We start from the raw sequence: 57,671 nt of genomic DNA, 5'->3' as shown, positions 1-57,671 counted from the left end.
CTTTGGATAAGTCGTGGATAAATCCGGTAAATATTTTGCGGTTCTGATAAAACACCTCACTGACCGCTAAGCGAAACGGAAACGTGGTACCATCTTGCTTGCGGCCGAGCACTTCGCGTCCTAGGCCAATAATTTTGGCATGCCCAGTACGTTCATAGTTCTGTATGTACGAATCGTGGTTACCGCGATCAGGCTCTGGCATAAGCATACGGATGTTTTGTCCCACGACTTCTTCCGCGCGATAGCCAAACAAAGCCAATGCGGAAGGATTGATGGACTCAACCACGCCACGATTATCGATGGTAATAATACCATCGATAGCGTTGACGATAATGGCTTCTAATAATTTTGCGTTATCCAAAGCAAAGATTACTTCACTAGTTTTTTGTATTTAATACGTTGTGGCGCTACATCACCCAAGCGCTTTTTGCGGTTTTCTTCGTATTCGGTGTAGTTACCTTCGAAGAAATACACCTGAGAATCGCCCTCAAATGCCAAAATATGCGTACAGATCCGGTCTAAAAACCAACGGTCGTGCGAGATAACCACAGCACAGCCGCCAAAGTTCTCCAAACCTTCTTCCAGTGCACGCAAGGTATTCACATCAATATCATTCGTCGGCTCATCCAGCAATAGTACATTAGATCCCTTTTTCAAGGTAATGGCCAAATGGACACGGTTTCGCTCTCCACCAGATAACACGCCCACTTTTTTCTGTTGATCAGCGCCATTGAAATTGAACTTGGAAACGTAGGCGCGAGAATTCACCGATTTCGTACCGAGATTGATGTTTTCATTGCCATCGGTGATGTTTTCCCAAACCGATTTTTCGGCATCCAGATCATGGTGCATCTGATCTACATAACCCAAGGCAACCGTCTCACCAACTTTAAATGTACCTGTATCTGGTTGTTCTTGACCGGTAATTAAGCGGAATAACGTGGTTTTACCAGCACCATTGGGACCAATAATACCGACAATTCCCGCAGGAGGAAGTGAAAAACTAAGGTTTTCAAATAAAATACGATCACCATAAGATTTCGAAATCTGATCGGCTTCGATCACGACATTTCCTAAACGTGGCCCTGGCGGAATGAATAATTCCAGTTTCGCTTCGCGATCCTGCGTCTCTTCCGAAGCCAGCTTTTCATAGTTATGCAGACGTGCTTTCGATTTAGCATGTCGAGCTTTAGGCGCCATACGTACCCATTCGAGCTCGCGCTCCAAGGTTTTCTGGCGTTTGGTTTCTTGTTTTTCTTCTTGTGCTAAGCGTTTGGCTTTCTGATCCAACCACGATGAATAGTTTCCTTTCCATGGAATTCCTTCTCCACGATCTAACTCCAAAATCCAACCCGCTACGTTATCTAAGAAATAACGATCGTGCGTTACGGCGATCACTGTTCCCTGATATTGTTTCAAATGTTGTTCTAACCAATCGATAGATTCAGCATCCAAGTGGTTGGTTGGCTCATCGAGGAGCAAAACATCGGGCTCTTGCAACAATAAACGACAAAGTGCCACACGACGACGCTCACCTCCTGACAAATTGGCAATTACCGCTTCTGGATCAGGACAGCGTAGTGCATCCATGGCACGTTCCAATTTGCTATCCAATTCCCAAGCATTGGTGGCATCGATTTTATCCTGCAAAGCACCTTGGCGTTCTAGCAATTTATCCATTTCATCGGCATTCTCATACACTTCAGGAAGGCCAAATTTTTGGTTGATTTCTTCGTATTCCGCCAACACGGCTACCGTTTCCGCTACACCCTCTTCAACTATCTGGCGAACCGTTTTTTCTAAATCCAACTGTGGTTCTTGCTCCAAATAACCGACCGAATATCCCGGTGAAAAGACAACTTCACCCTGTATGGATTTGTCCAATCCGGCGATGATCTTTAATAGCGAAGACTTACCTGAACCATTCAATCCGATTACTCCGATTTTGGCACCATAAAAGAAGGATAAATAGATATTTTTGAGTACTTGCTTAGATGGTGGGAAGACCTTTGAGACCCCTGCCATCGAGAAGATTATTTTTTCGTCTGACATAGCAAAATTGTAACTTATTTCAGACAAATATAGCGATTTGAAGTCAATTACTGCCATTTTGATCATCGTTGGTGGGTGGCGCGATTGTTGATAAATTTATTGAAACATTAACGTAAAGGTTATTTGTAATTTTACTTACATTTACGATAGCACAAATAATTTAGAAAGGTTTATAGATGGAAGCTAAATTTTCACCACGAGTAAAGGATGTGATCTCGTACAGTCGGGAGGAAGCCTTGCGTCTTCGTCATGATTATATCGGCACGGAGCATCTTTTATTGGGATTGATACGTGAGGGGGATGGTGTAGCAATTCATGTTTTGAAAAACATTGGATTGGACATGGCCGCCGTGCGTGAGTCCATAGAAGATGCCGTAAAAGGTTCTTCGATGTCTCGCACACCTATTAGCAGTGTACCGCTAACTAAGCAAGCAGAAAAAGTTCTTAAAGTCACGTATTTAGAAGCTAAAATCTTCAAAAGCGATATTATTGGAACAGAACACTTATTGCTAGCGATATTGCGCGACGAAGATAATATCGCCTCACAAATATTGAACAAACATCAGGTCACGTACGAGCAGTTCAAAAATGAATTGGCTCAAAACAAACCTGACATTACCAGCGAAGCAGCGGGCACGCCTCCGGGCGATGATGATTTTGCAGAGGATGATGCACAATTTGCACAACCCAAAAAGGTTTCGGACATTAAGTCCAAAACTCCGGTGTTGGACAACTTTGGGCGCGACCTCACCAAGGCTGCAGAAGAAGGAAGATTGGATCCGATTGTAGGCCGCGAGAAAGAGATCGAACGCGTATCTCAAATCCTGTCGCGCCGCAAAAAGAACAACCCTATTCTGATTGGTGAGCCAGGTGTTGGTAAATCTGCGATCGCAGAAGGATTGGCACTGCGCATCGTGCAACGCAAGGTTTCGCGTGTATTGTTCAACAAACGCGTCGTCACGCTAGATCTTGCATCTTTGGTAGCAGGCACCAAATACCGTGGCCAATTCGAAGAGCGTATGAAAGCGGTGATGAATGAATTGGAAAAATCACCGGATGTGATCTTGTTTATTGATGAGATTCACACAATTGTAGGTGCAGGCGGAGCTTCAGGATCTTTGGATGCATCCAATATGTTCAAACCCGCTTTGGCGCGTGGAGAGATCCAATGTATTGGTGCCACCACACTGGACGAATACCGTCAGTACATTGAGAAAGATGGTGCATTAGATCGTCGTTTCCAAAAAGTAACGGTAGAACCTGCTAGTCATGACGAAACGATTGAGATCTTAAATCGTATTAAAGACAAATACGAAGAACATCACAATGTCGTGTATACGGAAGAAGCAATCAACGCCTGTGTTACATTGACCACCCGGTATATTACGGATCGTTTTTTACCGGATAAAGCTATTGATGCCTTGGACGAAGCCGGATCACGCGTACACTTGACCAATATCCACGTACCACAAACGATTATTGATATCGAAGAGAAGATCGAAGAGGTCAAAGTCGAGAAAAATAAAGTGGTGCGTAGTCAGAAATACGAAGAAGCAGCAAAACTGCGTGACACGGAGAAGAAACTGATCGAAGAGTTGGAGCGTGAAAAAGCGGCTTGGGAAGAAGAAACGAAAACAACGCGCCATACCGTTACAGAAGATAATGTAGCGGAGGTCGTTGCAATGATGACGGGTATCCCTGTTCAACGTGTAAGCCAAACCGACAGTCAGAAATTGCTCAACATGGGCGAATCGATGAAAGGTCGTATCATTGGCCAAGATGAAGCGGTGCAGAAATTGGTAAAAGCAATTCAGCGTACACGTGCCGGATTGAAAGATCCTAAAAAACCAATTGGTTCATTTGTATTCTTAGGTCCTACTGGTGTTGGTAAAACGGAATTAGCTAAGGAGCTAGCTCGTTTTATGTTTGACACGGAAGATGCGCTGATCCAAGTAGACATGAGTGAATACATGGAGAAATTCGCTGTATCTAGATTGGTTGGTGCGCCTCCAGGATATGTAGGTTACGAAGAAGGTGGTCAGTTGACGGAGAAAGTACGTCGTAAACCATACGCCGTGGTACTCTTGGATGAGATTGAGAAAGCACATCCCGATGTCTTCAATTTACTCTTACAAGTATTAGACGAAGGTCAATTGACAGATAGTTTGGGTCGGAAGGTTGATTTCCGCAATACGATTATCATCATGACATCCAATATTGGTGCACGCCAACTGAAAGAATTTGGTCAAGGAGTTGGCTTTACTACTTCGGCGAAAGAAAATCAGGCGGACTCACACTCTCGCGGTGTGATCGAAACTGCGCTGAAGAGAGCCTTTGCACCCGAGTTCTTGAACCGTATTGATGATGTGATCGTGTTTAATTCATTGGTCAAAGAGCATATCTTTAAGATCATTGATATCGAACTAAGAGCCTTATTTGGAAGAATTTCGGATCTAGGTCATACGATTGAACTTTCGGATGATGCGAAAAATTACATCGCAGAGAAAGGGTATGACACCAACTTTGGTGCGCGACCGTTAAAACGTGCTATCCAGAAACATTTAGAAGATCCTATCGCTGAAGAGATTCTAAAAGACAATCTGAAAAGTGGCGACACCATTTTGGTGGAGTTCGACAAAGAGAAATCGGAAATCGTGGTGACAGCTAAGGCTAATACTACGCCAGAGGACGATGATGTAAAATCGGACAAGCCGGATAAGAAAAAGTAGTCATTTTTATAAAGTAGAAGGAGCGCTATTGGTAGCGCTCCTTTTTTATGGCAATATTTTTGTTATAAGTGCTTAAACCCTCAAGGCGCTTTGAGAGTCATAAGTACATACGCCTATACAGAGATAACATTAGCAATACATTTAAAAACAAATAACTCATTATGAAAAGAATTCTATTAGCCTTAGTGATAGCATCAGCTACAATGCTATCCTTCAACTCCTGTACAAAAGAGTATATCGAAGATCCACGCACGGATACATTTTCATATACGATAAATCCACAGGATTGGACAAATAATAATACGCCAGCGGCAAGTGTTTCAATTGATGTACCAGAGCTATCAGATAATTACGTAGATTTTGGTTTAGTAAGTATGTCTATGAGTAACAATAATAGAGAAACCTTCAATAAATTGCCTGCTACAATTCAAGGAATCTCATATAACTATGAGTATACAACAGGTAGAATTACCATTTATGCCGAAGATCCTATCAATGACAATTTTAATGTACAAATAGATCGCACGTTGATATTAAAGGTATCTCTAACACAGGGAAGATAGTTTACCATATCAGCAAAACTTAAAGATCATAATGATCTTTTAAACCTTACCCATCTAATCATGGAGTAAGGTTTTTTAGCTTAAAGCTCAAAGTTGTTTCATTGTTTAATAATTAGAATAGCCTTCAGATTATCTAGCGATACTCTGAAGGCTTTTTTGTGTACAACAAGAATTACATTTACCGTTAAACATTAAACCGTTAATAAATAATTAAATTTTCCTACAAATGAACAAATATATGTAGCAAAAAAATGCTAAAAAATTCATATTAACTACATTAAATCGAAATAAATTTTGACTACTTTGCGGCAAATACGATCATTCCAAGACCAATTTTTATGAGTATAATTAATTTTGAAACTGCCACATTCAAGGAATTTGAAAACATTCCTGATTACGATCTAGCCGCTACCACCAAGATTTTCAAAGAATTTACGGACTATATGGAGACCAATGAGCAAATGAACTTTAGGTTCATTACGCAAGGATCTGGTCCCGAGGTCATCGTTAGCTCGCCATTCTTAAAAAAACCTACTACTTGTGTCAGTTTGGTATCTAATGATTATTTAAACTTCACCCAACATCCGAAAGTCAAGCAAGCTGCAATTGACGGCATTATGAAATATGGTACTGGTGCAGGTGCTTCCCCACTAATCGGAGGGCATCATGAATATCACGTGATGTTGGAAAACAAACTATCCGCCTTTTTTGGCAAGCCAAAGGGAAGTAGTATAGTCTTTACAACGGGATATACCGCTAATAGTTCCACCCTACTCGCGCTATTAAAACCGGAAGATTGTGCCATCGTAGATATGGAAGTACATGCCAGTGTTTACGAAGGGCTACTAAACACGAACACCAAACGGTTCCCTCATAACAGTATGGTACATTTGGAGCGCGCCCTCGCAGAGACCAAAAATACGTTTCGTACACGGTTAGTCATCATAGACGGCGTTTATTCGCAAAATGGAGACCTAGCAAAATTAGATGAGATCAAAGCCTTAGTAAAATCCTATGGCGCTTATTTAATGGTGGATGATGCTCATGGAATCGGAGTGCTAGGTGAGACTGGGCGTGGTGCGATGGAGGTTTATGACGCTTTAGAAGATGTAGACATTATTGCAGGCACCTTGAGCAAAGCCTTCGGACATATAGGAGGATTTATCATTGCTTCACTAGATATTATCAATTACCTACGCTATCAATCAAGACAACAAGTTTTCTCTTCTACGTCTACACCAGCAACCTACGGCCTGCTAAAAGCCATTGATCTAATAGATGAAGAACCACATTGGCGCGAAAAACTCGCAGAAAATGTGACTTATTTTAGGAATGGACTACTGACTTTAGGTGTAGATATCGGTACAAGTGCCTCTCCAATCATCCCGATCAAAATTGGCGACCCTCACCGAACAGCTACCGTCGCTCGACTGCTGTTACAAGCAGGAATATATGCGAACTGCATTGTTTATCCTGGTGTCGCGAAAAAAGACGCTCGAATTAGAACTAGCTTGATGGCAACGCACACTAAGGCACATTTAGATCATACGTTAAATGCACTTGAAGACATAGGGAAGAAAATTAGTTTGCAAAAATTACGCTAAATGAGTTTATTTCTTTTCGATTATGGATATAAATGACTAGTTTTGAATAGGTAGACAAGTAATAATGGCTAAACAACAAAGAAAAACTTACCGCGGCGTTAAAAACGATAAAGAGCGGACAATGGGCAAACTCGTCCAAGCTGTCGGAGTAGTTCTCGAAGAAAAGGGCTACACAGGACTTACAATTGCAAATATTTCTAGAAAAGCAGGTGTAGATCGCAAATTGGTAACCTTGTATTTTGGTTCTGTAGAGAATCTTGTGGAGACTTATATCAAAGATAAAGATTACTGGGTGGCCGCTACTGTGGGCGCTATGGAATACTTTGGTCAGTCTCCCAAAGAAGGCTCTAAAGGCTTTTTGGAGTCGCTATTGACAAACCAAATGAAAGAGTTTGCCAAAAATCAGGAGATGCAAAAAGTAGTATTGTGGCAGATCAGTGAAAACAGCGACATCATGTCTAAAGTTACTCAAGAGCGTGAAAAAATGAGCGCCCTATTTTTTGCTTTTGCGGATAGAGAGATTGGACCAGATAAATTAGACTTGCGCGCTATTACAAGCATATTAGTTGCAGGCATTTACTATTTGGTATTGCATTCTAAAAACACCGATAGCTTATTCTGCGAAATTGACCTTACGACTGAGGAAGGCATGAAACGAATTGAAGATGCTGTTAAGCTAATCCTGAAATGGACTTATGACAGTGTAGAAATTCCGCCAGTATCTGCCAATTAGGTAGAGATTGATAGCACGAATCAACTACTATATAAAGTAAATTAGTAGCTATCCCATTAAAAAGGGTCAATATCCACTTGGATATTGACCCTTTTTAAATACAGCTAAACTGATCTGCTTTGTTTATTTATTTACTAGCAAGTACTGCTTTCGTAAATTCCGAGTCCGACGGCGTCACGGCAGATCGGAAGCGATGCACCAATTTTCCGTCAGCATCGATAACAAACTTTTCAAAATTCCATTTAATATCTCCCGTAAAATCTGGATTAGGAGCGGAGGTCAAATACTTGAATAGTGGAGTGGCCTTATCCCCTTTTACATCTACCTTTTCAGACAGAATAAAGGTAACTCCGTAGTTCTCTTCGCAGAAGGCTTGTATAGCATCGTTTTCATCCAGCTCTTGTCCCCCAAAGTTATCTGATGGAAAACCAATGATCACCAATTGGTCACCATGCTGCTCATGCAATGCCTGTAAATCTTTGTATTGTTTGGTAAAGCCACACTTGGAAGCCGTATTCACCAACACCATTGTTTTACCCTTGAAAGTGGAGAGCTTAATCTCTTTTCCATCAATTGTCTTAATGCTATAATCGTAAACACCATTATTCAACGGCATAAGCATTGTAAAAACCAATAACATCTGTAACATATCTTTAATATCTAAATGTAAAAAATGATCTATTCAAATTCCGCACCATAATTACCAATAGCTAAAGAATTATCCATCTCTCTACGTATGACAAAATCGTAAAGCGGCTTGATCGGGTTTTTCAATATTCGTCCTACTCTAACGCCATGTAAGTCGCAAACATCTCGCAATTGCAGATCGAAGTGGAAAGCCACTCGACCGACAAAATTACACTCGTGCTCCGAATAATTAGGATAGGTCATAATATGGGTACGGACAAATTCATCAAAACCGTTTCGCAATAAAGAATCTATATAAGAGTTTAACCTATTCTGATCCATAAATGGCACAAAAGAGGCTAAATATGCATTCGGCCGATCCTTTTGGTAAACATTTTTAACGACTACTTCTTTAGTTAAGCGATATTGTTCTTCAAATAACTTAGCGACATCCCTCGGCATATTGCCATAGAGAAAATCCATAATTAATTGCTTTCCAAACCAAGCACCAGACCCTTCGTCGCCCAATACATAACCATTTCCGTGCAAACTCGGAGATAGATATTCACCATCGTAAAAGCTCATGTCAGACCCAGTACCTATATTGCAAACAATCCCTTCTTGCGTACCTAATGTCGCATAAGCTGTACCCATTAATTCTGTTTCTACGGAAATAAATGCATCGGGAAATATAGCGGTTAAAGCATTAGAAACAATCTCTCTTCGATCTGGCGTAGAACAACCTGCTCCAAAAAAATAAACTTCGTGTACTTCCGAGATATATGGAATGATTTCTGGCACCTCACCTAATACCCGAGCAATCTCCTTCTCACTTACAAAATAGGGATTCAATCCTTTCGTCCGAAAAGACAAAGGATCACTATCTGGTAAATGTAACATCCATTCCGAACTCGACGACCCACTATCTGCTACTAAAATCATAATTTATTACAAGTAATCTCTACCTCAAATATACTATTATTCTCCCGAATTTGTTTTAGCCGCTTGCAAAGCGCTGTCGATGATCTGTGTATAAAAAGCTGTTTCTGTCATACCAAAAGCCCGTACCTGCTGTGGAATAAAGCTCTGTGCTGTCTGCCCTGGCGTCGTATTAATCTCAATAAAATAAAAACGACCAGTTTCTTTTTGTAGAAAGAAATCGACCCGTACCATACCACGGCAATTCAACTTACGATACACATCCTTTATGATGCGAGCACTAAGTACGTTCTGTTCTTCGGTAATATCAGCTGGCGTGATTTCATCTGTCAGCCCCGGAATGTACTTCGCTTCGTAATCAAAGAATTCTCTAGTCGTGATCACTTCCGTGGCGGGTAATACCACTAAATCGCCATCGGTATTTCGAAAAATACCGCGCGAAAACTCGCGCCCCTCAATAAACTCTTCGACCAGCACCTGTTGTCCGGTATGCGCCGCATCATACGCTTTCGCTATGGCGCTATCCAACTCATCTAGCGTTTTAACTTTAGTCATCCCTATGCTGCTACCTCCGGCATTGGGTTTTACAAAAAATGGTAAGGATAACCTTTCTTTCACTTGCTGAGCCGCAGTATGTCGATCTCCTGAAAACAGCAGCACCGAGTCGGCCAAATGCATATCCACAATACCAGCTAATACTGCTTTTGTATAGCCTTTGTTCATCGTCAAGGCAGACGTGAGGGCATCACAACTGGTGTACGGCAGTCCGATCATATCAAAATATCCTTGCAACCTTCCATCTTCGCCCGGGCTACCATGCAAAACGATAAAAGCGAGATCAAAAGTTATCTGGTGACCGTCGATCACCAGCGAGAAATTGTGTCTATTAATATCGAATTTCACGCCCGCATCGTTCACATAAAACCACTGATCGCGCATGATCGATATCGGATATACCTCGTAGCGTTCGGCGTCCAATTTAGCGTGTACAAACGCCGAGCTTTTAAAAGAGACAGCTGCTTCCTCTGTATATCCACCCGTAATAAGGGCTATTTTTGTTCTCATATTTTATTGTCTGATCTAGTGTATTTTTTTGGTCAACAAATATATATATTTCCCCACCACATTATCGCACCGCGATCTTCACTACAATTAGTGAAAATACTAACAAACATAATGGCGTATAATAAAGCGTATCATGGTACGCAAAGTCCGTTTGCGCCACTTGTTTGAAAAGACCGACATATTGAAAATCACCCATTGCTCTCGCAAAAAAGATCAACGCAATGATCCCCCATAGAACCCGCTCATACAACAATGGCACAAAACGTGATAAGTTGATATGAGTAAGTAACAGCAAGGCAACAAAAAATAAACCGACCACTACGCATGCACCGAATCCCGGATCCAATAGAGGAACACCGTCGGAGGTTGTAGGAATTGCCAGTTGCTTACCCCACAAACCTCCAAAAGCCCAAAAAAAATGCATCGCACCGATACCAGAAAAGATAATTGTTAATAGCGTTTTACACAGTATCTGCATCTCCAGCAAGTTTTAAACCTCGTTACAAAATACAAAAATATCTAGTAAAATATGCTACAACGAGCTACCGGCGCTTTTTGTTTAGCCATTATAGATTGCTACGTGCTAAAAGCTAATTGCATTTTATAGTTGTTTACAAATGGGGAAGTATACAATTCGGACATACGAAAAGACAGGTTTATGTATATATTTGTACAGTATTTGTAAAAGAGTATTCCGGTAAATGGGAAATAGTAACAACTTTACGCATACTACATAACAGCAAATTACGCATTACAGCAAGATACATTATATGTCAAAATTCTTTCTCTACCTAAGAACTAATACCTTTCGAAAAAATCTGATCTACGCCATTGTAGGTATCATCGTATTGTTCATCCTGACGTATATTGGCCTGCGCATTTACACCAAACATGGTGATCGTCAAGAAGTTCCGGTATTAAAAGGATTACACATTAGCGAAGCGATCGCACTCTTAGACAAAGTTGGACTAGAATATCAGGTAGATTCTATCTATCAATTGGATGCCCGTCCGGGTATGGTTATTGAGCAAGATCCGGAACCAGCATCAGCGGTGAAAGGCGGGAGAACCATTTATTTGACTATTATCACACAGAGCGCTCCAGAGATTGCTTTTCCAGAGGTAGTTGACAAAACACTAATAGAAGCCACTTCTATTATCAAAAATCATTCGTTGAAATTAGGTGACACGACCTATATCAACGATATTGCGCGTGATATGGTGCTGGATGCCACATTTGGTGGTCAACCAATAACGGCAGGCCGCATGATTCCAAAAGGATCACGTATTAATTTGGTGTTAGGTAATGGTCGGGGCAACGATCAAGTCAACATCCCTGAATTGGTCGGATTACCGTACAGCGAAGCTGAATTTGCTTTACGTGGTTTGGGTTTAGTGGTGGGAAGCATCAGCTTTGCTGATGGATCACGCGATACCATAAATGGAACTGTTGTGGAACAAACGCCAGATATATCCGCACAATTTATTCCCTTGGGATCAGCTATACATCTGATATTATCTAACTCTGTGGTTCCAACTACCAACGAATAGCTCCACCTGTCATGCAAGAAGTTCAATCAGAGAAAAAAAGAAGAAATGTATGGATTCCGGTCGGAATCGTATTCGTTGTTATCGCCTTGATCGTATCGTGGATAGCCTACTTAGCGGTATTGGCGCCTACCGTGCAGACAGATGCCGAATACTTTTATGTACACAGTAATGATACCTACGATGATGTAATGCAACGCATCAAAGAAGAAAATATCGTCCGCAATTACACACTTTTTGAGTACATGGCCAAAGCCATGGATCTTCCAGAAAACATCAATCCTGGCCGTTATCGCTTAGATTCGGAAATGAACAACCGTCGCTTGATCGGCAATTTGCGCGGTGGTTATCAGGAGGCGGTAAAATTCAGATTCCAGAATGTACGCTTAAAGGAAAACTTTGCCGGCTTGTTAGGACAGCATTTCGAGGCTGATTCATTAGAATTCCTGCAAGTACTACAGGATGAAAAGACCGCGGAGAAATTCGGCTTTACCTCCGACAATTTTTTCTCGATGTTTATTCCAAACACGTACGAAATCTATTGGAATACGAATCCACAGAAAATCATGGCTCGTTTCCATACAGAGTATATGAATTTTTGGAACGTAGATAGAAAGGCAAAAGCAGATGCTTTAGGCATGACCACGCAAGAAGTAAGCACCTTGGCAGCTATTGTGAAAGGCGAAGCGATGCATACCGATGAAATGCCCGCCATTGCTGGTCTTTACATCAATCGCTTAAAGCGCGGCATGCTATTGCAAGCCGATCCAACGGTGATATTTGCCAACAATGACTTTACCATACGCCGTGTATTAAACCGCCATCTCACCATCGATAATCCGTACAATACCTATCGTTTTAAAGGATTGCCACCGGGACCGATCATGATGCCAAGCATTGTGGCGATAGATGCCGTGTTGAATTATAAAAAGCACGATTATATCTATATGTGTGCCAAGGACGATTTTAGCGGATATCATTTGTTTGCCACCACCATGGCAGAGCATTTGGTCAATGCGCGCAAGTTTCAACGCGCTTTGGACGAAAGAAACATCAAGCGTTAGCACAATAGCAAAAGGGCTTTTTGTCATTTTGCTTTATTAATTTTAACTTCGCTTATATGTTTGTATTCGAAAACAAGATACGTGTACGATACGCAGAGACCGATCAGATGGGCTACATGTATTATGGTAATTACGCTACATATTACGAAGTTGCACGGACTGATATGCTGCGCAGTACTGGCATTTCTTACAAAGAACTCGAAGGCATGGGCGTGATGATGCCTGTGATCGAAATGCAGACCAGGTACTTACAAGCCGCTAAATACGATGATCTCATCACGATCAGAACGACCATTCGGGAGCTTCCTAATGTGCGCATTTGCTTCGAATATGAACTATTCAACGAAGCAGGCGTATTATTGAATACCGGCAAAACGCTACTCGTTTTTGTAGACATGGCCAAGAATCGCCCCTGCAGTGCACCAGAAGTATTTATGGATAAAATAAGATCCTACTTTTCCTAAGATGCAAAAGGTCCATAACAGACTCTTGAACGTAAGAATCTACGATAACTTTATCGAATGGACGAAAAGTGCTGTGCTACCGGGTTTTGGATCATTGCCCTTATATACGGTTTTTGCTTTTTTCTTTCAGGAAATTGCGCGTGAATCCATCCTCAACAAAGCTTCTTCCCTAGCCTACAACTTTATGTTGGCTATTTTTCCGGGAATCATTTTTCTATTTACGCTTATTCCATACATCCCGGTAGACAATTTTCAGGATCAACTGATGGAGCTCATGCAGGTAGCCATGCCAGAGAGTGCTTATGAATTTCTGGAAACAACCCTGAATGACATTATTAAAACCCAGAATACCGGATTATTATCCACCGGTTTTGTCTTGTGTACGTTCTTTGCGACGAATGGCATGACTACTTTGATGATGACTTTCAACAAATCTTCTTTGTCTAAAGAAGACCGTAGTTGGGGGCAGAAACGTATTGTTGCGTTAGCATTATCAGTTGCCATCGTCTTGGCACTAGCCATCGGAATCTTCTTATATGCTGGCGCCAACTTCTTGATCAATTACTTAAAAAACACCATTGACTACGATCTCAATTATTTCTGGCACATCCTGATCAAGTTTGTACAATGGTTATTTATGTTCGGCATCTATTTTTTCACCGTGAGTTTAGTCTACAAATTTGGCCCTAGTCGCAGCAAAAGATGGAAATTTTTCACTCCGGGTGCTACGCTTGCTACCGTGCTGGCTATTCTATCTTTTTCTGGGTTCGCTTATTATATAAACCAATTTGGCACGTACAATAAGCTATATGGATCCATCGGTACATTGATCGTGATGATGATCTGGATGTACTTAAATGCCTTAATCTTGATCGTTGGGTTTGAACTCAATGCCAGCATTGCGCTTTCCAAACAAAGCATTAAGATTGTACGTCCGCGCACCTACAACTCCTTTAAGGCAGATAGCACAGAAAAGTAGCCACAGCGGAGTAGCTGTTGCCTTTCTCTTTTCCTCAATCTTTTTTCTACATAAATAGTTGTATATAAAAGTTTTTTGTACTTTTGCAGTCTCTGCAACGCAGGGAAAAGGAGAAAATTAATTAATGGCAAAAAAACAAGAAGCAGAAAAAGAGTTAGCGGCGAAAAACGCAGAGCTACAAGGTGCTGACACTAAAGTAGTGAAAGACACTGAAACCATCGAATCTGAAGCAGATTCAAACCTAATCAACGAGATCAAATCTAGTTCACTAAGCACCCCAGAAGGTGACTTTGACTGGGATTTCGATGAAAAAGCCTTCGGTAACTACAGCGAGGCTGAGCGTACTAAACTAGAAGAGCAGTACGCTGGTACATTCAATCAAATTAACCAAGGTGAAATTATTGAAGGTACTGTAGTATCTATCAATAACAAAGACGTGGTATTGAATGTTGGATTTAAATCTGATGGTTTAGTAGCACTTTCTGAGTTCCGCGACCTTCCTGAATTGAAAGTTGGCGACAATGTTGACGTATTTGTTGAATCTCAAGAGGATGCAAATGGTCAATTAGTATTGTCACGCAAACGTGCTAAGACACAAAGATCTTGGGAAGCAATCAACGAAGCTTTGGAAAATGATGCAATCATTGATGGTTTCGTGAAATCACGTACCAAAGGTGGTTTGATCGTGGACATTAAAGGTGTAGAAGCTTTCTTACCAGGTTCACAGATCGACATCAAGCCTATTCGCGATTACGATATCTATGTAGGTAAAACAATGGAATTCAAAGTGGTTAAAATCAATCACGAGTTCAAAAACGTTGTTGTATCGCACAAAGTATTGATCGAAGATGATTTGGAAAACCAAAAATCAGAGATCGTTGCGAAATTGGAAAAAGGTCAAGTATTGGAAGGTACTGTTAAAAATATCACTGACTTCGGTGTGTTCATCGATTTGGGTGGTGTTGACGGTTTACTTCACATTACAGATATTTCTTGGGGTCGTATCGAGCATCCAAGAGAAGTTCTTGCATTGGATCAAACAATCAACGTGGTTGTTCTTGATTTTGATGATGAGAAAAAACGTATCGCTCTAGGTCTAAAACAACTTTCTGAGCATCCTTGGGAATCTTTGAGTACTGATCTTGAGATCGGTTCTAAAGTAAAAGGTAAAATCGTAACTGTTGCAGATTACGGTGCATTCCTTGAAATCATCCCTGGTGTAGAAGGATTGATCCACGTATCAGAAATGTCTTGGTCTCAAAACCTACGTTCTCCACAAGAGTTCTTGAAAGTAGGTGACGAAATCGAAGCACAAATCTTGACTTTGGATCGCGAAGACCGCAAGATGAGCTTAGGTATCAAACAATTGACTCCAGATCCATGGCAAAACATCGCTGAGCGTTACCCAATCGGGTCTAAAGTGAAAGCGGCTGTTAAAAACATGACTAACTTCGGCGTATTTGTTGAATTAGAAGATGGTATCGATGGTTTGATCCACATCTCTGACCTTTCTTGGTCTAAAAAAATCAACCACCCGAACGAATTCACTAAAGTAGGTGAAGAACTAGAGGTTGTTGTATTAGAGCTTGACGAAGAAAACCGCAAATTGTCTCTAGGTCACAAACAATTGGAAGAAAACCCTTGGGATACTTTCGAAACTATCTTCACTGAAGGTTCACTTCACGAAGGTACTGTGATCAAAGTTGGTGACAAAGGTGATATCGTTGCACTTCAATATGGTGTAGAAGGATTCTGTCCATCGAAACATGCTGTTAAGGAAGACGGTACTGTATTGAAAGTTGACGAAACTAACGAGTTCAAAATTATTGAGTTCAACAAAGAAAACAAGCGTTTGGTAATTTCTCACTCTCGTATCTGGGAAGATAAGAAATCTGAAGCTCGTGTAGAAGAATTCAACGCACGTAAGAAAGAGGCAAAAGCTGCCAACACTGCTGTGAAAAAAGTGAAAGATTCTGTTGAGAAATCTACTCTAGGTGATCTAGGTGTATTAGCTCAGTTGAAACAACAAATGGAAGGCGACGAGAAAAACTCTAAATAGTTTTTGATCGTAACCGAATCATTTTAAATACTCAAAACCCTCCGCCATGCGGAGGGTTTTTTCGTTATATTCGTTTTGCATAAACCGCCTGACGAATGAATACATTCCCATTAATCGACGTAAAAGCGTTACAAGCGCTATTGGATGAGCAAAAGCCTGTCGTATTATTAGACGCTACGATTGACAAAGTCAACCAGCAGATAGATCAAGATGGCGTCACGCCAGAACTTATCCCCAATTCTATATTCTTCGATATCGAAGGAGCGTTCTCCGATCATAGCAATCCTTTACCGCACACGATGATAGATGCCGCAACTTTTGAAAGCGAAGCAAGGGCGCTTGGTATCAATGCTAATTCTATGCTGGTTACTTACGATCGTTGGGGCATTTATTCTAGCCCAAGAGCTTGGTGGATGTTTCGCGCTATGGGACATACCAATACTTTCGTACTACAAGGCGGATTACCTGCTTGGAAAGCACAACAACTGCCTGTTGTATCCAAACACATGGATACCGCAACCCTGACAAAAGGAAACTTCGTCGCAAAACCGCAGAACGAATACTGGATTAACAAAGAAGAAATTCTCCGCGGATTACAGCAAAACGAAAACACCATCATTGACGCGCGCAGCGCAGGTCGCTTTGCCGGAAGCAGCCCAGAACCGCGAGCGGGTTTACAGTCAGGACATATTCCGGGCTCGCACAATCTTCCTTTCGACGAAGTGCTAGCAGGCACGCATTATAAGGGCGTAGCTGAATTGCAAAATATATTTGAACCGCTTATCAGCGATAAACCGGTAGTTTTTAGCTGTGGATCTGGCATATCTCCCGCTATTATTGCATTAGCTGCGCAGCAGCTAGATTATCCAAACCTCTCTATCTACGATGGATCTTGGTCTGAGTGGGGAGCGGATGAAAATGTACCGATCGAGAAGGGTTAGCAGAAATTGGATAAAGAATCGGATGTTATTCTTACACTAACTCACAGTTATTCGATACAAAAAAGTGTGCTATCTAAACATAATTTGCTGTTGTTAGCAAACAAAATACAACTCCCGAAAGTTATTCATCAGATGATGCAACCTGTCGAAGAGCATCAGAAAAGTCATCACCTAAGATTAAATTAACCTACTTATTGCATTGCAAATGAAAAACGATATGGATCACCTTTCTCCGCAACCTAAACTAGCGACCGCCTCTGGGGTAGGTATTACGCTACTGCTTGGCATCTTAGCCGCTTTCGTGTTGGCAATTGTATACGTTATCATCAATAGAATCATCCCCAATATTTGGTTTTCTGCCATCACCGCCGTTTTACTTGGATTGGGGATTGGTGCAGCCATCAATTTTGGAATTCAAATAGGAAAACTCCGCAGCAAAGTCATTGTCCTAGTCATCACATTGCTCTGTGCATTATTAGGTTTCTACGTTCAATGGGTATTTTTCGACACCATCGCCTACAGCGAAAACGGTTTTACATTCGATCTGAACAGCAACGATATCAAGGCTTTGGTGGCAGACTTCTTCTTCCTTTTTATGCATCCCGGTATCTTATTTGAGGAAGTCAGCCAACTCAACGAGTACGGCACGTTTAGTATTGAAAGTAGTAGCACCGTATCAGGAGCCTTATTATGGGCGATCTGGGCAGGTGAGTTTATCGTCATTTTTGGAGGGGCGCTCTTCGCTGTGTTTAAAGAAGGTACCATAGATACGCCATATTCAGAAACTAACGATGCTTGGTTCAAAAAACGTAAAGAATTACACTTTATTCCATACGTAGCCGATAAAGAAGCCTTCCTAGCAGATTTGGATAGTAAAAACTACGAGGTATTGATCAATAATCCATCCTTACAGGTAATGCCTGAATACGCTCAAGTATTCATATATGAATCACCGGATGAACCGGTTTCCTATCTTAACGTCGTTAATGTGACCAATGCAAGTGGAAAAGCAAAAGACAAAAAAGTCCAAAAGGTTGTCCGCCTATACCCTATCGAAGATTTCAACGATGAAGCCATCAATTGATTCACACAAGCTGGTGCAAACACAGGCTAAAGAGGACAGAAATAAAGTGCTACTCTATGATCTATTTGTTAACGCCTATCTTCTCTGAAGATAGGCGAATTTATTTCTGAACCACCCCTCCATTTTTTTGCTTACCGACACTCCTGTTTGACTGATCCAAAATCTCTTTGCTCGTCGCAACAAAACTCCATGAAATAAAAGCGATCTTCTGGAACAGGTTCGCCTCCGAAAATATATACTGTAGTCCCTGCCGTAACCTCAAAAGTACACAGGTGCGCATCTTTCTTAATCAAAGATTTGCTTTGGACCATAATCGTGTTCGCCACTTTTGGATTTCAATTTTTCGGTATCAAATTCCCATGTGAATTTTGACTAAAATCATAAACTCTCAAAACTCAGTAGCTAATAAGAAAATTCTGATAAACAATATTTTAATTAAAACAACTTTAAAAAAGTAAAAAATTAAAAATTTAGTTTATTTAAAATAATTTTATAATTTAGATAAATATTAATTAACTAACAAAGAACTTATTAAACGATGGATTCTTATTTTCTACACTCTATTATACGCTAATATGATTAGGTTGGGTTTAGTCTCTCTTCTAATTTTCCTTTCCTTTAATACACTTGCGCAAGAATACGAAATTAAAGGAAAAGTTATTAATCGAAACCAAGTCCCATTAGAATTTATAAGCGTCTATTTATTGAAGCAGGACAGTACGTATCTCAGGCATATAATGACAGACAGTATGGGAGGTTTCATCATGAAAGGATATAAAGATCGCTACAAACTTAAAATCAGTACAATTGGCACGGAGATTAAGATAATAGATATTTATCTATCAGAAGATTATGACTTAGGTGAAATAGAAGTCAATTCATCATTTGGGCTTGAAAATATCACCGTAAATGCAAGAAAAAATCTCATTGAAAGAAAAGTGGACAGGATTGTTTTTAATATAGAGGAATCTCCATCAATGCAAGGATTTGATCTTTTGGAAGCCCTCTCTAACACACCTATGCTTCATACAAGTGATGGAGGAATTTCGATTGTAGGAAAAAGTGGCGTAGCCGTTATGATAAACGAGAGGCTTATTAACCTTTCTGGAAGTGAACTTATTCAATATCTAAAATCACTTCGATCTGACGATGTTGCAAAAATAGAAGTAATTACGACCCCACCATCAAAGTATGATGCACAAGGAAATAGCGGACTGATCAACATTGTATTAAAGAAGCGAACAAACAACGGATTACAATCTACATTAAGTTCCAGCTATATACAGCGCACATACGGATCAACAGTTAACAACGTGAACCTCAATTATCAAACTGACAACCTATTACTTTCCGTCGGACTGCGTCATTACGATATAGCCTATCGTGTTAATGAAAGTGTATCATTGATCGGCATACCGACGTCAGTAATACAATCGGATCTTCGCAAGGATTTCAATAAAGGAGGAGGCTTGAATGTTAACTTGGATTACAAAATTAGTAAAACTTCCAACATCGGATTTATATATGATGGATCTATCGGTGGTTCAAATATGGACATCGTCTCCACAACGAACTACATGACCAACAGATTGCTTGACTCTATATTATGGACAAATGCAGAGCACAGAAAATCTATAAATTTTCAGACTTTGAGCGCCTACTATGATTTAAAACTAGATACGCTGGGTCGTAAAGTAAGCATAATGGGAAATTTTTTATCAAACACACCTAGAAGTCCTTTTGATTTTACTTCGGAGAATTTGAATACTGAAAATAGCTATTCGGTTAGAAATGAAAGCGATATGTCTTATCAAGTTTTTTCAGGACAGGTAGATTTCACCTATCCGACCAAGGTCATAAATTTAGAAATTGGTATAAAATATACTGATATTAGGAATTCTTCGTTTGTAAAATATCTGAATCTAATCGATGAGGAATATGTTATTGACCCGGTAAGAAATGATGAATTCAATTATAAAGAGAATAATTACGCCGGGTATATTAGCGGTTTTCGTCAGTTAAGCAAAAAGCTTACGGCTCAAGCAGGTGTAAGGTACGAGTTTACTGAAATCATGGGATTTTCTCCAAATACAGAAGAGAGAAACACATTTAACTACGATAATTTCTTCCCAAGTGGTTACATGAGCTTCGCACCGAACAATAAGCACACGTTCTCACTCAGCTATTCGAGGAGAATCAATAGACCCAACTTTGGAAATCTAAATCCGTTTAGATGGTATAGCAATCCATATATATACTCGGCAGGAAATCCTAATTTATTACCTTCATTTAATAATAATTTCGAATTGGGGTATGTCTACGGTGGAGATTTATCAATCACTATGTATAACCAAAGATTAACGAATGGTTATACATCCTTAACTTTTTTAGAAAACACGATTCAAATATCTAATTGGGAAAATCATCTTACGCAGTATAATTCTGGTTTGAACATTGGGTATTCTTTTAAAACAATTAAATGGCTACAGAGTTACTTGTTCTCTGATGCCGTCTATATTAAAAGCAAGAGTTCAATCGAGGATGTGATAGCCCAAAAGGGTTTTACCTATTATTATCAAATCAATAATTCCATTTTTCTGAATAAAAGTAAAACAAACTCGATACTACTAAATTACTGGCAAAATCTTCCAAGACGTGCGAGTAATGCTTCATATAAGACCATAGCAAATTTACGTTTAGGTATAAATGTACAAGTTTTGGACAAAAAGCTTCAAATGCATTTGATCGTTGAAGATATTTTTAAGCAAAACCTATCTCGCGGAGAGATTTATTTTCAAGACAATACGCAATTTTTCAATAATTATTATGACGCGAGAAGACTCACTATCGGTGCAGCCTATCGATTTGGCAAGCCCAATATTAAGACAAATAGAAAAGACACAAAATTCGACGAAAGAGGACGTGCCAACTAAGTAAGGAATTTATACATCAAGTATTTTACAAGTGCGCATAGTAAAAGAAAAATGTCTAAATAATTATGAACAGAGTATTTACATATTTAATTTGAATTAACATGAAAAAATCAATCAATGTTCTTGTTGAAAAACTGACAGAAAATGAAAAAGGACAATTCACAGGAGGTTTCGGGTCTATAAAAGGTGGCTTTAACATTGGCGAGAATCTTATGCCTTCAGACAACCCGGGAGATTGCGTTAATGGAGGAGATTGTTCAAGCTCAAGCAACGGTGGAAAGTGCACGAATTCAAGAATCTGCTAAATTCACTAAAAATTGCCTCTCCATATATAGAATTATCTATGGAGAGGTTTCTAAAACATCAAACCAAGCTTTATTTATTCCATATTTGTAATCCTAACAGTTATGAAAGCAAGCAAATACAACATGTTTTTTGATTACCAGAATCAAAAAATTGGCTTTAATAGTTATTCTAGAGAACATATTGCATTAGATGACTCCCTATATCTTATGTATGAGTCGTCTTTAAAAACTGCTGAATTTCACAGTCTTAAATCAGCACATCCGACTTTTTATGATTTCTTAATAGAAAAGGGTTTTTTAGTTAATGAAGCCGAAGATGAACTTCAAAAAGTAAAGGATTTAGTTTATTCCATTGACAATGATGAATCTAAGTTTCAATTGCACATCAATCCGACTATGAATTGCAACTTTAAGTGCTGGTACTGTTATGAAACCCATATTAAGGATTCAAAAATGGATATCAATACTATCAAAAGTACAGTCCGTTTTGTGGAATCTATTGTAAAAAATCGCAAAGGCAGTTTAAGACATTTTAGTTTAGATTGGTTTGGTGGAGAACCGTTATTATATTACAAAAAGGTAATTTTACCAATTCTTGAACAAGCATACGATATCTGTAATTCAGAAGGGATTCAAATGTCGTCTGCAATGACTACCAACGGTCTATTGATCAATTCTGAAGTTATTCAAACCGCTAAGCGATTCAATCTATCGTTTTTTCAAATTACGTTAGACGGTCATCGAGAGCGACACGACGTTGTTCGCTTTGTGTCTGAAGGTAGAGGTTCTTATGATGCAATTGTCAATAACATTAAAATATTAGCGCAAAATGGCCTTGAAGTACTCATTCGTATCAATTGTTCTCCTGAAACAATGTCTGATCTTAAAAATATTGCAGAAGATTTTAATGATATGACCGACGAAAGCCGTGCTTTCATCAGCTTTGATTTACATAAAGTATGGCAAGATATCCATAACATTAGTGATGATGATTTGTACAACATGAGGTGGTATTTTCGTGAACAAAATTTTAAAGTGATGACAGGATCGCATGACCATGTTCTAAATTCATGCTATGGCGACCATAAACATCATGCGACCATCAATTACAATGGTGAAGTGTTTAAATGTACGGCAAGAGATTTTACTACGTCCAATAGCGAAGGAAATTTAACGGACTATGGTGAGATCGTATGGAATGAAAAATATGACAAGCGATTAAATAGTAAATTTAAGAATAAGCCCTGTTTGGACTGTGTCATTTTACCGATATGTAATGGGGGTTGCTCTCAACAAGCTATCGAACATGAAGGAATAGACTACTGTGTCAATGATTTTGATGAAAATAAAAAGAGAATGCTTGTGATCAATCGTTTTAAAGAAGCTCTTCTTGAAAATAGTATATAAAGCAATCTCTGCTATTAGCTAAATAACTTATCTAAATTTCACCTTTTAAAAATTTATAAAACGACGTGATAGCTAATCTAGGACGTAGATTCTATTAGTATGTTCAAAAAATATTTCTTTTACAATCAGCACGATTTAGCGGATTGCGGACCTGCATGTTTGAAGATGATATGTCGTCATCATGGCAGTGATGTTCCCCTCGAATACCTCAGAGAGAAGTGCTATATAGGTAAAGATGGAGTAAGTTTACTAAATATAAGTAAAGCAGCTGAAGATATTGGCTTCAGAACTTTTATGGCTTATATCGATATAGAGACGCTAGTCAACGATTGCCCTCTTCCAGCAATTCTACATTGGAATCAAGATCATTTCATCGTGTTGTATGAAATACAAAAAAAGAAATATTTTAGGATTGCAGATCCAGCCCATGGCATTGTGAAAATAGATTTAGAAACATTCAAGAGATCTTGGGTCTCTACAGCAGATATGAGAGGTACTGTTCTGTTACTGGAACCAACACATTCTCTCAATGCCCCACATAAAAATACAGATGAGTTTAAACCTTACAAATTTCTATTAAGGTATATAAAACCGTATAGACGCAGTATTATCCAACTGATTTTCGGGATGATCATTGCCAGCATAATTTCATTGATTCTACCTTTTACAACAAAAATATTGATTGATGAAGGTTTGAATAAAAATAACATTTCTATACTTTATCTGATCTTAATATCTCAATTTGCACTTTTCATCGGAAGTACATTAATTGAGTTGATTAGGGGTTGGTTACTCCTTCATGTAAACACTAGAATTAGCCTTAATATTATTTCTGATTTTCTAATTCAACTACTTAAACTTCCGATCCATTTCTTTGATACAAAGGCGGTGGGAGATCTCTCACAACGCATAAACGATCATCATCGTATAGACTCATTTTTGACGGGAACAGCCATTTCAACCATATTTTCAGTTTTAAACATTATCATATTCTCTAGTATACTGGCTTTTTTTAACATAACCATATTTGCGACCTTTTTTATATTGACTTTACTCGGAGTATTGTGGGTATTCCTCTTTCAAAAAAGACGAAAACGACTAGATTATAAACGATTCGCTAGAAATCGTGATAATCAAGATAAACTTTATGAAATGATTGTTGGCATGCAAGAAGTCAAATTATATGGAAGTGAGATTGCAAAAAGATGGGAGTGGGAAAGGCTTCAAATAAAATTCTTCAAACTTAATATATCAACTTTAGCTTTGGAGCAATGGCAATCCACTGGATTTAACTTTTTAACTTCCTTCAAGAATATTATAATCTCATTTCTTGCCGCTACACAAGTATTAGAAGGAAATCTTTCACTTGGCACTTTATTGAGTATATCTTATATCATCGGTCAAACCAATGGACCTATTTCTCAATTGATCTCGTTTATACAAGGGTTTCAGGATGCCAAGCTAAGTATGAATAGACTCTTAGAAGTCCACCATAAAAAGGGAGAGGAGGATAATAAGGAGATCGATCATCGAATTGATCAAGTTGAGCACCAAGATCTAAATATTGAAAATGTATCATTTCATTATAATGGCCCCGATTCTCCAAAGGTGTTGAATAATATCACCGTTCGAATTCCAAAAGGTAAAGTAACTGCAATAGTAGGAACAAGTGGAAGCGGTAAATCAACATTGTTAAAATTACTTTTAGGATTCTATGAACCAATAAGTGGAAATGTTATGATCGGTAAGACAAACTTAAAACGAATTTCCCCAAAACTCTGGCGAAGTGCATGTGGAACAGTTATGCAAGATGGTTTTATTTTTTTTGACACGATCACTAGAAATATAGCAGTTGATGGGCTGCCTATCGACGAAGAGAAAATGGAAAATGCCATAAAAATTGCCAATTTATCTGAATTTATAAATCGACTACCACTCGGATTTACGACAAAAATTGGCTCTTCTGGGGTGGGACTTAGCGGCGGACAGAAGCAACGTATCCTTATTGCTAGATCTGTTTATAAAGATCCGACATACTTGTTTTTTGATGAAGCGACGAGTAGTCTAGATGCTAATAACGAACGTCAGATAATTAATAAACTCGATACCTTTTTTAGAAAAAAAACAGTGGTAATCATTGCTCATCGACTTAGTACAGTTAAAAATGCAGACCAAATTATTGTTTTGAAAGATGGCGAAATCGTGGAAATAGGTGATCATCTAACTTTATCAAAATTAAAGGGCAACTATTATGAACTTGTAAAAAACCAACTCGAATTAGGGAGCTAAATACGATGTCAGACACTAAGTATGAAATAAGAAGTGAGGAAATGTCCACACTATTAAAAAAAACTCCCCATGGTGTAGTTACAAAGGGTAACTTCATCGTATTGATAATACTAACGATTTTCTTTTTTCTGTTGAATCACTACAGCGCTACTGATATAGTGAAATTAACTGGACATGTCGATCGTATTTTCATTGATGATCAAAGTAAGAATCTTATGAATTTTAGTATTGTTGTTTCGAATATAAAGGATAGTAAGATCGAAAACAATACAAACTTTGAATATAAATTTAAAAACACCAACGACATCAAAGTATATACCTTACTCGGAAAAGTAGACTCCATTATTTACAAAACTAGTAAGGTCTCAATTTTCTATGTTACCGCACATTATTCATCTCCATTAAAAGAGAAATCATCAGGCTATTTATTTATTGATAGGAAAGAAAAAACTTTTTTTTCAAAAATCTTGACAAGTATTTCAAATCCATAAGTTGATATTTAAACATTCGATATTAGACACGAAAACCTATCCATCTACGATGGATCTTGGTCTGAATGGGGAGCAGATGAAAAGCTGCCTATTGAGAAGGGTTAAGCTCTTTGCAAGCGTAGCAATCCCTACACTCGCGGAGCGGGCAACGGCACATACCCGTCATCGTCGGGTACTTTCGGGAATTTGCGCTCGACCCAATCTTGTTTTGCTTGATCCAAAATCTCTTTGCTCGTCGCGACGAAATTCCACGAGATAAAGCGTTCTTCCGGAAAAGGTTCGCCCCCGAAAATATATACGGTAGTCCCTGCCGTAATCTCAAAGGTACACAGGTGCGCATCTTTCGTAATCAAGATCTGTTTTGGACCATAAGCATGTTCTCCACTTTTAATCTCCCCTTCTAGGATATACAAACCGCTCTCGCCATACAATTCTCCACGAATATCAATTACCGCATCGTGTTTGGCTTTGATCTCCAGCATATACAATCTGCTGTACACTGGAACTGGCGATTTTCGGCCAAATGCTTCACCAGCGATTAGCTTATAATTAGCGTTCTCATCTTCCCAAGCCGGAATATCCTTTGCTTCCGTGTGATGAAATTCGGGATCCATAAATTCCAATTCTTTGGGCAAAGCCACCCAAATTTGCAATCCATGCATATACTTATCCCGCGTACGCAAATGCTCAGGCGTACGTTCTGAATGCACGACGCCTTTACCAGCCGTCATCCAGTTCACAGCGCCTGGCGTAATTTCCATCGCCGTTCCAATGCTGTCGCGGTGAAAGATGGCACCGTCAAATAAATACGTTAAAGTAGAAAGTCCGATATGCGGATGCGGACCAACATCTAGGTTTTCGTGATCTGCCAAGCAAGCTGGCCCCATGTGGTCTATAAATACAAAAGGACCGATGGATCTTTTCTGGCGGAATGGTAAAAGTCTTCCCACTAGAAAATTGCCAATATCGGCCGCTTTTTCTTCAAGTATAAAATCAATATTAGACATATCCTTATCTCTTTCTGGTTGTATAAAGATAATCCTAATATTTCAAAAATCCATGCTGGCACGCACTTGCATGCCAGCATGGTCGATTACTCTACACCACCGCCAAGTGCACGATACAAATCGGTAACGGCTTGTAACTTCTCACGTTTGATATTAATCGCTTCCAGTTCATTTTCCAAAGCGTTGTTTTGCGCCGTGATTACTTCTAAGTACGTCGCCATACTGCTTCGGTACAATAGCAAGGCGTCGTTCGTAGCTTTGGTCAAATGATCTTTCTTCGCTTCGACCAACTTCAATCGCTCGTCAGCATGAGAGGACATGGCCAAAGCATCAGACACCTCGCCTACTGCGGTCAACAAAGATTGACGAAATTGGACAGCTGCTTTTTCCTGCTCAATCTGCGCTATCTCATAGGCCGTTTTCAACTCTTTCTTCCGAAAAATTGGTTGCGTAATATTTCCGGCAACACTTTTCACCACAGAACCTGGAATATCAAACCAGCTATTGAATTGAAAGGAATTCACCCCGATTGAAGGTGTCAGACTTAACGTTGGGTACATGGCAGCTTTCGATAAGCCTGTTTGCGCATTCGCGCTCACCACTGCATACTCTGCTGCTTTTACATCTGGTCGTCTACTCAACAACATGGCTGGTACGCCCGTATCAAAAAATTCTTTTGGCATAGCTTCGTTTAAACTACCAGCGCGCTCCAAAGCAGATGGAAAGCTTCCGCAAAGGATATTCAAGGCATTCTCCTGTACGGCAATATTCTGCTTGGCCAGAGGAATCAACAATTCTGCAGTTTTCTTTTGTGCTTCTGCCTGATCCAAAGCCAATGAACTAATCATCGAAGATTCATATTGCAATCGAATCATATCCAAAGTACTGTCACCCAAAGCCACATTACGCTGTGCGACTTTCAGCTGCTCGTCTAACGTGATGAGCGAATAATAAGCCTGTGCTACTTGCGCAACAATGCGGGTTTTCAGCGCATTCATATTCTCTTTCTCCGCAAAATACCGAGCCCAAGCACCTTCGCGTTGCATCTTAACTTTGCCCCAGATATCGGCTTCCCAAGATAAGGTCAGCGTAGCCGTATAATCGTCCATATATGGCGTGCCCAAGAATTGCTCACTCAAAGAACCATTCAGGGAATTGCGTGATAGCCACATGCGGTTCGCGCCAACGGACAGATCCAGCGTCGGCAATAACCCCAGTTTGGCTTGTTTGTACGTCAACTCCAACTGATCCATAGATAACTTAGCCACCGTAATGTCGTTATTATGGGCTAATGCTTTATCAATTAAGGATAAGAGTATCTCATCCTTAAAAAACGTATGCAACGGTAATAAAACGCTATCGGCCGTCACTCCCGTAATCTCATTTCTATAGGTATCTGGCAAGTCCACTTCCGGCCTTGCATATTTGCGCCCTACCTGACATGAGGTTAGCACTAAGGCTATCCCCATGACAGAAAGAACATGTTTTGTCATCTCTTTCATCATTAATCTTTTGTAGGTGTAACTTGTTTAGGTTTACCAGAAACCAACTCTTGCAAGTATTGGAAGAAGATGTACAATATCGGGATTACAAAAACCCCTAATACCACACCGCTCAACATCCCCATTGCTGCGCCCGTACTGATCGATTTATTTCCAGCAGCCGAACCACCCGTAGCCAACATCAACGGAATCATACCTGCAATAAAAGCAAGTGACGTCATGATAATTGGACGAAGACGTGCTCTGGATCCGTCCAATGCGGCCTCCAAAATAGAAAGTCCAGCTTTACGGCGTTGTACCGCAAATTCGACAATCAAAATCGCATTTTTGGCTAGCAAACCGATCAACATAATCAGACCAACCTGCACATAGATATTATTGTCCAAGCCAATCGCTCGTATGCCCAAGAAAGCACCTAAAATACCGGTTGGAATGGAAAGCAATACCGCCAAAGGCAACAAATAACTTTCGTACTGAGCGGATAGCAAAAAGTATACGAACAGGATACTCAGCATCAAGATCACTAAGGTCTGACTGCCGGCTGATTTTTCTTCCAAACTCAGACCTGTCCACTCAAAGCTATAATCGCCCGGCAATTTGCTCAAGACATTTTGCTCCAAATCATCCATGATGGCACCATTACTCGTGCCCGGATTGGCGACCACGTTGATCGTGACCGAATTGTACAAGTTATAGCGGTTCACCGATTCTGGCCCGTATACCTTATTCAAGGTAACCAGTGATTTTACAGGCACCATCTCTCCCGCATCGTTACGAACGAAGATTTCATTGAACGCTTCTTCATCTGTTCTGAAAATACCGTCAGCTTTAATGTTCACGCGGTAAAACTTACCAAAGCGTGTGAAGTTCAACGACTGATCTCCGGCAAAATACGTTTGTATTGTACCCAACATAGTACTGACATCTACGCCAATCTGAGCCGCCTTTTCTTCATCGACCTCCAATTCAAATTGTGGGAAATCTGCTCTAAACATCGTGTATGCATATTGCACCCCCGGTCGTTGCATAATCTGCCCGATCACTTCATCAGCTCTTGCTTTCAATGAAGTTGGATTATTTCCCATCCGATCTTGCAAGACCAATTCCGCACCAGAAGTCATACCATAACCATCTACTGGCGGCGAACGGAAAGCCATAATAGTTCCTTCTTTCACACCGGCAAATTTCTGGGAAATGATCCCTAAGATCTCATCGATATCATTGATTTCACCCCGATCTTTTTTCTGTTTCAGCTTAATGAAACCCATGGCGTACGCAGGTCCGGCACTATTACTCAGGATGTTGAAACCGGTGATTCCCGAGTTACTTTCTACCGCTTCCATGTCCATCAACAAAGTGTTGATTTTTTCAGCAACCGCCGTCGTACGATCTAGCGCCGTTCCTGGAGGCATACTCAAACTATAGACAATGAAATTGTCATCCTCCATCGGCACAAAACTGCGTGATGTACTGTTCATGATATAGATCGCTCCTGCCGTAATGATTGCGATCAATCCCGTAGCTAACCATTTTTTCTTGGCTAAGAATTTTACACCCACGATATAGCGGTTCGTCATGTGATTGAAGCTGCTATTGAAAGCCGTGAAGAAACGTGCTCCGAATCCTTTTTTCTCGCCGGCCTTTTCGCCATGATGTTCGTTTTTCAACAATAAAGCGCACAATGCTGGTGTCAACGTCAAGGCATTGATTGCTGAGATAATAATCGCGATCGCTAGTGTATAGGCAAACTGTTTGTAGAAAATACCTGATGATCCAGTCATGAAACCAATCGGTATAAATACCGCCGACATGACCAAGGTAATGGAAATAACCGCGCCTGTGATTTCACTCATCGCGCTGTGCGTAGCTTCCCGCGCATTCATCTTAGAACTTTCGAGCTTACCGTGCACTGCTTCCACCACCACAATGGCATCATCGACCACGATACCAATAGCGAGCACGAGTGCAAACAAGGTCAGGATGTTGATCGTGAAACCGAAGGCTAGCAAAAAGAAGAACGTACCTACAATCGCCACCGGAACGGCAATAGCCGGAATGATGGTGGATCTCCAATCTTGCAAGAACAGGAACACAACGACGAATACTAATAAGAAAGCTTCAATCAGCGTAGATTTTACCTGTCCAGTTGCTTCATCCAAGCGATCTTTGGTACTCATCAAAGTACTTTGTTTGATTCCCGGAGGGAATCGTTTGGCTGCATTAGCCAATTCCTCACGCACACCAATCTCAATCTCGTTGGCATTGGATCCCGAAGTTTGCAAGATAGCGATGGTCACACCATTCTTACCATTGAATCGGTTGTCACCACTGTAACTGATGGATCCAAATTCGACACGAGCTACGTCTTTCAATCGTACCAAGTCGGTACCATTGCGTTTCACGATGATATTCTCGTATTCCTCAGGTTGCGTTTTTTTACCCTTATAACGAATCACATATTCTAATGCTGCGTCCGATTCTTCTCCGAGCTTGCCGGGTGCCGACTCCAAACTTTGCCTAGAAATAGCAGCTGTTACATCTTCTGGCACGAGATTATAGCTAAACATCTTCTGCGGGTTTAGCCAAACACGCATGGAGTAATCTTTGGCACCAAATACTTGTGCCTGCCCTACTCCTGGTACCCGTTTAATTTGTGGAATCAGGTTGATATTGGCATAATTCTGCAAAAACAACTCATCGTATCGATCATTATCTTCGGTGTACACACTGAAGATCATAATCATACTATTTTGCTGTTTGGAGGTGGTCAATCCCATGCGGATTACCTCTTGTGGCAAGATCGGCGTTGCTTGCTGCACACGGTTTTGCACGTTTACAGCGGCCTGATCTGGATCTACACCTTGTTTAAATACCACACGCACGGAGAAGGTACCATCGTTACTGGCCGTAGAGCTAATATATTCCATATTCTCTACTCCGTTGATTTGCTCCTCAAGTGGTGTTACGACCGAGCGCAGTACGGTCTCACTATTACCGCCAGGATAACTACCTGATACCTGTACGGTAGGCGGTGCGATATCTGGGAATCGGGTTTGCGGCAAACGCAGCAAACCAATCACACCCAGAATTACGAATATTACTGATATGACCGTGGCCAACACGGGCCGGTCTATTATTCCTCGTATCATGGATACTGTTTGTTTTTATACTATGTTTTGAATATTATTTTCCAACGGTATCTGCTGCTAGCACTGGCTGTACCACCATACCTTCTTGCAGCACATCGATACGATTTAGGGCTATTTTCTCACCATGCTCCAAGCCGGATTTTACAATATAATTGTTACCCGACTTTCCCGCAATTAGGATGGGCTTCATCAGTACTTTATTGCTATCCGCTAAGGAGAATACGAAAAAGCGATCTTGAATATCGCGCACACTGGCCATTGGAATGGTCAACGCTTCGGATAGCGTGCGTGTCAACACGACTTTTCCAGCTCCACCAGCACGCAATACTTTGTCCGGATTCGGAAAAGTGGCTTTCATAGCGATACTACCGGTGGTACGATCGATGTTTCCACTGGCGATTTCGACGCGTCCAGCATGTGCGTACGCAGTACCATCTGCCATAATGAATTTTACACTTTCCACACCTTGATCATCTTTGCTATTATTGACAAATTCAATAAAATCGGCTTCGGTTAACGAGAAATAGACGTTCACATCGTTGATTTCCGAAAGGGTTGTCATGGGCGTAGCATCGTTTGGCGTAACCAAATTACCGATGCGTTTTGGAATACGGCCGATGTAACCGCTCACCGGTGCTTTGATTAAACTGAAATCTGCATTGATCTCCGAAGAACCTAATGCGGCACGCGCTTGAGACACCTGTGCCTTTGCAGCCGCATAGCTGGCTTCCGCAGTTTCGAGTTGTAGCTCGGTATATACTTTTCCAGCGACCAAAGGACGCACCTTTTCTAATTCGATCTTGGCACTTTGCTCTGCCGCTACCGCCGCTTCGTATACCGCACGGCTGCTATTGACTTGCTCGTTGAATACATCAGCTTTGATACGAAATAAGGATTGTCCTTTTTGGACGTAACTACCCTCTTGCACAAAAATCTGATCTAGATAACCGCTTACTTGCGCTTTAATATCTACGTTGACGGTACCTTCAATGGATCCGGGATATTTTTTTTCTACTTTTGCTGCCCCATTGTGTAATTCCATGAAATCCACATCTGGATTAGCCGGTGGTGGAGCTGATTCTTCTTGCGCTCCGCAGGACATCAACAGCCCCACAGTTCCAATACATATCGTGAAAAGCACGACGATTCTGTTCGCGACAATACGCTTTTTCATAAGGTAAAATTCTATTTTGAACTGCAAAACTAAGCAAATAGCGCATTGGAAATGTCAGGCAAGTTTACCGAACTGTAATATTTCGGTACTAAAACGACAACGGTAAGAATCCGAACTTTGGAGATGATTTTATTTAGTAATTCAACCAGTTTTTGAACATAGGTGCCTTTTCCCGGCTAATGATAACCTCCAACTCGGGGTTATTCTTAACGTCTACTTTCAGCTTTCCATTAAAGTAATTGTGTACCTGACCGATCGCATCCACACAAAGGATAAATTGCCGATTAGCACGAAAGAAAATAGAAGGATCGAGTTGCTGCTCTAACTCTTCCATTGTGAGCGGTATCACTTCTTCATTGCCATCGGTCAGATGCGCTCGGGTAATTTTCCACTCAGAATAGAAAAAGATGACATCTTGTACCAAAATAGATTTGTATCCATCCTTGTACGGCAGTAAAAAACGTTTGCGAAACTTCTTTGGTTGAAAGAAGTTCAACAAACCTTCTAAAGTAGACTGATCCAATACGTTAGCCTGTTGTGATCCCACTTTATTCAGAGCAGCCAACAACTCCTCTTTCTCCACAGGCTTGAGCAAATAATCGACACTATTGTGTTTAAACGCTCGCACCGCATACTCATCGTATGCAGTCGTAAAGATGATCGGACAAGGAATAGGTTCTCGTTCTAAGATTTCAAAACTTAGGCCGTCGGATAAGCGCACATCCATCAGCATCAGATCAGGACAAGGATTTGCTGACAGCCACTCAACTGTATCGGCAATGGATTCCAACACGGCTACCACTTCGGCCTGCGGCCGAAGTTCTCTCAGCAATCGCTTTAATCGATCTGCATTGGGTTTTTCGTCTTCGACGATGAGTATTTTCATGGCTTAAATAATGGAAGAATTACCGTATAGATGTATTCATCTTGATATATATGAGGTACTTGCTTGGATAGTAGCTTGTAGCGGCGATTGATATTTTTAATGCCAATGCCAGACGATGGAATGACCTTGCTTAATGGCATACGTGAATTTTCAACTTGCAACTGCGCCGCATCTGTCGTGAATATTCTGATTTGAAGAGGATTTTTCTTACTGGTCTGGTTATGTTTTAATGCATTTTCGACCAAAAGTTGTAGGGTGAGCGGCGGCAAATTATACGAACGATATTGGGGATCTATCTCGATATCAAATTGCACACCCTCGCCAAAACGCTGCTCAATTAGGAAGCGATAAGGTTCGAGAAATTTAAGTTCTTCATCGAGCGTTAGTACATCTTTTTTGGCATTTACTAAGAGGTAGCGGTATATCCGACTAAAGTTTTCCGCATACTCATATCCCACTTGCTGATCTTCTAATATCAACTCCGAAAGCACACTCAAATTATTAAAGACAAAATGTGGGTCGATTTGTAATTTTAGCGATTGCAACTCGGCTTCCATCGCTACTTGGCTGAGCTCAGCGGAACGAATAGCTTCATTCTTCCAATTCTCCACGAGATAATTGCCAATATTGATTCCCATAATCACAAAGGAAATCACTATACTGACCAAAATCCACTGTATCATCGCTCGAGTTTCGGCTTCTAAAGTCAAGGGATTATTGTCCAATGGTTGTACGTCGAATAAGTAAGGACATATAAGACCAAACAGCAGATTAATCAACAGCACTACGCTGAGATTCATAATCGTTTCTGCTGCAAACCGTTTGCCAGGATACTGTGTCCAAGAAATCTTCGTATTAAGCCATTTACCAATATGTATGCTTGATTCGGAGATCAAAAAACAAAATAATAGGGAGGTTGAAAGATCTAAAACTACTTGATCACCAGGACGATCTAGAAAATGCGACCAATAATCGGAGAATGGATCCAATAAGTAAACCACTAAGTACAACAGCAAATAAGCTGAGCCTACAAACAGAATTCGCTTCCACGTATTATTTAAAAAGCTTTCTCTAGTGCTACGCATTAGGCCAATTGATTTTTTCTAAGCTCTACATCCATCATATGGATACAAATTTGCGAATTTTATGTCATGCTAACGTCTTAATTCGACTAAAGCACCTAATTCAGACACCGAAAATGAGCATTAATCAGCTGAAACGTCATCGATTTGAGCTGTTTATATACTTGCAATTGGTGGATAGTACGCGTTTGCACCGCGAATAGTACGTGATTTAAATCACAGCTGACGCACTGGCATTGAGTTTGTAATTATCTTCACACTTAACAAGCACATTTTTTTACACAGCATATAATAAGCATCAGTCATCCACCCCCCGGATGACTTTTGTGTTTTTAGATCTTTAGGCTGTTACATTGAACTAGATAAATCATAAAAAACAGTACGCGCTTAATAGGGTACACTAAAAACGTCTTAATAATATTAAAAAGCAATATTGAAGTCGCCTGACGGAATCTACTCATTAAATATATGCTTTTAAAGCACATCAAAAAACGATTTGACAGAAAAATCCCTTATAAGTGTAATTAATTTCTTAATTTTAAATTTAATTACACTTAAACGATGTTAAAATGAAAAAAATATTAACCTCGACATTACTATCGCTATCGATAATATGTCTCACGAGTGCAAGAGCAAAGGTTTCAAGAGTCAATTGCCCGCCGGGGAGTGTAGCATTATGCGACTGGCAATGGAATCAGGTGTACGAAGGTTATCTTTATAATCTGGGATACAATAGCCCTTGGAGTGTCGGCGTACCTGAACATTTACGTCTTGAAGCGAGAAAACTCGCTGACCAAGCGTTTGAGGATTGTTTGCGGCAAAAAGGTTGTCCAACAGCGATTCCACGGTAATAGGGATTGTATATAAGGTAATTGATCTGTTCGAACTAAAAAACTCACTCCATTATCACAGTGGGATTGTCATAATATTGTCCAAAATACAATAATAGTTCAGAAAGATTTGCATAGTGTATTTTTTACACTATCTTTGTGTCATCATAATTTAGGTTTATAATTGGTTAGTAAAGGTTTTCATTCTCCCCGTTTGAAAACCTTTTTTTTATGCCCTAAATGTAACATTATGTTATGCTGCTTGTTTATGGATAGGTATCACCTATTGTCTCACCATACAAGCACCAATGATGAAAAACATATCGCTACTCGCAGCACTAGTACTATTAGTAGGCTTTGCTACTTCTTGTAACAGTTCAGAAGATAAGAAAGAACAACCCCAGCATAATGAATCGTATGATCAAGCAAATGCTTCAAGTGATACGTTACAACTGGATTCCGTAATTAGTGATTCCGTCGACTACAACCGACCCGAATCACCACGCATGTAGTGCTAGGCAATCTTCGAACTATGCATGGCGTCAATTGATAACTAAGTTATTTTTAAGCTGTAATGCTATCAACTTTCTGAACGTTATAAACCTTATCTACTCAAAAAAGATGTAGATCGCATTGTCGTACCTCAGCGCGATGACGAAATGAACAAAAATCTAGCTTCTATTCGAATACCCTTTGCCGTCTATATCGTGACAAAGCGCCTTAAATCGATCGCAAAAGATTTGTTAAATTTGCTGGCTCATTGATTTTGGTATTCACAATTATGAAAAAAAATTCATTCCTTATTTTCTGCTATGCACTGGCCTGTAGCATCACATCAGTGGCACATGCACAAGTGGAGCGCCCCAAACTCGTAGTCGGTCTGATGGTCGATCAGATGCGTTGGGATTACTTGTATCGTTTTGCGGATCGCTATGGAGAAGAGGGATTCAAACGGCTGTTAAAACAAGGTTTTTCTTGTGAGAACACATTGATCAATTATGTACCAACGTTTACTGCGATTGGACATAGTTCGGTGTATACAGGCTCCGTTCCATCTATTCACGGTATTGCGGGAAATGACTGGATTGAGCAAGCTACTGGCCAACCGATGTATTGCACGCAAGATGATTTGGTGAAAGGATTGGGTGCCGATGGTGCGGAAGGACAGCAATCTCCACGCAACCTTTTGGCTTCGACAGTGACCGATGAATTGCGCTTGGCGAGCAATTTCCGATCAAAAGTCGTCGGAATCTCGATCAAAGATCGTGGCGGCATCTTACCTGCTGGACATTTAGCCAACGCCGCTTACTGGTTTGATAGCAAATCGGGCAATTGGATTTCGAGCACCTTTTATATGGATGCGTTGCCCAATTGGGTCAATAAATTCAACGTACAGGATCTAGCGACAAAATACATAAAGCAAGATTGGAATACGCTATATCCAATCGATACGTATGTTAATAGTATTGAAGACGACAATATCTATGAAGGCACTTGGCCGGGCGAAGAAAAACCTGTATTCCCAAGAAAAACCTCTGAATTAGTCAAAGACGCGGGTCTAGAGTTGATCAAGACTATGCCACAAGGCAATACCTTCACTTTGGATTTCGCAAAAGATGCGATTAAAAATGAAAAATTAGGAAATAATCCAGATGCGCAGACGGATTTCCTTTGTGTGAGCTTATCAGCAACCGATTATATTGGCCACCGCTATTCGCTTTCATCTGTCGAGATTGAAGATACATACCTACGATTAGATCAAGATATTGCCAATTTTTTAAAGTATTTGGATGACACCGTAGGTGAAGGAAATTATACCTTTTTCTTAACAGCAGATCACGCGGTCTCGTACAATCCCTTGTACTACACCGATCAAAAGGGAAGTGGCGGATACCTATTCGCTCGCCAGATTCAGCGCAAGCTGAATAGCGAACTAAAAGAAGAAACTGGCGTAGATAATTTAGTCATTAGCCTGACCAATTATCAGGTGCATCTAAACAATACCTTGATCGATTCGCTGCGTTTTGATCCGCAAGCGATCAGAAACCGCATCATCAAAACCTTGAATAAGGAAGAAGGAATCGCCTACGTCATTGATCTGGAAGGCAACCAAAATATGTTACTTCCAGCGCCACTGCGTGAAAAAGTAATTAATGGTTATAACCGCAAAAGAAGCGGATCGATACAGATCGTCGTTGAACCACAATGGTATGCTGGTACACCACGTTCGCCGGGAACAACACATGGCGTGTGGTCGCCGTATGATTCGCATATTCCACTGCTATTTATGGGCTGGGGAATTCCACAAGGAAAAAGCAACCGACCGGTACAAATCATCGACATTGCTCCAACCATTTCCTCTTTACTGCATATTATGGAACCCAATGGTAGTATTGGCAAACCAATTACCGAAGTGCTAAACCATTAAAAAAAGATAGCCTCCATCGAAAACGATGGAGGCTTCACACATGTAATATTCAAACACTATCGACCAATTGTAGTTAACCGTTACGGCATCAATACGTGATCAATCACGTGAATCACGCCATTAGACTGATGTACATCGGAGATCGTAATTTTAGCGTCTCCACCTTTGCTATCTTTGATATACAAATCTTTACCTTTTTTCCACACGGTCAATTTCTCACCTTGTACCGTGGTCAGTTCAGCTTTACCATCTTTATCTAGCATTTTCCAGATTGCTTTGCCATCTAATTTTCCAGCTACCACATGGTATGTCAGGATATTAGTAAGCGTTGCTTTATTTTCTGGCTTCACCAAGTTTTCTACTGTACCTGCTGGAAGCATATCAAATGCCGCATTAGTAGGTGCGAAAACGGTGAACGGACCTTTACCAGATAATGTTTCTACTAATCCAGCTGCCTTTACTGCTGCGACCAACGTGGTGTGATCTTTAGAATTAACCGCATTTTCAACGATGTTTTTAGAAGGATACATTGGCGCGCCGCCCACAGTAACTGTTTTTTCTTTTTGTTGTGCCTGCACGTCTGTTGCTTGGTGCGTAAGTGCTAAAGCTAATAACGCTGCACTAAATAATGTTGCTCTTTTCATGTTAGTATGATTAAAGTATAAATTTTAAACTGCTTTCTCTCATCTACGACAACTTCTCGGTCTTGGATGTCAAAAGGTTTATTTTTTTTACTTTTTCTGAGCAACTGCCTTAGCATCAAGCTCAAAATCTAAACTAATAGAATTCATACAATAACGTTTTCCTGTCGGCTCGGGTCCATCGTCGAATATGTGTCCTAAGTGCGATTCGCATCGACCACATTGTACTTCGATACGCTCCATGCCGTGGGAATGATCCTGCAAATAAATAACGGATTTTTTGCGAACGGGCTCATAAAATGAAGGCCAACCACAGGTGGAGGCAAATTTGGCATCTGCTCTAAACAATTGATTACCACATACGGCGCAATAATACGTACCTGGCGCGTCCAGATCGGTATATTTACCGGTAAAAGCGCGTTCAGTAGCGCCTTCACGCGCTACAGCGTATAGATCTGCTGGTAGGATTTTTTTCCATTCGGCATTCGACACCTTTATTTTCTTAGTGTCCGTACGACTATAGTATGGATTGTTTTTCGATTGCCCTTGCACCGTTCCCATAGTAAAAACCACCGCGAGCAGCAACAATATTGTCGCTACCGTATTTGAATTACTTACTTTCATATCTTTTCCCTTTTTATATATCATATACGTACACCTATTGGATAAGGTTTTCGGCTATTGGTTTATTTCGAAAGAAATTTTCGCTAATACTTGATTTGTAATAAGTAATGCATACATTTGAATCAAATACAATTTGATTGAGCCCCATTACACATCTTTCCGAAGAAACACTAATCAGTTTGCTCCAAAAAAGAGATCGCCGAGCATTCAACTATCTTTATGATAGTTATTCTGGTGCACTCTATGGTGTAGTGATTCGTATCGTCTTGCACAAGAATTATGCGGATGAGGTGATTCAAAATGTATTTGTAAAAATTTGGAATAACATCGAGCAATTCGATGAACAAAAAGGGCGTGTATACACTTGGATGCTGAATATTGCCCGCAACGCGGCCATTGATTACATCAAATCTAAAGGAGTAAAGAACGAACAAAAAAACCAATCGCTTCCAGATGTCGTAAATAGGTCTGAGAGTTCGAATTATGCTGTGACTGAACCTCAAGAAAAAACGGATCTGATTGGACTTCAAGATGTGATCAACAAATTGAAGCCAGAATGGAGAAAGCTCATTGATTTGGCTTACTACCAAGGGTATACCCAAAAGGAAATCGCCGAAGAGTTAGATTTGCCTATCGGAACCGTGAAGACTCGAGTGCGAGCAGCACTGTTGCAGCTGAAAGTAGTATTGAATGAATATCAATAATAGCAGTGGACATTAAAGAATACATATCGTCAGGAATCATAGAATCGTACGTTCTAGGTATCGCTACCGAAGAGGAAGTGAGCATACTGGATTGTGTGCGCAACAAACATCCTGAAGTAGAAGCAGCAATCCGAGAGGCAGAGATCTTATTGGAGGATACGGCGTTTCTACAAGCGGCTGTACCGCCTGCCGAGCTACGGGAGACGATATGGGCAAGTATTGAGCAGCAAGATAATCATAAACCAACCGAAGCTTCTGTAAGTACAGTAAGTACAGAAGAAAATACAGAAGCTACTGCCGTGACGAGTGCGGCACCAAATCGCCGTGTAATCCAATTCAGTCCATTGGCGATTGCCGCTACTGCTTTATTAGTGTGCAGTGTAGGTTACAATGCTTATCTATACCAGCAACGTACCGCCACAGATGCCGCGATGGCACAAATCGAAACTAAAAACAAATCTTCGGAACTGCTTTTGGCCGATGCGTACAAAAGCTTAGATATGTTGCAGAATCCTGCGGTAAGCATGATCTCCTTGGCTGGCGTAGAAACCAATCCGCAGTTGAGCGCGGTGGTATTTTGGAATAAGGAAGAAAGCCAGGTGTATCTAATGGCCGACAAGTTACCCAATGCACCGGAAGGCAAACAATATCAATTATGGGCATTACTCGATGGCCAACCGATTGATGCAGGCGTTGTTCCTTTGGAAAAAGGAGACGTAATGCATGCGATGAAATCCATCTCGAATGCCCAAGCATTTGCAATCACCTTAGAAGATAAAGGCGGTAGCCCGACCCCTAATCTTGCGGAGCTACGCGTGATCGGACAAATCTAATTTCCCTTTCTTTGCCGAATATGTAAAACTCCATTCTTCCAGAATAGGAGTTTGTCATTTTGCATCACATATTGATGCCGAATACCGCTCTCAGCGATCTTATAAACTTTTGCATTGCACTGTCATTTATTAGGATCTGTCGCTGCCGCAATAAACAGCAAAAAGGTCTGTTTCGAAACGAAACAGACCTTACACTGACATCCCCCTCCCAATAATCTAAATACTACAATCTATATACTGTAATCTAAATACTATAGCCTAAATACTAAAATCTATATACTATAATCTAAATACTATAGTCTAAATACTAAAATCTATATACTATAGTCTAAGTACTACAATCTAGATACTAATCCATCCCTATGCTTGAATGAAAAGAGAAGCGATATCCAATACAGCTGGTGCTGTTAATGGTTCGTCGAAAGACTGTGTAGCAATAGCAGGCGTAAATCGACCGCTCACACCTGTTAGTGTGGTAATATCTACTCCTCCTTGTGCCACATTATCTTCGCCAGCGTAAACTGGATCTACTGCCGCGCCGATTCCAGAATCATTAGCTCCAGTAATCCACGGCTTTTGGTTTGCTGCTGCACCACCACGTGCTCTACGCATAGATCTCACATGTGCCGCATGGCGTGCTTCCACAGAGTGGATTTGCAAAGCAGCGGTCAATACCACGCGATTGCCTTTCAAAATACCAGCCTGACCTTTGTAAGCACGTACTCCTGTATCTTCAAAAGCTTGCGCCAGCGCCAAAAACGTATCATAATCGCTGAATACATTCGCAAAAGCACCTCCAGCTGTGAAGTCAAAATTAGGCTTAGCAACGGCATTTGATCCTAGCACACCTTTTAAAAACTCTACGTGCGCAACTTCGTGATCGCGAATAGTAGCGATTGCCTCTGTAGCTGGACCCGATGGAATCAAACCACCGGTGCTTGATCCGATCGTATAATATTCTGCTTCCAGATACTCTAGCGTCAGTGCGTAGTTCAATACACCATTCACATCGGTCGGTGCAGATTGTCCGTATGCTTTATTGAATAAAGCGGTAACGGCTAATGGTAACGCTGCCAATGATACTTTTTGTCCTAGATTGAACATATTGCGAATCGCCTGACGACGCGGGCTGATTCGTTCGTTGAACTCAGGATCTACCTGAGAAATTGACTCAAAAATATTTTGTAAATTCATGACGTTCTGTGTGTAGTTAGAAATTAATAAGTTGGTAAATCGCGTACATCCACTTTCGATTTGATGAACGGTGCTGCAGCTTGCAACACTTTGGTCGGACTATTAGAAACATCTAAGCCGTTGCTATCAATCACCTCGCTATTCGCAAATGATCCATTGCTAATCAGATCGCGGATTACCGCAGCATGGCGTGCTTCTACAGATACGATTTTACCTGCTAATAAAAGGTACTGCTCATCTTTGATTAACCAGCCTGCACCATTGTATGCAGATACACCTAGATCTTCAAAAACCTTAGCCGTTCCTAATACGCTATCTCTACTGGAGAAGTTTACAGCAGAGAAATCAAATTCTAGAGAATTGATCGCTCCTCTGCCTAATGCCGCTTTAAAGAATTCACGGTGAGCCACCTCATGATCGCGTACATCCGTAAGCAATTGCTTTTCTAGATCAGACATTCCGGAGAAAGGCTTGTTGGCTACCTCAATATAAAAGGCTGCTTCCAATTGTTCTAGAGCGTAAGCATAATTCAATATAGCAATATCACCACTACCAAAATAGAATTCGTTACCATTGATATCTGGTCCGTCATCTTTATTACAGCTAGCAAAATTAAGTAAGGCAACACCAGCGAGACCGCCACCAGCTAATTTCAAAAAATTTCTTCTTTGAAGTCCTTTGCTTGTATGATCGGAGTCCTCCGCATACAATTGGTCTTTCAATGCGTTTGTTTCTTTCATGACAATATATTTTAGTTTTAATATGATAGTTTTATGACATGTACGACTAAACCTTTGCATCCGGTTTTTCACTTATGTAATTATTTTCGCATTTGTGGGTTTGCGCTAGTGTGAGGGCTATATTTATTTTCGAATTTATGTGATTAGTCTCGTATAGCTCGTACCGATCATTGGAAAAGAGCAGTAAAATTGACAAACCAAAATTTGGTATTAATGGTTAAACATGTATTAATTTGTATAGACAAAAAGAGATAAACATGATAGCAACGAAAGGTTATGCCGCTCAGAAAGCGGGAGAGAAATTAGCAGCCTGGGATTTTGAGCGCAGAGATTTGGGTTCAAATGATGTACAGTTCGATATTCTATATTGCGGCGTGTGCCATTCGGATTTACATCAGATCCGTGATGATTGGTTCAAGGGCATCTATCCTATGGTACCCGGACATGAAATCGTCGGACGCGTTGCTCAGGTTGGAGATCAGGTTAGCAAATTTAAAGTAGGAGATCTAGTAGGTACAGGATGTATGGTAGATTCTTGTGGTCATTGCGAAAGTTGCCAAGACGGCGAAGAACAATACTGTGCAGAAGGCAATATACAAACCTACAATAGTGTCAACAAATACACCGATGGAATGCCTACATATGGTGGTTATTCTAAGACGATCGTCGTTAAGGAAGAATTCGTATTGCGTGTTCCAGAGAACCTACCATTAGAAGCTACAGCGCCATTATTGTGCGCAGGTATTACGACGTATTCTCCACTTCGTCACTGGAAAGTGGGTAAAGGAACGAAGTTAGCTGTGCTTGGCCTTGGTGGCTTAGGCCACATGGCCGTCAAATTTGGAGTCGCATTTGGCGCCGAGGTAACGGTATTGAGTACTTCAGAAGGCAAACGCGAAGATGCGAAACGTTTGGGCGCACATCACTTCATCGTGACCACAGACAAAGAGCAGTTCAAAGCGGCACGAAGATCTTTTGACTTTATTTTAGATACCGTAAGTGCCGAACATGATATTGCGGCCTACATGTCGCTACTGAAGACAAATGGAACTCATATCTGTGTAGGTGTTCCATCAAAACCAGCACAAATTCCACCATTCTCCTTAATTGGAGGAAGAAATAGCCTTAGCGGATCGTCTATCGGTGGCATTGCCGAAACACAAGAGATGCTTGATTTCTGCGGGGAACACAATATTGTGTCTGACGTAGAGGTGATCAACATAGATTACATTGATCAAGCCTACGAACGAATGGAGAAAAATGATGTGAAGTATCGTTTTGTAATCGACTTAGCATCGTTATAAAGGCACTTATGAGTGCCCAATTTTTAAAAATAATGTATAATCATGTCTATATTATTTAGCCCAATAAATATAAAATCCATTACGCTAAAAAACCGTATCGTAACTTCCCCGATGTGTATGTATTCTTCGGAAGATGGCTTTGCTACGGATTGGCATTTGGTGCATTACGGTACGCGCGCCATGGGCGGCGCGGGTGCCGTAATGCTAGAAGCTTCTGCAGTACGAGCAGATGGACGTATATCCGTCGGCGATCTTGGCATTTATAAAGATGGTCACGTAGAAGGACTTTCTCGTATTGCCAAATTTATTAAGGATAATGGCGCAGTTCCTGCGATCCAATTGGCTCATGCTGGTAGAAAAGGAAGTACGTGGGTAGCCGGTGATCAAAGTAAAACATTGCATACCGAAGCAGAAGGCGGTTGGACTTTGCTGGCGCCTTCGCCGATTGCCTTTTCTTCGCACATGCCGACTCCTCGAGAGATGACTATCGAAGATATACAGCAGCTACAGCAAGATTTCAAAGTTGCGGCCAAAAGAGCTTTGCAAGCGGGTTTTGAATGGATAGAAATACACAGTGCACACGGCTACTTGATCAACGAATTTCTATCTCCATTATCCAATAAACGCAACGATTCTTATGGCGGAAGCATCGAGAACCGAGCGAAATTTCTTTTGGAAATCGTGAGCGCTGTGCAAGAAGAATGGCCAGCCGATCTTCCCATATCTGTACGTATTTCGGCGACAGATTGGTCGGATGAAGGATGGACAATAGAGGATTCCAAATGGCTGACTGCAAAACTAATCGAGGCAGGTGTGGATATTATTGATGTATCCAGCGGTGGCGTGATTGGCGGCGTGCACATACCTGTTGGCCCGAGCTATCAAGTGCCATTGGCGAGTGCTTTAAAGCAATCTCTTGGTAACACAGCAGTTGTCAGTGCAGTTGGTATGATTACTAATGCACAGCAGGCGGAAACAATCTTGTTAAATGGTGATGCCGACTTAGTATTCTTTGCTAGAGAACTATTGAGAAACCCTTACTTCCCACTAGCCGCGGCCGCTGAGTTGGGCGAAGAAGTAAATCCACCCGTACAATACAAGCGCGCGTTTATCTAGCCTTGTTTTCGTGCAAGAGGCAATGGCTCGCTTATGTGATACGGGATTATACGCAATCATGATGATCTGTAAAACTAATTAAGGCTATGATTGTCGTTATACGGAGATACGTTAAAGGATAAAAAGTATATGCAACAATCAACAAGAGAACCGTTAGACATTTTACACGATTTGGTCGAAATCAATAATGATCGCATCGAAGGATATAGCAAGGCAATCGAATTGCTACCCGGCGGTCAACATACCGATCTACGTAGCATATTTGAAAAGTACCGCGATCAATCTGCCGATTTTAAAACCGAGATTGCGCCATTGGTCTTGCAGATTGGACAAGATCTGACAGACCATACTCGCCTCAGCGGAAAGATTTTTCGTGCATGGATGAGTTTGAAATCTACTTTTTCTTCCGCAGATCGGCTCAATGTGCTTGAATTAGCAGAACAGGGCGAAGAGGAATTTGATAAGGTCTATCAAAACTTCTTGGAGAATGAAATTGGAGAAGATAATCCTATCCGAGAGATGCTATTGCGGCAAAGTCAAGAACAGAAGGCAGCTTACGACCACATCAAAATCTTGCACGACAATGCCAAAGTCAATGTGTAAACTTAGTATTGATTTTTAGGTGAATGAAAGACAGAATACAACCTAATTTTTCTTAAAATATCCAGTTTAGTGATCGGCCTAGTAAGAAATTAATAGGCCGATTTCTTTTGTTGATGACAGCAGAGCCTCTCCTATTCTGCCATATCCGATTACGCTGGCCGGTTAGGAATTTTCCCAGAAAATCCTTATCTTTGTATCAATACCTCAAGATAGTCCAGCTAGACTAGCTAGGACACGGGATTAGTCAACAACATCAAAAGTTGACGATTTCATTATTGTTTCACTTAAATCCATATATGTCAAGAAATCAGCTCACATTCAAAAAGAAAGAACGCGCTAAAAAGCAACAACTAAAGAAAAAAGAAAAGTTGGAGAAGCGAGAATATAATAAAGCGAACAACAACAAAGGAAAAGATTTAGAAGAAATGTTTGCCTACGTTGATGAGTTCGGTAACATCTCGAACACTCCACCAGAGACAACCTACAAATTCAAGGAAGAGGATTTGCAACGTCCTGCTGACCCTACAGAAGTCGAACACTTCGGTAAAGTTTCTTATTTCAATGATGCCGGAAGATACGGTTTCATTCGTGACAACGAAACGAGTGAAACAGTGTATTTCAATGATCGCCTAGCTGGCATCGATCTTAAGATCGGTGACAAGGTGAAGTATAAATATGCGCGCAGCAAACAAGGTAATCAAATCACCGAAGTCGAGCTACAGAGTTAACCCTTCGTTGGTTGCTCATCAGATGCACTAAAATGCATTTGCTATATAAAATAAAAAGCCCTAAAAAGTATCACACTTATCAGGGCTTTTCTTATATAAGGTAACAATTATTTGCCTTCTTCTATCTGAAATCCGATTAATTTCTGAATGCTTTTCAGCACGCTTCGCTCCTCTTGACTGCAGAACGATAGCGCAATTCCGCCTTTGCCGGCACGGCCTGTACGACCTATGCGGTGTACATACGTCTCTGCATCGGCAGGCAAATCATAATTGATCACGTATGGTAACTCATGGATATCAATCCCTCGTGCGGCGATATCCGTGGCAATTAGCAAACTTATCTTGCCGGCTTTAAAATCTCCTAACGCTTTCTGACGGGCATTTTGGGATTTATTCCCGTGAATCGCAGCAACCGTAATACCATGCTTGGATAGTTTCTTGACCAAACGATCAGCGCCATGCTTTGTACGAGTAAACACTAAACATTGCTTGATTCCTTTGTTCTTCACCAATTTGAGTAGAAAATCAACTTTATCCGTCTTTTCTACGAAGTAGATAGCCTGCTTGACAGTCTCTGCTGTAGAAGAAACTGGCGAAACAGAAATCTCTTTTGGCTGCTGTAAGATCGTTCCGGCAAACTTGCGAATAGCTGGAGGCATGGTTGCAGATAAGAACAAGGTCTGCCGCTGGGCAGGTACTTGCTTTAGGACACGTTTGATATCATGGATAAATCCCATATCCAACATATTATCTGCCTCGTCTAGCACCAAATATTGCACTTGATTCAATTTTACCAAACCCTGATTCATCAAATCTAGCAGGCGACCTGGTGTAGCTACCATAATATCTACTCCACGTTTGATAGCATCTACTTGTTTGGCCTGAGACACACCACCAAAAATCACGGTATGTTTTAGATTGATAAACTTGCTGAATAGCGCAAAGCTTTCCCCAATTTGGATACTCAGTTCGCGAGTGGGTGCCAATACCAACGCCTTTATGCCACTGTGATTGGAGCGAGCAGCTTGGCTCAGCAGTTGCACGATTGGAATTGCAAATGCAGCGGTTTTACCCGTTCCTGTCTGTGCACAGCCAATCAAATCATTTCCTGCAAGGATTACCGGAATCGCCTGTTCTTGTATGGCAGTAGCCTGCGCATAATTCACCTCTTTCAAGGCTTTTTTTATAGGATCAATTAATCCTAATTCATCAAATGTCATCTATTTCTGTGGTTGAACATCGAAACCCAATCTCCGCCAGATACAGCAAAAGATAGGACATCAAATCGTGTAAATTCAGATGTCAGGCTAGGTATGATGTATCAACTGTTTGGAACAGATACAAAGCATAGGTAGAGCCTTCATCGCCCACAAAAGTAGGGATATAAATATGGATATTACAATATTAATCCACACTACTAATCGTCGCAATCATTTCATGCGTTTTTTGTCTGATTTCATCTGGAAAATCTTTCAAGGCATCGTCTTTCAGCGCATACAATCCTTGTTCTTCGTACATATCAGGTTTGTAGAAGCAGTCTCGCACAGAGCTTACTTCCGATTCTTTATTTTGAAAATAAGATTCAAATTGAGAATCAATCGTTTCCACTAATTTATCTAGTTGTTCTTTGGTGATGCTATGTGTATTCATAATTGGTAAACATATAAATGCACGAAGTGGTTTTTTTATCAAGACACTTAAACCAATAATTACGTCTTCACGCAAATTGAAAATTCAGTTTATTGTTCTACCTTTATAAACTATCTATAGGTATGGCATTAAACCAAGTTCTCTGTGAGAACGAACCAATCCACTTAGTTGGGCGGATTCAACAATTTGGGAAATTAATTATTCAGAATGAGCATCGAGAAATCGTCGCTATAAGTGAAAACTGGAATAATTATATCAACAACCAAGACTTGACCTACTTCTTTGGCAAACCCTTGGAGCAGTTTGTTGCGCGCCTCGAAGGAATTGTTCAAGAGCCATTTCTATCATTTATTGATGCTATAGCGCCAACTTCAAGTGATCGGCACGTCATGCAGTTGGAGCTTGGAAAGCAAAATCATATCGTAAAGGCTTATCGTGTTCATCAAGATCTTCATATTGAGTTTGAAGAGGTGGGTGATGTCAATGAGCACACTTTACAGTTGTCCTCTTACTCGAGGAAAATCAATCAAGCTGGCGAACACGTTTGGAATGCGCTTTGCGAAAATATCCGATCTATTATTGGTTACGATCGCGTCATGATTTACCAGTTTTTAGAAGATAATAGTGGGCAGGTGATTGCAGAAAGCAAGCGTAGTGATATTTCTTCTTATTTCGGCTTTCGATTTCCTGAGTTTGATATTCCAAGACAGGCACGAGCACTATATTTACAACATCATGTACGACAAACTTCGGACATTGATGCACCAACTTATGCCATCTTATCCAATCAATCGGCAGCATTCGATCTAAGCACGTGCAATTTGCGCGCACTTTCTCCAATACACCTACAATATCTAAAAAATGCCGGAGCACAAGCAAGCATGAGCTTCTCAATTATTGTGCAGGATAAGTTGTGGGGCCTGGTCGCTTGCCAGCACAGCCAGCCCATTCATGTAGATTATCCTAAGCGTAGTCTCGGACTATTCTTAACCGAGTTTGCCGTAAACAAACATCTTACCCTTTCGCGGGAGCGTGATTTGGAGTCCGACCGTAAGATTGCTTCTTTAGAGTTGAAACTCAAGGAAAGCATGCTGATTAAAAGTGATGTACTGACCGGTCTACGCGCTTCCTTGCCAGAATTGGCCAATCTGATTGATGCTGATGCCATCGTGGTGGTCAATAAAGACGAATTATTGTTGTATAATACAACCTTAGATAATAATCAGATTCTGGAGTTGCATCATCTAGTTTCTAGCACCACAGATAAATTGGTTTTCGAAGATCATTGTTTTGCGATCAATTATCGCGAACAGTTACCTTTTGAATTGCCATTCGCAGGTCTTTTACGGATTGATATTGATCTTAGCCGATCATTTAGCATCTATGCGCTGCGCAATGAGGTTGTCACCGAAGAAGAATGGGCAGGTAATCCAGAGAAGATCATGGAATACGATGCCGAAGAGGATTTGTTTAGGCCCTCGCCACGACAATCTTTTGCAGCATGGCGCAAACAAATTCACAATACTGCTCCGCAATGGAGTAGCGAGCAAGTGTCTGTATTGAAACGGATTCGACAAATCGTACGAGAGAGTATACTTCGAAAATCCGAAGAGATTAATGGTCTCAACCAAGAGCTTATACAACTCAATAACGCATTAGACACGTATTCCTATACAGTGACGCACGATCTTCGCAATCCACTATCTTCTATCAAGCTGACAGGTCAATTCCTTCAAAAGAAATTGGGCAAGGAAAATGATTTGGTTGAAAGAGGTGCCACCAACATATTGGACTCGGTCGCCGTCATGGAAAACCTGATGGAGAAAATTTTCGAATTCTCCCGAGCAAAGGTATACCAATACGAGCCGGAATGGGTGGACGTATCTGTTTCGATCCGTAAAATTGTTCAAGAAAATATAGAACGGTACGGAAGCAACAATGTACAGATAGAAATAAAAAACTTACTACCGCTGTACGGTGAGAAAACGTTGTTTCACCAGATTTTTGCCAATATCATTGGCAATGCGATCAAATACAGCAGCAAATCAGACGAAGCACTTGTCTGTATTGAAAGTTACAGGCGAAATGATTCTATCTATTATTGTATCTCCGATAATGGCATTGGAATCGGCGCGGATGAATTGGAAAATATTTATGATGTTTTCAAACGTATGTCCAATTCTTCTGGTTTCGAAGGCTCGGGTGTGGGTATGGCTATTGTAAAACGCATTGCCGAAAGACTGCAAGCCAGCATCGAGGTAGAGAGCGAACTGAAAAAAGGCACAACAGTGCATCTGACTTTTCCGAATGCCAATATTCCAATCGAAATGTTGCCTCCAAGTACACAGGCCGGCTAATGAGCCGGTCTGATTTTCCGACCAGATCTTAGAAATCTTCGTCAGGCAGGATTTCTGCCACACGACCAATACTGCCATCTTCCAATCGTACTTTGATGCCACGGCTATGATATGGAGCAGAGGTGAGCAAATCTTTAACAATGCCTTCCGTTAGTGCACCACTGCGTTGATCTTTTTTTAAGATAATATTGACCAATGTCCCTCTCTTGATATCTGCTCTCGTTTTACCGTCCATCGTGCTTATTTTTTTTCAAAAATACAAAAACTTAAAGTGAGCAAAGGCAACTAAAATTGAATCAGCAATGATTATCTTCGCAAGATGGATCTCACACCAGAAGAATTACAAGAATTACTCATAGGCAAAGACTATCCGAATGAAATTCGGCTTAATCCAGCTGCTGTAGTCACCAACGCCCATCAATTTTTGACCATCCAATTTCTCATGGTAGCAAAGCACAAAGGCGATCTACAGCGCTGTGCCGCTTGGCAAAGACTGCGCGAGTTCTATGCCGCCACTACCGAAAATAACTGATAGCACCGCCATACTAATCTCAAAAGGATTCTATAACTTTAGGTACACACAACGAATTAAACTTTTGCTCTAATATGGCAACAACAGAAAATACTTTTTACGAAGGACAAGTCCTTTGGGCGCAGATCGACGCCAATAGACATTTAAGACATTCGGCATATGCAGATTTCTGTGCTCAGGCACGTTCTAACATGCTGAAAAGTATTGGCCTTTCGCTTACAGACTTTGCTAAAAATCAGATTGGCCCCATCCTTTTTCGGGAGGAGCTCATCTATTATAAAGAAATCCACTTAGACGAATACATTCGAGTAGAAGTCGAGATGAATAAATACAACACCGTCAATTCTCGCTTTTCCTTTCGCCATACCATCTATAAAGAGAATGGTGTGAAAGCCGCCGAAGTAAATGTAGACGGTGCGTGGCTCGATCTGAAAACACGTAAATTAGTAGCCGTGCCGACCGATTGGCAATCTTATCTCGATCGCATTCCGACTTCGGAAGATTACGTGCAGATCGACGAATAAGGTATTATCATTATTTTTAAACATGCTATTTTTAGTTCCCACACCCATCGGCAATCTCGAAGACATGACGTTTCGCGCGATCCGCGTGTTGAAAGAATCCGATCTTATTCTGGCAGAGGATACGCGCACCAGCGCGCCCCTATTGAAACACTTCGGCATTGAGAAAAGGGTATTTGCGCATCACCAGCACAATGAGCATAAAGCGGTGCAGGAAATCATTCGTTTTCTGAAGGAAGGCCAGAAAATTTCGCTCATTTCGGATGCCGGCACGCCAGCCATCTCCGATCCGGGTTTTCTCTTAGTGCGCGAAGCGATCAAAGAAGGGATTGAAATACAGTGTTTGCCTGGTGCTACCGCATTTGTGCCCGCTTTGGTGAATTCGGGTCTGCCGAATGATCGTTTTTGTTTCGAAGGTTTCCTGCCGGTCAAAAAAGGCAGACAAACCCGCCTGATTGCGCTGAGCAACGAAAGTCGCAGCATGATTTTCTATGAGTCACCGCACCGTATCGGACGTACGATCAATGATTTTATCCAATATTTTGGCGAAGAACGACAAGCTTCCATTTCTCGCGAGCTATCCAAACTCTACGAAGAAACCGTGCGTGGAACGCTCCTAGAACTCAAGAATCACTTTGAGCAGCATCCACCAAAAGGTGAATTTGTATTCTGCGTCGCTGGACAAGAAAGTTAGTACCGCTTTTTGCTTATCTTTGCACAATACATTTGCTTCGTTTTAAACATTTTATAGATTAAAAATGAGTATCGAAAAATATACATGGGATGGCCAAGATGCCAAAGTAGTCGAGAAAATTCATGGCAAGATCTTGGATATGCTGACCTCTGGCGAATCCATCAACTATATCGCTATCCAAAAAAAACCAGCCGTAACACTACTTCCAGATAGTATCACGCTGAGCAACAAGCGCATTTTCTTGTGCGAATTTGCGAAGCTGGGTTTGGCCACCAATTTTGAAATATTCTCATGGCACGATATCAAAGACATTTCCTTCAAAGAAGAGATCTTTGGTTCTAAAGTGACCGTGATTCCATTTACAGGAGAAAATCTCACGGTAGATTATATCCCCAAAGTACAAGCGCGCAAATTGTACCAATTGATCAAAGAAGCATTGGATAACATGCAGGATGCAAAAAGCAGCCCAAAGGTTAGTGAAAGTGCTCCCGCTTCGCCAGCACCGACACCGCAACCAAGCACGCCCCCAGCACCAAAAGCGATCACTTTTGATGATGAAAGCAAACTTCCTGGCAACTCTTCGCCGACGCTAGATCGTCCTGCGCCGAGCGCAGTCGAACCGCCACGGATCACCACGCAGACACCAACACCTCCTAAAGAAGAAGAGGACGATGAAAGCACGAAAAAACTGACTCGTTTGAAAAATTTGTTCGACAGACAGCTGATTTCGCAAGCGGAATATGAAACCAAGAAAGCAGAAATCTTAAGAGACTTATAAACCGCATCATGCGCAACAAATATCTTCTGGCACTTTTAAGTGCCTTTTTATTGTGGTTTGCTTGGCCACCGATACCGTATACTAGTCCTTTGCTTTTCATCGGCTTCGTACCTTTATTAATCGCGATCGAACAGGTGATACGAGGAGATTTTGCGCAAAAAGGACGCAAGGTATTTTTGCTATCTTTTGTTACGGGCGTCGCGTGGAATACGGCATCTATTTACTGGGTTTACAACGCGATGAATGCTTTTTTGCCCGCAGGCGCTTCGCTTATGGTCGCCCTAATTCCTTTCTGTCTCGGGCCATTATTGATGGCGTTAGCTTTCAGAGGATATTATGCTTTGCGCAAAAAGCGGGACATTTGGATTAGTTTTATTGGGCTTATTTCCTTTTGGATTGCTTACGAGTATTTACACCAAACGTGGGATCTTTCATTTCCTTGGATGACACTAGGAAATGGCTTTGCATCCCTACATCAATTGGTGCAGTGGTATGAATACACCGGTGTGTACGGTGGCACTGTCTGGATCTGGTTGGTCAATATTTTGGCATTCCTGATTTTCTGGCAATACAAAATGCGTGTAAGCGCCTATCCGCCATCGCGATTAGCAATCATATTGGTCGCGATCGTATTGATTCCTGCCGGCTTATCGCTTTGGCGATACGCGCAGTATGAAGAGCATATCAACCCATCGGAAATCGTGGTGGTGCAACCGAACATTGATCCTTATCACAAATTTGGGTCGATTACGCCAAATCAGCAGTTAGATATATTACTTGATCTTTCGCGCCAAGTCGCCAAGCCTAATACCGAGTTTTTTGTGTGGCCAGAAACGGCCATCTCCTCTCCTAATGGCATCAACGAAGAAGATTTTAGAGAATACCCGGCCTACCAGCGGATTTTTGAATTCTTAAACGCATACCGCAATGGCAATGTGCTGTCTGGCATAGAAAGTTATCGTATTTATCCAGATCAACAAAGCATCACCGCACGGAAATATGATGAAGGCGTATACATTGACCATTTCAATGCCGCGGTATTAATTGATCAGTCAAGTAAATTGGAGTTTTATCACAAATCCAAGTTGGTTCCAGGTGCAGAACAATTGCCTTTTGGCGAGATGCTAGCTTTTATGAAGCCACTGTTTGCGCATTTTGGAGGTACAACCGGTGGCTATGGTAGCCAAGCAGAACCTTCCGTTTTCTATTCGCAAAGCGGAATAGGTGCTGCGCCAGTCATCTGCTATGAGTCGATCTGGGGAAATTACGTAGCAAAATACATTGAAAATGGTGCACAGTTTATTGCGATCGTGACCAATGATGGTTGGTGGAGCGATACCTCTGGCAAGGATCAACACTTTCAATATGCCCGCCTTCGCGCAATCGAAAACCGCCGTTGGGTAGTAAGATCTGCCAATACGGGAATCTCGGGCTTTATCAACCAACGTGGCGATGTCGTGCAAAAAAGCGATTGGTGGGTTCCGGCAGCGCTTAGTCAGGAAATCAACTTAAATGAAGAGTTGACTATCTATACGCGATTCAAGGATCTAATTGCTTACGTCTTTTTGTTCACCGGTCTGCTTTCCGGCATTTTATTATTTGTGCCACGCACGAGATAATACGTTTTTGTTTACTCATTTACTATATTTGCGCCATGCAAGTTTATCTGGATAATGCCGCGACTACCCCGATTGATCCTTCGGTAATCGAAGTGATGGTAGAAGCTATGACAAAGAGTTATGGAAATCCATCGTCTATTCATGGACATGGCCGTGAGGTGAAGACCATGATCGAGCGGGCACGTAAGACAGTTGCAAGCCTTATCAACGCTTCTCCATCGGAGATCTTCTTTACTTCTGGTGGTACAGAAGCCGACAATATGGCGATTGTACGTGCTATTGAAGGTTATGGCATTACGCATGCCATCACTTCGCCTTTAGAGCATCACGCGGTATTGCACACGCTGGAAGAATTGGAAAAAGAAGGCAAAATACATTTGGATTTATTGCGGGTTTCTGAGACAGGCGTAATCGATCTAACGCATTTGGAAGAGCTATTAGCTAAAAATCCAAAAACCTTTGTATCCATCATGCATGCCAATAATGAGTTGGGCAATATAACCGATCTTGCGCGTGTATCACAGATTTGCCAGCAGTACGAAGCGATTTTCCATTCGGATACCGTGCAGACTATGGGACACTATAAGCATGATTTGAAAGAATTGCAAATAGACTTCATTACTGGTGCTGCGCATAAATTCCATGGCCCGAAAGGCGTAGGATTTCTGTACATCAACGGAAAAAATAAAATAAAACCATTACTTTTTGGTGGTGCGCAGGAGCGCAATATGCGTGGCGGTACCGAAAATGTTTACGGCATTGTAGGCTTAGCCAAAGCGCTAGAATTGGCGTATGAGGATATGGAAGGCCATCAGCAAACCATTCAAGCGCTGAAATCTTACATGAAACAGCAATTGACGGAACGTATTGCTGGTGTGGCTTTCAATGGTGTGACGGACGAACAAGATTCGCTTTACACCGTGTTGAACGTTTCCTTACCACCAAGTGATATGGCAGACATGATGTTATTCAACCTAGACATTAAGGGCGTATCTGCTTCGGGCGGTAGTGCTTGTAGTTCGGGTTCCGACATCGGTTCGCACGTTTTGCGTGGTATTGGTGCAGATCCGCAAAGACCTTCGGTTCGTTTCTCTTTCTGTAAATACAATACGCGAGAAGAGATTGACTATGTGGTAGAGCAACTCGAAAAGCTCTACGTAAAATCATAAAAAACAGTGAAGTCATAAACAACAAATCGGGCTCAGCAGATGATGCTGAGCCCGATTTGTTTTCATGTTATATGTAACCAATTGGCCGTTCTACTAATCGACCTTGTCTAAGATGTATTTTCCAGCAAGATTGCCGGTCATCTCTTTGCCAGACAAATCCAACTGACTCAAACGATCTTCCTCAATTTTATAATTATAGTCTTCGCTATCCAATAGTAACACATCGTCATCTACACGCCAATTTCCATCCCTGCGAAATAGCTCATCGCTTTTGCCAACGTACCTGTAATGCAAAGAATACGTGCGGTCTCTGTTTAAAACCAAGGTGGTTGAAATAGCGGAACAATCTGCACAGGGCAAATTGCCTTCGTAGCGTCCTGATAAATTATATTTGTGACGATTGCGATCTGCAATCGATTCCACATCCGCATTCGCTTTATTGTTGATACATGATATCAACAGAAAGCAGGAAGCTAAGAGGAAAACGATATGTAAGTAGATCCGCATGCGCATTAATTTTACACTTGCTAGACCCAAACAAAAAATATACCACTTCCCTAAATTGTTTGAATAATTAACATTTAATAGCTTTTCGTTGCCTTAATCATCTTCATCCTCCTCGCCCAATGCCATATTATAAGCACCTCTCAATTCACCAAGAGCGTGCATATTGCGTTTGGATTGAGCGATTTGCATACCTTGCTGATAGATTTCCAATGCGCGCTCAAGTTGCTGCTGTTTTTCCAAAAATTTGCCAAAGTGATAGTAAGTACCTACGTAATCCGTAAAGCTGGAAACCATGTTTTCAAATCCAAGTAGTGCTGCATCTTTGTTCTCCAATTTAACATGCTCCATAGTAATGGCATAGTGCAAGAACGGGTCTTGCGGTGATTCCTTTAATAGCTCCTGTAATTGCTCCAAACGTTCGTTCATAGTTCAAAGTTACTAAATTGACATATATCTCCTACGGATTAAGATAATCGGCTTCGCTATCACGTGATTTACTATGCTAGCATAGATTTTTACACAAAATTGATATTTGTTAAAACAGCAACAAATTAAGTCATAAACCAACAGTAAATTTAAAATTACAATATAAAAATATAAATAATATAAAATACAGTTTAACTTATTGCAAAATACATAATTAAATAATAAGAAATATTTCACCATGACACAACAATACGCTACGAGATTTAGTTAATAATAATGTAAGTTTGAGATAGAACGCACACACATCGTTTAAATATAAATTATGAGAATCCTAGTTTGCATTAGTCATGTGCCGGACACGACGTCCAAGATCACTTTCAATAGTGACCACACCGAGTTCAACCAATCCGGCGTACAATTTATCATTAATCCATACGACGAAATCGCGTTATCACGCGCCGTCGAATTAGTAGAGGGAACAGATGGAACGGTCACTGTCATCAACGTAGGTGACGCAAGTACCGAACCTACGATTCGTAAAGCGCTGGCTGTAGGCGCTACCGATGCCGTTAGAATTGATGCTGCACCACGCGATGCTTGGTTTGTCGCGAAACAAATTGCGCATTACGCAACCGAGCAATCATATGACCTGATCCTTACCGGACGTGAATCCATCGATTATAATGGTTCGCAAGTTGCCGCATTAGTCGGTGAGTTGCTCCATATTCCTTCGGTATCTATTGTTAAAAAGTTTGACATCCAAGATCGCGAAATCACCATCGAGCGAGAAATTGAAGGTGGTAAGGAAGTGCTAAGCACGCAGCTTCCCGTCATATTGGGCACTGCAGAAGGTGTAACCGAACCAAAAATCCCGAATATGCGCGGTATCATGTCTGCACGCACCAAACCACTTCAGGTGTTACCAGCAGTAGATGTACCGACATTAAGCACGATCTCCAAATACGAATCTCCTGCGCCTCGCGGTCAGGTAGCGATGG

Annotated in this window: 54 protein-coding genes (2 of these 54 only partly in view); 32 read left to right on the top strand and 22 right to left on the bottom strand. The window is 41.0% G+C overall.

Features of this window, described 5'->3' with window-relative positions; all coding sequences use genetic code 11:
- Window positions 1-361: the 5' portion of a PAS domain-containing sensor histidine kinase gene (locus DC487_RS15170; protein WP_116776812.1), read on the bottom strand. It extends 833 nt beyond the left edge of the window; 361 of the gene's 1,194 nt are visible here — the first part of the coding sequence; it begins with the start codon at window positions 359-361; its stop codon lies off the left edge, out of view.
- Between the two features lie 8 nt (window positions 362-369).
- On the bottom strand, window positions 370-2,052 hold the full coding sequence (gene ettA, locus DC487_RS15165) for an energy-dependent translational throttle protein EttA (protein ID WP_116776830.1): 1,683 nt from the start codon (window positions 2,050-2,052) through the stop codon (window positions 370-372).
- Window positions 2,053-2,228: 176 nt separating this feature from the next.
- On the opposite strand from ettA, the gene DC487_RS15160 reads away from it, so the two are divergent.
- From DC487_RS15160 to DC487_RS15145, 4 genes are all read left to right on the top strand, one after another.
- Complete coding sequence (locus tag DC487_RS15160; protein ID WP_116776811.1) at window positions 2,229-4,781, top strand: ATP-dependent Clp protease ATP-binding subunit; 2,553 nt, start codon at window positions 2,229-2,231, stop codon at window positions 4,779-4,781.
- 161 nt (window positions 4,782-4,942) lie between these two features.
- Complete coding sequence (locus DC487_RS15155; protein WP_116776810.1) at window positions 4,943-5,344, top strand: hypothetical protein; 402 nt, start codon at window positions 4,943-4,945, stop codon at window positions 5,342-5,344.
- 338 nt (window positions 5,345-5,682) lie between these two features.
- Window positions 5,683-6,948, top strand: a complete 1,266-nt coding sequence (locus tag DC487_RS15150; RefSeq protein ID WP_116776809.1) for an aminotransferase class I/II-fold pyridoxal phosphate-dependent enzyme — start codon at window positions 5,683-5,685, stop codon at window positions 6,946-6,948.
- 64 nt (window positions 6,949-7,012) lie between these two features.
- Window positions 7,013-7,681 (top strand): TetR/AcrR family transcriptional regulator, encoded by a 669-nt coding sequence (locus tag DC487_RS15145; RefSeq protein WP_116776808.1) that lies wholly within the window; start codon window positions 7,013-7,015, stop codon window positions 7,679-7,681.
- A gap of 127 nt (window positions 7,682-7,808) precedes the next feature.
- Here DC487_RS15145 and DC487_RS15140 read toward each other — a convergent pair whose 3' ends face one another.
- The 4 genes from DC487_RS15140 to DC487_RS15125 all read right to left on the bottom strand — a co-directional run bounded on the left by DC487_RS15140 (window position 7,809) and on the right by DC487_RS15125 (window position 10,790).
- Window positions 7,809-8,330 carry a glutathione peroxidase gene (locus DC487_RS15140; RefSeq protein ID WP_116776807.1) on the bottom strand — a complete coding sequence of 174 codons (522 nt, stop codon included), beginning with the start codon at window positions 8,328-8,330 and terminating at the stop codon, window positions 7,809-7,811.
- Window positions 8,331-8,359: 29 nt separating this feature from the next.
- Entirely contained in the window at window positions 8,360-9,250 is an 891-nt protein-coding gene (locus DC487_RS15135; protein ID WP_116776806.1) for an N-acetylglucosamine kinase, read from the bottom strand.
- Between the two features lie 36 nt (window positions 9,251-9,286).
- A complete protein-coding gene (locus DC487_RS15130; RefSeq protein WP_116776805.1) occupies window positions 9,287-10,312 on the bottom strand; it encodes a D-alanine--D-alanine ligase in 1,026 nt (341 codons plus the stop codon).
- Between the two features lie 61 nt (window positions 10,313-10,373).
- Window positions 10,374-10,790 carry a DUF3995 domain-containing protein gene (locus DC487_RS15125; RefSeq protein WP_116776804.1) on the bottom strand — a complete coding sequence of 139 codons (417 nt, stop codon included), beginning with the start codon at window positions 10,788-10,790 and terminating at the stop codon, window positions 10,374-10,376.
- A 292-nt stretch (window positions 10,791-11,082) separates the two neighbouring features.
- Here DC487_RS15125 and DC487_RS15120 point away from each other — a divergent pair, with 292 nt between their 5' ends.
- The 7 genes from DC487_RS15120 to DC487_RS15090 all read left to right on the top strand — a co-directional run bounded on the left by DC487_RS15120 (window position 11,083) and on the right by DC487_RS15090 (window position 18,450).
- The gene (locus tag DC487_RS15120; RefSeq protein ID WP_116776803.1) at window positions 11,083-11,862 is read left to right on the top strand and encodes a PASTA domain-containing protein; all 780 of its coding nucleotides are present in this window, start codon (window positions 11,083-11,085) and stop codon (window positions 11,860-11,862) included.
- Window positions 11,863-11,873: 11 nt separating this feature from the next.
- Complete coding sequence (gene mltG, locus DC487_RS15115; protein ID WP_116776802.1) at window positions 11,874-12,923, top strand: endolytic transglycosylase MltG; 1,050 nt, start codon at window positions 11,874-11,876, stop codon at window positions 12,921-12,923.
- 56 nt (window positions 12,924-12,979) lie between these two features.
- Window positions 12,980-13,387 (top strand): acyl-CoA thioesterase, encoded by a 408-nt coding sequence (locus DC487_RS15110; protein WP_116776801.1) that lies wholly within the window; start codon window positions 12,980-12,982, stop codon window positions 13,385-13,387.
- Window position 13,388: 1 nt separating this feature from the next.
- Entirely contained in the window at window positions 13,389-14,366 is a 978-nt protein-coding gene (locus DC487_RS15105) for a YihY/virulence factor BrkB family protein (protein WP_116776800.1), read from the top strand.
- Between the two features lie 124 nt (window positions 14,367-14,490).
- A complete protein-coding gene (gene rpsA / locus DC487_RS15100; RefSeq protein ID WP_066757759.1) occupies window positions 14,491-16,425 on the top strand; it encodes a 30S ribosomal protein S1 in 1,935 nt (644 codons plus the stop codon).
- A gap of 95 nt (window positions 16,426-16,520) precedes the next feature.
- Entirely contained in the window at window positions 16,521-17,366 is an 846-nt protein-coding gene (locus DC487_RS15095; protein WP_116776799.1) for a sulfurtransferase, read from the top strand.
- 205 nt (window positions 17,367-17,571) lie between these two features.
- The gene (locus tag DC487_RS15090; protein ID WP_116776798.1) at window positions 17,572-18,450 is read left to right on the top strand and encodes a hypothetical protein; all 879 of its coding nucleotides are present in this window, start codon (window positions 17,572-17,574) and stop codon (window positions 18,448-18,450) included.
- Window positions 18,451-18,581: 131 nt separating this feature from the next.
- On the opposite strand, the gene DC487_RS15085 is transcribed toward DC487_RS15090, so the two are convergent.
- A complete protein-coding gene (locus tag DC487_RS15085) occupies window positions 18,582-18,761 on the bottom strand; it encodes a hypothetical protein (protein WP_133228646.1) in 180 nt (59 codons plus the stop codon).
- Between the two features lie 438 nt (window positions 18,762-19,199).
- On the opposite strand from DC487_RS15085, the gene DC487_RS15080 reads away from it, so the two are divergent.
- From DC487_RS15080 to DC487_RS15060, 5 genes are all read left to right on the top strand, one after another.
- Window positions 19,200-21,383, top strand: a complete 2,184-nt coding sequence (locus tag DC487_RS15080; RefSeq protein WP_165799108.1) for an outer membrane beta-barrel family protein — start codon at window positions 19,200-19,202, stop codon at window positions 21,381-21,383.
- A 101-nt stretch (window positions 21,384-21,484) separates the two neighbouring features.
- The gene (locus DC487_RS15075; protein WP_116776795.1) at window positions 21,485-21,688 is read left to right on the top strand and encodes a hypothetical protein; all 204 of its coding nucleotides are present in this window, start codon (window positions 21,485-21,487) and stop codon (window positions 21,686-21,688) included.
- Window positions 21,689-21,790: 102 nt separating this feature from the next.
- On the top strand, window positions 21,791-23,095 hold the full coding sequence (locus tag DC487_RS15070; RefSeq protein ID WP_116776794.1) for a radical SAM/SPASM domain-containing protein: 1,305 nt from the start codon (window positions 21,791-21,793) through the stop codon (window positions 23,093-23,095).
- A gap of 99 nt (window positions 23,096-23,194) precedes the next feature.
- A complete protein-coding gene (locus tag DC487_RS15065; RefSeq protein ID WP_116776793.1) occupies window positions 23,195-25,384 on the top strand; it encodes a peptidase domain-containing ABC transporter in 2,190 nt (729 codons plus the stop codon).
- A 5-nt stretch (window positions 25,385-25,389) separates the two neighbouring features.
- Window positions 25,390-25,875: a hypothetical protein gene (locus tag DC487_RS15060; RefSeq protein ID WP_116776792.1), complete on the top strand. Its 486-nt coding sequence runs from the start codon at window positions 25,390-25,392 to the stop codon at window positions 25,873-25,875.
- 128 nt (window positions 25,876-26,003) lie between these two features.
- Here the strand turns inward: DC487_RS15060 and DC487_RS15055 are convergent, their stop codons facing one another.
- The 6 genes from DC487_RS15055 to DC487_RS15030 all read right to left on the bottom strand — a co-directional run bounded on the left by DC487_RS15055 (window position 26,004) and on the right by DC487_RS15030 (window position 34,678).
- Window positions 26,004-26,882: a pirin family protein gene (locus tag DC487_RS15055; protein WP_116776791.1), complete on the bottom strand. Its 879-nt coding sequence runs from the start codon at window positions 26,880-26,882 to the stop codon at window positions 26,004-26,006.
- An 86-nt stretch (window positions 26,883-26,968) separates the two neighbouring features.
- Entirely contained in the window at window positions 26,969-28,375 is a 1,407-nt protein-coding gene (locus DC487_RS15050) for an efflux transporter outer membrane subunit (protein ID WP_239016402.1), read from the bottom strand.
- Between the two features lie 11 nt (window positions 28,376-28,386).
- Complete coding sequence (locus tag DC487_RS15045; protein ID WP_116776790.1) at window positions 28,387-31,533, bottom strand: efflux RND transporter permease subunit; 3,147 nt, start codon at window positions 31,531-31,533, stop codon at window positions 28,387-28,389.
- Between the two features lie 34 nt (window positions 31,534-31,567).
- Complete coding sequence (locus DC487_RS15040) at window positions 31,568-32,707, bottom strand: efflux RND transporter periplasmic adaptor subunit (protein ID WP_116776789.1); 1,140 nt, start codon at window positions 32,705-32,707, stop codon at window positions 31,568-31,570.
- A 133-nt stretch (window positions 32,708-32,840) separates the two neighbouring features.
- Window positions 32,841-33,593 (bottom strand): LytR/AlgR family response regulator transcription factor, encoded by a 753-nt coding sequence (locus DC487_RS15035; protein WP_116776788.1) that lies wholly within the window; start codon window positions 33,591-33,593, stop codon window positions 32,841-32,843.
- Window positions 33,590-34,678: a sensor histidine kinase gene (locus DC487_RS15030; RefSeq protein WP_116776787.1), complete on the bottom strand. Its 1,089-nt coding sequence runs from the start codon at window positions 34,676-34,678 to the stop codon at window positions 33,590-33,592. The genes DC487_RS15035 and DC487_RS15030 overlap by 4 nt, the downstream gene beginning before the upstream one ends.
- A 1,135-nt stretch (window positions 34,679-35,813) precedes the next feature.
- On the opposite strand from DC487_RS15030, the gene DC487_RS15025 reads away from it, so the two are divergent.
- Together DC487_RS15025 and pafA are read left to right on the top strand one after the other, a co-directional pair.
- On the top strand, window positions 35,814-36,017 hold the full coding sequence (locus tag DC487_RS15025) for a hypothetical protein (RefSeq protein ID WP_133228643.1): 204 nt from the start codon (window positions 35,814-35,816) through the stop codon (window positions 36,015-36,017).
- Between the two features lie 269 nt (window positions 36,018-36,286).
- Window positions 36,287-37,933, top strand: a complete 1,647-nt coding sequence (gene pafA, locus DC487_RS15020) for an alkaline phosphatase PafA (protein ID WP_116776785.1) — start codon at window positions 36,287-36,289, stop codon at window positions 37,931-37,933.
- A gap of 80 nt (window positions 37,934-38,013) precedes the next feature.
- Here the strand turns inward: pafA and DC487_RS15015 are convergent, their stop codons facing one another.
- Complete coding sequence (locus tag DC487_RS15015; RefSeq protein ID WP_116776784.1) at window positions 38,014-38,577, bottom strand: fasciclin domain-containing protein; 564 nt, start codon at window positions 38,575-38,577, stop codon at window positions 38,014-38,016.
- An 87-nt stretch (window positions 38,578-38,664) separates the two neighbouring features.
- Window positions 38,665-39,198, bottom strand: a complete 534-nt coding sequence (gene msrB, locus DC487_RS15010) for a peptide-methionine (R)-S-oxide reductase MsrB (RefSeq protein ID WP_116776828.1) — start codon at window positions 39,196-39,198, stop codon at window positions 38,665-38,667.
- A 137-nt stretch (window positions 39,199-39,335) separates the two neighbouring features.
- On the opposite strand from msrB, the gene DC487_RS15005 reads away from it, so the two are divergent.
- Both DC487_RS15005 and DC487_RS15000 read left to right on the top strand, forming a co-directional pair.
- A complete protein-coding gene (locus DC487_RS15005; protein ID WP_116776783.1) occupies window positions 39,336-39,902 on the top strand; it encodes an RNA polymerase sigma factor in 567 nt (188 codons plus the stop codon).
- A 5-nt stretch (window positions 39,903-39,907) separates the two neighbouring features.
- A complete protein-coding gene (locus DC487_RS15000) occupies window positions 39,908-40,735 on the top strand; it encodes an anti-sigma factor (RefSeq protein ID WP_165799107.1) in 828 nt (275 codons plus the stop codon).
- A 360-nt stretch (window positions 40,736-41,095) separates the two neighbouring features.
- Here the strand turns inward: DC487_RS15000 and DC487_RS14995 are convergent, their stop codons facing one another.
- Together DC487_RS14995 and DC487_RS14990 are read right to left on the bottom strand one after the other, a co-directional pair.
- On the bottom strand, window positions 41,096-41,929 hold the full coding sequence (locus DC487_RS14995) for a ferritin-like domain-containing protein (RefSeq protein WP_116776781.1): 834 nt from the start codon (window positions 41,927-41,929) through the stop codon (window positions 41,096-41,098).
- Window positions 41,930-41,952: 23 nt separating this feature from the next.
- Window positions 41,953-42,669, bottom strand: coding sequence for a ferritin-like domain-containing protein (locus DC487_RS14990; protein WP_116776780.1), 717 nt, complete (start codon window positions 42,667-42,669; stop codon window positions 41,953-41,955).
- A gap of 257 nt (window positions 42,670-42,926) precedes the next feature.
- On the opposite strand from DC487_RS14990, the gene DC487_RS14985 reads away from it, so the two are divergent.
- The 4 genes from DC487_RS14985 (at window position 42,927) to DC487_RS14970 (ending at window position 46,420) form a co-directional block, all read left to right on the top strand.
- Window positions 42,927-43,973, top strand: a complete 1,047-nt coding sequence (locus DC487_RS14985; protein ID WP_116776779.1) for an NAD(P)-dependent alcohol dehydrogenase — start codon at window positions 42,927-42,929, stop codon at window positions 43,971-43,973.
- 42 nt (window positions 43,974-44,015) lie between these two features.
- Entirely contained in the window at window positions 44,016-45,089 is a 1,074-nt protein-coding gene (locus DC487_RS14980; protein ID WP_116776778.1) for an NADH:flavin oxidoreductase/NADH oxidase, read from the top strand.
- A 129-nt stretch (window positions 45,090-45,218) separates the two neighbouring features.
- Complete coding sequence (locus tag DC487_RS14975; protein ID WP_116776777.1) at window positions 45,219-45,692, top strand: PA2169 family four-helix-bundle protein; 474 nt, start codon at window positions 45,219-45,221, stop codon at window positions 45,690-45,692.
- A 296-nt stretch (window positions 45,693-45,988) separates the two neighbouring features.
- Window positions 45,989-46,420: a cold-shock protein gene (locus DC487_RS14970; protein WP_116776776.1), complete on the top strand. Its 432-nt coding sequence runs from the start codon at window positions 45,989-45,991 to the stop codon at window positions 46,418-46,420.
- Window positions 46,421-46,527: 107 nt separating this feature from the next.
- On the opposite strand, the gene DC487_RS14965 is transcribed toward DC487_RS14970, so the two are convergent.
- On the bottom strand, window positions 46,528-47,640 hold the full coding sequence (locus tag DC487_RS14965) for a DEAD/DEAH box helicase (protein ID WP_116776775.1): 1,113 nt from the start codon (window positions 47,638-47,640) through the stop codon (window positions 46,528-46,530).
- A gap of 184 nt (window positions 47,641-47,824) precedes the next feature.
- Entirely contained in the window at window positions 47,825-48,070 is a 246-nt protein-coding gene (locus tag DC487_RS14960; protein WP_116776774.1) for a hypothetical protein, read from the bottom strand.
- A gap of 122 nt (window positions 48,071-48,192) precedes the next feature.
- On the opposite strand from DC487_RS14960, the gene DC487_RS14955 reads away from it, so the two are divergent.
- A complete protein-coding gene (locus tag DC487_RS14955; RefSeq protein WP_116776773.1) occupies window positions 48,193-50,427 on the top strand; it encodes a GAF domain-containing sensor histidine kinase in 2,235 nt (744 codons plus the stop codon).
- A 28-nt stretch (window positions 50,428-50,455) separates the two neighbouring features.
- On the opposite strand, the gene DC487_RS14950 is transcribed toward DC487_RS14955, so the two are convergent.
- Entirely contained in the window at window positions 50,456-50,662 is a 207-nt protein-coding gene (locus DC487_RS14950) for a YwbE family protein (RefSeq protein ID WP_116776772.1), read from the bottom strand.
- Between the two features lie 84 nt (window positions 50,663-50,746).
- Here DC487_RS14950 and DC487_RS14945 point away from each other — a divergent pair, with 84 nt between their 5' ends.
- The 6 genes from DC487_RS14945 to DC487_RS14920 all read left to right on the top strand — a co-directional run bounded on the left by DC487_RS14945 (window position 50,747) and on the right by DC487_RS14920 (window position 55,740).
- Window positions 50,747-50,959, top strand: a complete 213-nt coding sequence (locus tag DC487_RS14945; RefSeq protein ID WP_116776771.1) for a DUF6965 family protein — start codon at window positions 50,747-50,749, stop codon at window positions 50,957-50,959.
- Window positions 50,960-51,033: 74 nt separating this feature from the next.
- Window positions 51,034-51,483: an acyl-CoA thioesterase gene (locus DC487_RS14940; RefSeq protein WP_116776770.1), complete on the top strand. Its 450-nt coding sequence runs from the start codon at window positions 51,034-51,036 to the stop codon at window positions 51,481-51,483.
- A 22-nt stretch (window positions 51,484-51,505) separates the two neighbouring features.
- Window positions 51,506-52,174: a 16S rRNA (cytidine(1402)-2'-O)-methyltransferase gene (rsmI, locus tag DC487_RS14935; RefSeq protein ID WP_116776769.1), complete on the top strand. Its 669-nt coding sequence runs from the start codon at window positions 51,506-51,508 to the stop codon at window positions 52,172-52,174.
- A 64-nt stretch (window positions 52,175-52,238) separates the two neighbouring features.
- Window positions 52,239-52,952, top strand: coding sequence for a PH domain-containing protein (locus tag DC487_RS14930; protein ID WP_116776768.1), 714 nt, complete (start codon window positions 52,239-52,241; stop codon window positions 52,950-52,952).
- Between the two features lie 8 nt (window positions 52,953-52,960).
- Window positions 52,961-54,571 carry an apolipoprotein N-acyltransferase gene (gene lnt / locus DC487_RS14925; protein ID WP_116776767.1) on the top strand — a complete coding sequence of 537 codons (1,611 nt, stop codon included), beginning with the start codon at window positions 52,961-52,963 and terminating at the stop codon, window positions 54,569-54,571.
- A 35-nt stretch (window positions 54,572-54,606) separates the two neighbouring features.
- Window positions 54,607-55,740: a cysteine desulfurase family protein gene (locus DC487_RS14920; RefSeq protein ID WP_116776766.1), complete on the top strand. Its 1,134-nt coding sequence runs from the start codon at window positions 54,607-54,609 to the stop codon at window positions 55,738-55,740.
- 93 nt (window positions 55,741-55,833) lie between these two features.
- On the opposite strand, the gene DC487_RS14915 is transcribed toward DC487_RS14920, so the two are convergent.
- Both DC487_RS14915 and DC487_RS14910 read right to left on the bottom strand, forming a co-directional pair.
- The gene (locus DC487_RS14915) at window positions 55,834-56,247 is read right to left on the bottom strand and encodes a copper resistance protein NlpE (RefSeq protein WP_165799106.1); all 414 of its coding nucleotides are present in this window, start codon (window positions 56,245-56,247) and stop codon (window positions 55,834-55,836) included.
- A gap of 93 nt (window positions 56,248-56,340) precedes the next feature.
- Complete coding sequence (locus tag DC487_RS14910; protein ID WP_116776764.1) at window positions 56,341-56,673, bottom strand: tetratricopeptide repeat protein; 333 nt, start codon at window positions 56,671-56,673, stop codon at window positions 56,341-56,343.
- A 322-nt stretch (window positions 56,674-56,995) separates the two neighbouring features.
- Here DC487_RS14910 and DC487_RS14905 point away from each other — a divergent pair, with 322 nt between their 5' ends.
- Window positions 56,996-57,671, top strand: the 5' portion of a protein-coding gene (locus DC487_RS14905; RefSeq protein ID WP_116776763.1) for an electron transfer flavoprotein subunit beta/FixA family protein. 56 nt of this gene lie beyond the right edge of the window; only the first 676 of its 732 coding nucleotides appear in the window; its start codon is at window positions 56,996-56,998; the stop codon falls past the right edge of the window.

This window comes from Sphingobacterium corticibacter, from assembly GCF_003076635.1.
Taxonomy (GTDB): Bacteria; Bacteroidota; Bacteroidia; order Sphingobacteriales; family Sphingobacteriaceae; genus Sphingobacterium; species Sphingobacterium corticibacter.
Note: the sequence above shows the minus strand (reverse complement) of the source record. Positions and strands in the feature narration are given on the sequence as shown.

What these genes read in the sequence shown, in the direction of transcription:
- DC487_RS14940 (WP_116776770.1), top strand. Translation starts at nt 51,034, where the DNA reads ATGGCAACAACAGAAAATACTTTTTACGAAGGACAAGTCCTTTGGGCG.
- DC487_RS15040 (WP_116776789.1), bottom strand. Translation starts at nt 32,707, where the DNA reads ATGAAAAAGCGTATTGTCGCGAACAGAATCGTCGTGCTTTTCACGATA.
- DC487_RS15025 (WP_133228643.1), top strand. Translation starts at nt 35,814, where the DNA reads ATGATGAAAAACATATCGCTACTCGCAGCACTAGTACTATTAGTAGGC.
- DC487_RS14910 (WP_116776764.1), bottom strand. Translation starts at nt 56,673, where the DNA reads ATGAACGAACGTTTGGAGCAATTACAGGAGCTATTAAAGGAATCACCG.
- DC487_RS14975 (WP_116776777.1), top strand. Translation starts at nt 45,219, where the DNA reads ATGCAACAATCAACAAGAGAACCGTTAGACATTTTACACGATTTGGTC.
- DC487_RS14995 (WP_116776781.1), bottom strand. Translation starts at nt 41,929, where the DNA reads ATGAATTTACAAAATATTTTTGAGTCAATTTCTCAGGTAGATCCTGAG.
- DC487_RS14990 (WP_116776780.1), bottom strand. Translation starts at nt 42,669, where the DNA reads ATGAAAGAAACAAACGCATTGAAAGACCAATTGTATGCGGAGGACTCC.
- rpsA (WP_066757759.1), top strand. Translation starts at nt 14,491, where the DNA reads ATGGCAAAAAAACAAGAAGCAGAAAAAGAGTTAGCGGCGAAAAACGCA.
- DC487_RS15160 (WP_116776811.1), top strand. Translation starts at nt 2,229, where the DNA reads ATGGAAGCTAAATTTTCACCACGAGTAAAGGATGTGATCTCGTACAGT.
- msrB (WP_116776828.1), bottom strand. Translation starts at nt 39,198, where the DNA reads ATGAAAGTAAGTAATTCAAATACGGTAGCGACAATATTGTTGCTGCTC.
- DC487_RS15015 (WP_116776784.1), bottom strand. Translation starts at nt 38,577, where the DNA reads ATGAAAAGAGCAACATTATTTAGTGCAGCGTTATTAGCTTTAGCACTT.
- DC487_RS14915 (WP_165799106.1), bottom strand. Translation starts at nt 56,247, where the DNA reads ATGCGGATCTACTTACATATCGTTTTCCTCTTAGCTTCCTGCTTTCTG.
- DC487_RS14960 (WP_116776774.1), bottom strand. Translation starts at nt 48,070, where the DNA reads ATGAATACACATAGCATCACCAAAGAACAACTAGATAAATTAGTGGAA.
- lnt (WP_116776767.1), top strand. Translation starts at nt 52,961, where the DNA reads ATGCGCAACAAATATCTTCTGGCACTTTTAAGTGCCTTTTTATTGTGG.
- DC487_RS15045 (WP_116776790.1), bottom strand. Translation starts at nt 31,533, where the DNA reads ATGATACGAGGAATAATAGACCGGCCCGTGTTGGCCACGGTCATATCA.
- ettA (WP_116776830.1), bottom strand. Translation starts at nt 2,052, where the DNA reads ATGTCAGACGAAAAAATAATCTTCTCGATGGCAGGGGTCTCAAAGGTC.
- DC487_RS14965 (WP_116776775.1), bottom strand. Translation starts at nt 47,640, where the DNA reads ATGACATTTGATGAATTAGGATTAATTGATCCTATAAAAAAAGCCTTG.
- DC487_RS15060 (WP_116776792.1), top strand. Translation starts at nt 25,390, where the DNA reads ATGTCAGACACTAAGTATGAAATAAGAAGTGAGGAAATGTCCACACTA.
- DC487_RS15080 (WP_165799108.1), top strand. Translation starts at nt 19,200, where the DNA reads ATGGGAGGTTTCATCATGAAAGGATATAAAGATCGCTACAAACTTAAA.
- DC487_RS14950 (WP_116776772.1), bottom strand. Translation starts at nt 50,662, where the DNA reads ATGGACGGTAAAACGAGAGCAGATATCAAGAGAGGGACATTGGTCAAT.
- pafA (WP_116776785.1), top strand. Translation starts at nt 36,287, where the DNA reads ATGAAAAAAAATTCATTCCTTATTTTCTGCTATGCACTGGCCTGTAGC.
- DC487_RS15095 (WP_116776799.1), top strand. Translation starts at nt 16,521, where the DNA reads ATGAATACATTCCCATTAATCGACGTAAAAGCGTTACAAGCGCTATTG.
- DC487_RS15150 (WP_116776809.1), top strand. Translation starts at nt 5,683, where the DNA reads ATGAGTATAATTAATTTTGAAACTGCCACATTCAAGGAATTTGAAAAC.
- DC487_RS15135 (WP_116776806.1), bottom strand. Translation starts at nt 9,250, where the DNA reads ATGATTTTAGTAGCAGATAGTGGGTCGTCGAGTTCGGAATGGATGTTA.
- DC487_RS14970 (WP_116776776.1), top strand. Translation starts at nt 45,989, where the DNA reads ATGTCAAGAAATCAGCTCACATTCAAAAAGAAAGAACGCGCTAAAAAG.
- DC487_RS15070 (WP_116776794.1), top strand. Translation starts at nt 21,791, where the DNA reads ATGAAAGCAAGCAAATACAACATGTTTTTTGATTACCAGAATCAAAAA.
- DC487_RS15145 (WP_116776808.1), top strand. Translation starts at nt 7,013, where the DNA reads ATGGCTAAACAACAAAGAAAAACTTACCGCGGCGTTAAAAACGATAAA.
- DC487_RS15035 (WP_116776788.1), bottom strand. Translation starts at nt 33,593, where the DNA reads ATGAAAATACTCATCGTCGAAGACGAAAAACCCAATGCAGATCGATTA.
- mltG (WP_116776802.1), top strand. Translation starts at nt 11,874, where the DNA reads ATGCAAGAAGTTCAATCAGAGAAAAAAAGAAGAAATGTATGGATTCCG.
- DC487_RS15050 (WP_239016402.1), bottom strand. Translation starts at nt 28,375, where the DNA reads ATGACAAAACATGTTCTTTCTGTCATGGGGATAGCCTTAGTGCTAACC.
- DC487_RS14955 (WP_116776773.1), top strand. Translation starts at nt 48,193, where the DNA reads ATGGCATTAAACCAAGTTCTCTGTGAGAACGAACCAATCCACTTAGTT.
- DC487_RS15030 (WP_116776787.1), bottom strand. Translation starts at nt 34,678, where the DNA reads ATGCGTAGCACTAGAGAAAGCTTTTTAAATAATACGTGGAAGCGAATT.
- DC487_RS14930 (WP_116776768.1), top strand. Translation starts at nt 52,239, where the DNA reads ATGAGTATCGAAAAATATACATGGGATGGCCAAGATGCCAAAGTAGTC.
- DC487_RS14985 (WP_116776779.1), top strand. Translation starts at nt 42,927, where the DNA reads ATGATAGCAACGAAAGGTTATGCCGCTCAGAAAGCGGGAGAGAAATTA.
- DC487_RS14920 (WP_116776766.1), top strand. Translation starts at nt 54,607, where the DNA reads ATGCAAGTTTATCTGGATAATGCCGCGACTACCCCGATTGATCCTTCG.
- DC487_RS15110 (WP_116776801.1), top strand. Translation starts at nt 12,980, where the DNA reads ATGTTTGTATTCGAAAACAAGATACGTGTACGATACGCAGAGACCGAT.
- DC487_RS15090 (WP_116776798.1), top strand. Translation starts at nt 17,572, where the DNA reads ATGAAAAACGATATGGATCACCTTTCTCCGCAACCTAAACTAGCGACC.
- DC487_RS15075 (WP_116776795.1), top strand. Translation starts at nt 21,485, where the DNA reads ATGAAAAAATCAATCAATGTTCTTGTTGAAAAACTGACAGAAAATGAA.
- DC487_RS15055 (WP_116776791.1), bottom strand. Translation starts at nt 26,882, where the DNA reads ATGTCTAATATTGATTTTATACTTGAAGAAAAAGCGGCCGATATTGGC.
- DC487_RS15125 (WP_116776804.1), bottom strand. Translation starts at nt 10,790, where the DNA reads ATGCAGATACTGTGTAAAACGCTATTAACAATTATCTTTTCTGGTATC.
- DC487_RS15065 (WP_116776793.1), top strand. Translation starts at nt 23,195, where the DNA reads ATGTTCAAAAAATATTTCTTTTACAATCAGCACGATTTAGCGGATTGC.
- DC487_RS15085 (WP_133228646.1), bottom strand. Translation starts at nt 18,761, where the DNA reads ATGGTCCAAAGCAAATCTTTGATTAAGAAAGATGCGCACCTGTGTACT.
- DC487_RS15140 (WP_116776807.1), bottom strand. Translation starts at nt 8,330, where the DNA reads ATGTTACAGATGTTATTGGTTTTTACAATGCTTATGCCGTTGAATAAT.
- DC487_RS15105 (WP_116776800.1), top strand. Translation starts at nt 13,389, where the DNA reads ATGCAAAAGGTCCATAACAGACTCTTGAACGTAAGAATCTACGATAAC.
- DC487_RS15120 (WP_116776803.1), top strand. Translation starts at nt 11,083, where the DNA reads ATGTCAAAATTCTTTCTCTACCTAAGAACTAATACCTTTCGAAAAAAT.
- DC487_RS14945 (WP_116776771.1), top strand. Translation starts at nt 50,747, where the DNA reads ATGGATCTCACACCAGAAGAATTACAAGAATTACTCATAGGCAAAGAC.
- rsmI (WP_116776769.1), top strand. Translation starts at nt 51,506, where the DNA reads ATGCTATTTTTAGTTCCCACACCCATCGGCAATCTCGAAGACATGACG.
- DC487_RS15155 (WP_116776810.1), top strand. Translation starts at nt 4,943, where the DNA reads ATGAAAAGAATTCTATTAGCCTTAGTGATAGCATCAGCTACAATGCTA.
- DC487_RS14980 (WP_116776778.1), top strand. Translation starts at nt 44,016, where the DNA reads ATGTCTATATTATTTAGCCCAATAAATATAAAATCCATTACGCTAAAA.
- DC487_RS15130 (WP_116776805.1), bottom strand. Translation starts at nt 10,312, where the DNA reads ATGAGAACAAAAATAGCCCTTATTACGGGTGGATATACAGAGGAAGCA.